This window comes from Streptomyces cinereospinus (genome assembly GCF_042430725.1).
Taxonomy (GTDB): Bacteria; Actinomycetota; Actinomycetes; order Streptomycetales; family Streptomycetaceae; genus Streptomyces; species Streptomyces cinereospinus.
Genome location: NZ_JBHMCY010000031.1, coordinates 1 through 53,459, shown reverse-complemented (window position 1 = coordinate 53,459; position 53,459 = coordinate 1). Strand labels below are relative to the sequence as shown.

General features: G+C 71.8%; 59 protein-coding genes, 1 tRNA gene, 1 rRNA gene, 4 pseudogenes and 1 riboswitch (1 of these 66 running past the window's edge). Of the genes and pseudogenes, 15 read left to right on the top strand and 50 right to left on the bottom strand.

From position 1 onward, the window contains the following. From ACFF45_RS17880 to ACFF45_RS17720, 33 genes are all read right to left on the bottom strand, one after another. Positions 1 to 291, bottom strand: partial view of an HK97-gp10 family putative phage morphogenesis protein gene (locus ACFF45_RS17880; RefSeq protein ID WP_381347096.1) — the 5' portion only. It extends 84 nt beyond the left edge of the window; only the first 291 of its 375 coding nucleotides appear in the window; its start codon is at positions 289 to 291; its stop codon lies off the left edge, out of view. 3 nt (positions 292 to 294) lie between these two features. Continuing rightward, on the bottom strand, positions 295 to 621 hold the full coding sequence (locus ACFF45_RS17875; protein WP_381347095.1) for a hypothetical protein: 327 nt from the start codon (positions 619 to 621) through the stop codon (positions 295 to 297). A gap of 9 nt (positions 622 to 630) precedes the next feature. Next, positions 631 to 969: a phage head completion protein gene (locus tag ACFF45_RS17870; RefSeq protein WP_381347093.1), complete on the bottom strand. Its 339-nt coding sequence runs from the start codon at positions 967 to 969 to the stop codon at positions 631 to 633. A gap of 12 nt (positions 970 to 981) precedes the next feature. Beyond that, positions 982 to 1,524, bottom strand: a complete 543-nt coding sequence (locus tag ACFF45_RS17865) for a head-tail connector protein (RefSeq protein WP_381347092.1) — start codon at positions 1,522 to 1,524, stop codon at positions 982 to 984. Between the two features lie 13 nt (positions 1,525 to 1,537). Continuing rightward, complete coding sequence (locus tag ACFF45_RS17860) at positions 1,538 to 1,867, bottom strand: hypothetical protein (protein ID WP_381347091.1); 330 nt, start codon at positions 1,865 to 1,867, stop codon at positions 1,538 to 1,540. Next, entirely contained in the window at positions 1,867 to 3,075 is a 1,209-nt protein-coding gene (locus tag ACFF45_RS17855; RefSeq protein WP_381347090.1) for a phage major capsid protein, read from the bottom strand. Before ACFF45_RS17855 ends, ACFF45_RS17860 begins: the two co-directional genes overlap by 1 nt. Positions 3,076 to 3,142: 67 nt before the next feature. Beyond that, the gene (locus ACFF45_RS17850) at positions 3,143 to 3,883 is read right to left on the bottom strand and encodes an HK97 family phage prohead protease (protein WP_381347088.1); all 741 of its coding nucleotides are present in this window, start codon (positions 3,881 to 3,883) and stop codon (positions 3,143 to 3,145) included. Between the two features lie 12 nt (positions 3,884 to 3,895). After that, positions 3,896 to 5,797, bottom strand: a complete 1,902-nt coding sequence (locus tag ACFF45_RS17845; protein WP_381347149.1) for a phage portal protein — start codon at positions 5,795 to 5,797, stop codon at positions 3,896 to 3,898. 35 nt (positions 5,798 to 5,832) lie between these two features. Further along, the gene (locus tag ACFF45_RS17840; RefSeq protein ID WP_381347087.1) at positions 5,833 to 6,006 is read right to left on the bottom strand and encodes a hypothetical protein; all 174 of its coding nucleotides are present in this window, start codon (positions 6,004 to 6,006) and stop codon (positions 5,833 to 5,835) included. A gap of 16 nt (positions 6,007 to 6,022) precedes the next feature. Further along, positions 6,023 to 7,816 carry a terminase large subunit gene (locus ACFF45_RS17835; protein WP_381347085.1) on the bottom strand — a complete coding sequence of 598 codons (1,794 nt, stop codon included), beginning with the start codon at positions 7,814 to 7,816 and terminating at the stop codon, positions 6,023 to 6,025. Further along, entirely contained in the window at positions 7,788 to 8,246 is a 459-nt protein-coding gene (locus ACFF45_RS17830) for a phage terminase small subunit P27 family (RefSeq protein ID WP_381347084.1), read from the bottom strand. The genes ACFF45_RS17835 and ACFF45_RS17830 overlap by 29 nt, the downstream gene beginning before the upstream one ends. Positions 8,247 to 8,395: 149 nt before the next feature. Then, positions 8,396 to 9,109: an AAA family ATPase gene (locus ACFF45_RS17825; RefSeq protein WP_381347083.1), complete on the bottom strand. Its 714-nt coding sequence runs from the start codon at positions 9,107 to 9,109 to the stop codon at positions 8,396 to 8,398. A 10-nt stretch (positions 9,110 to 9,119) separates the two neighbouring features. Continuing rightward, positions 9,120 to 9,278: a hypothetical protein gene (locus ACFF45_RS17820; protein WP_381347081.1), complete on the bottom strand. Its 159-nt coding sequence runs from the start codon at positions 9,276 to 9,278 to the stop codon at positions 9,120 to 9,122. 34 nt (positions 9,279 to 9,312) lie between these two features. Continuing rightward, positions 9,313 to 9,543, bottom strand: coding sequence for a hypothetical protein (locus tag ACFF45_RS17815; protein ID WP_381347080.1), 231 nt, complete (start codon positions 9,541 to 9,543; stop codon positions 9,313 to 9,315). A gap of 120 nt (positions 9,544 to 9,663) precedes the next feature. Continuing rightward, entirely contained in the window at positions 9,664 to 9,864 is a 201-nt protein-coding gene (locus ACFF45_RS17810; RefSeq protein ID WP_381347078.1) for a hypothetical protein, read from the bottom strand. Positions 9,865 to 10,067: 203 nt separating this feature from the next. Next, on the bottom strand, positions 10,068 to 10,454 hold the full coding sequence (locus ACFF45_RS17805; protein ID WP_381347077.1) for a hypothetical protein: 387 nt from the start codon (positions 10,452 to 10,454) through the stop codon (positions 10,068 to 10,070). Next, on the bottom strand, positions 10,454 to 10,960 hold the full coding sequence (locus ACFF45_RS17800) for a hypothetical protein (RefSeq protein WP_381347075.1): 507 nt from the start codon (positions 10,958 to 10,960) through the stop codon (positions 10,454 to 10,456). The genes ACFF45_RS17805 and ACFF45_RS17800 overlap by 1 nt, the downstream gene beginning before the upstream one ends. A gap of 8 nt (positions 10,961 to 10,968) precedes the next feature. Beyond that, positions 10,969 to 11,115, bottom strand: a complete 147-nt coding sequence (locus ACFF45_RS17795; RefSeq protein ID WP_381347074.1) for a hypothetical protein — start codon at positions 11,113 to 11,115, stop codon at positions 10,969 to 10,971. Then, entirely contained in the window at positions 11,115 to 12,257 is a 1,143-nt protein-coding gene (locus ACFF45_RS17790) for a hypothetical protein (protein WP_381347072.1), read from the bottom strand. The genes ACFF45_RS17795 and ACFF45_RS17790 overlap by 1 nt, the downstream gene beginning before the upstream one ends. Next, on the bottom strand, positions 12,254 to 12,583 hold the full coding sequence (locus ACFF45_RS17785) for a hypothetical protein (protein WP_381347070.1): 330 nt from the start codon (positions 12,581 to 12,583) through the stop codon (positions 12,254 to 12,256). The genes ACFF45_RS17790 and ACFF45_RS17785 overlap by 4 nt, the downstream gene beginning before the upstream one ends. Beyond that, on the bottom strand, positions 12,580 to 12,765 hold the full coding sequence (locus ACFF45_RS17780; protein WP_381347069.1) for a hypothetical protein: 186 nt from the start codon (positions 12,763 to 12,765) through the stop codon (positions 12,580 to 12,582). Before ACFF45_RS17780 ends, ACFF45_RS17785 begins: the two co-directional genes overlap by 4 nt. A 106-nt stretch (positions 12,766 to 12,871) precedes the next feature. Then, positions 12,872 to 13,039: a hypothetical protein gene (locus ACFF45_RS17775; RefSeq protein WP_381347068.1), complete on the bottom strand. Its 168-nt coding sequence runs from the start codon at positions 13,037 to 13,039 to the stop codon at positions 12,872 to 12,874. Between the two features lie 82 nt (positions 13,040 to 13,121). Continuing rightward, positions 13,122 to 13,751 (bottom strand): hypothetical protein, encoded by a 630-nt coding sequence (locus ACFF45_RS17770; protein WP_381347066.1) that lies wholly within the window; start codon positions 13,749 to 13,751, stop codon positions 13,122 to 13,124. Next, a complete protein-coding gene (locus ACFF45_RS17765; protein ID WP_381347064.1) occupies positions 13,748 to 14,005 on the bottom strand; it encodes a hypothetical protein in 258 nt (85 codons plus the stop codon). The genes ACFF45_RS17770 and ACFF45_RS17765 overlap by 4 nt, the downstream gene beginning before the upstream one ends. Beyond that, positions 14,002 to 14,172 (bottom strand): hypothetical protein, encoded by a 171-nt coding sequence (locus ACFF45_RS17760; protein ID WP_381347062.1) that lies wholly within the window; start codon positions 14,170 to 14,172, stop codon positions 14,002 to 14,004. The genes ACFF45_RS17765 and ACFF45_RS17760 overlap by 4 nt, the downstream gene beginning before the upstream one ends. Positions 14,173 to 14,249: 77 nt before the next feature. Then, the gene (locus ACFF45_RS17755; protein ID WP_381347061.1) at positions 14,250 to 14,789 is read right to left on the bottom strand and encodes an Lsr2 family DNA-binding protein; all 540 of its coding nucleotides are present in this window, start codon (positions 14,787 to 14,789) and stop codon (positions 14,250 to 14,252) included. Continuing rightward, positions 14,786 to 15,184 (bottom strand): hypothetical protein, encoded by a 399-nt coding sequence (locus tag ACFF45_RS17750; protein ID WP_381347059.1) that lies wholly within the window; start codon positions 15,182 to 15,184, stop codon positions 14,786 to 14,788. Before ACFF45_RS17750 ends, ACFF45_RS17755 begins: the two co-directional genes overlap by 4 nt. Before the next feature lie 59 nt (positions 15,185 to 15,243). Further along, on the bottom strand, positions 15,244 to 16,854 hold the full coding sequence (locus ACFF45_RS17745) for a DEAD/DEAH box helicase (RefSeq protein ID WP_381347058.1): 1,611 nt from the start codon (positions 16,852 to 16,854) through the stop codon (positions 15,244 to 15,246). A gap of 358 nt (positions 16,855 to 17,212) precedes the next feature. After that, positions 17,213 to 19,855, bottom strand: coding sequence for a bifunctional DNA primase/polymerase (locus tag ACFF45_RS17740; protein WP_381347056.1), 2,643 nt, complete (start codon positions 19,853 to 19,855; stop codon positions 17,213 to 17,215). Further along, positions 19,852 to 20,106, bottom strand: coding sequence for a hypothetical protein (locus tag ACFF45_RS17735; RefSeq protein WP_381347055.1), 255 nt, complete (start codon positions 20,104 to 20,106; stop codon positions 19,852 to 19,854). Before ACFF45_RS17735 ends, ACFF45_RS17740 begins: the two co-directional genes overlap by 4 nt. Continuing rightward, positions 20,103 to 20,576 (bottom strand): hypothetical protein, encoded by a 474-nt coding sequence (locus tag ACFF45_RS17730; protein WP_381347054.1) that lies wholly within the window; start codon positions 20,574 to 20,576, stop codon positions 20,103 to 20,105. The genes ACFF45_RS17735 and ACFF45_RS17730 overlap by 4 nt, the downstream gene beginning before the upstream one ends. 15 nt (positions 20,577 to 20,591) lie before the next feature. Beyond that, positions 20,592 to 20,900 carry a helix-turn-helix domain-containing protein gene (locus ACFF45_RS17725; RefSeq protein ID WP_381347053.1) on the bottom strand — a complete coding sequence of 103 codons (309 nt, stop codon included), beginning with the start codon at positions 20,898 to 20,900 and terminating at the stop codon, positions 20,592 to 20,594. After that, complete coding sequence (locus tag ACFF45_RS17720) at positions 20,897 to 21,187, bottom strand: helix-turn-helix domain-containing protein (protein ID WP_381347051.1); 291 nt, start codon at positions 21,185 to 21,187, stop codon at positions 20,897 to 20,899. The genes ACFF45_RS17725 and ACFF45_RS17720 overlap by 4 nt, the downstream gene beginning before the upstream one ends. Before the next feature lie 284 nt (positions 21,188 to 21,471). Here ACFF45_RS17720 and ACFF45_RS17715 point away from each other — a divergent pair, with 284 nt between their 5' ends. From ACFF45_RS17715 to ACFF45_RS17705, 3 genes are all read left to right on the top strand, one after another. Beyond that, a complete protein-coding gene (locus tag ACFF45_RS17715) occupies positions 21,472 to 21,906 on the top strand; it encodes a hypothetical protein (protein ID WP_381347050.1) in 435 nt (144 codons plus the stop codon). A 158-nt stretch (positions 21,907 to 22,064) separates the two neighbouring features. Next, positions 22,065 to 22,304 carry a hypothetical protein gene (locus ACFF45_RS17710; RefSeq protein ID WP_381347049.1) on the top strand — a complete coding sequence of 80 codons (240 nt, stop codon included), beginning with the start codon at positions 22,065 to 22,067 and terminating at the stop codon, positions 22,302 to 22,304. A gap of 5 nt (positions 22,305 to 22,309) precedes the next feature. Then, positions 22,310 to 23,998: a site-specific integrase gene (locus tag ACFF45_RS17705; RefSeq protein ID WP_381347048.1), complete on the top strand. Its 1,689-nt coding sequence runs from the start codon at positions 22,310 to 22,312 to the stop codon at positions 23,996 to 23,998. Positions 23,999 to 24,295: 297 nt separating this feature from the next. On the opposite strand, the pseudogene ACFF45_RS17700 reads toward ACFF45_RS17705, so the two are convergent. Next, a pseudogene (locus ACFF45_RS17700) lies at positions 24,296 to 24,961 on the bottom strand (site-specific integrase); the annotation flags it as partial. A 25-nt stretch (positions 24,962 to 24,986) separates the two neighbouring features. On the opposite strand from ACFF45_RS17700, the pseudogene ACFF45_RS17695 reads away from it, so the two are divergent. After that, a pseudogene (locus ACFF45_RS17695) lies at positions 24,987 to 25,157 on the top strand (mobilization protein); the annotation flags it as partial. A 160-nt stretch (positions 25,158 to 25,317) separates the two neighbouring features. On the opposite strand, the gene ACFF45_RS17690 reads toward ACFF45_RS17695, so the two are convergent. From ACFF45_RS17690 to ACFF45_RS17665, 6 genes are all read right to left on the bottom strand, one after another. Next, complete coding sequence (locus ACFF45_RS17690; protein WP_512701192.1) at positions 25,318 to 25,677, bottom strand: DUF8548 family protein; 360 nt, start codon at positions 25,675 to 25,677, stop codon at positions 25,318 to 25,320. Positions 25,678 to 26,571: 894 nt separating this feature from the next. Beyond that, entirely contained in the window at positions 26,572 to 27,159 is a 588-nt protein-coding gene (locus ACFF45_RS17685) for a class IV adenylate cyclase (protein ID WP_381347044.1), read from the bottom strand. Positions 27,160 to 27,170: 11 nt separating this feature from the next. Continuing rightward, the gene (locus ACFF45_RS17680; protein WP_381347043.1) at positions 27,171 to 27,833 is read right to left on the bottom strand and encodes a class I SAM-dependent methyltransferase; all 663 of its coding nucleotides are present in this window, start codon (positions 27,831 to 27,833) and stop codon (positions 27,171 to 27,173) included. Next, positions 27,751 to 28,392, bottom strand: a complete 642-nt coding sequence (locus ACFF45_RS17675; RefSeq protein WP_381347042.1) for a P-loop nucleotide/nucleoside kinase family protein — start codon at positions 28,390 to 28,392, stop codon at positions 27,751 to 27,753. Before ACFF45_RS17675 ends, ACFF45_RS17680 begins: the two co-directional genes overlap by 83 nt. Next, a complete protein-coding gene (locus ACFF45_RS17670; protein ID WP_381347040.1) occupies positions 28,385 to 29,287 on the bottom strand; it encodes a radical SAM protein in 903 nt (300 codons plus the stop codon). Before ACFF45_RS17670 ends, ACFF45_RS17675 begins: the two co-directional genes overlap by 8 nt. A 105-nt stretch (positions 29,288 to 29,392) precedes the next feature. Further along, positions 29,393 to 30,085 carry an HAD family hydrolase gene (locus tag ACFF45_RS17665; RefSeq protein ID WP_381347039.1) on the bottom strand — a complete coding sequence of 231 codons (693 nt, stop codon included), beginning with the start codon at positions 30,083 to 30,085 and terminating at the stop codon, positions 29,393 to 29,395. A gap of 97 nt (positions 30,086 to 30,182) precedes the next feature. Here ACFF45_RS17665 and ACFF45_RS17660 point away from each other — a divergent pair, with 97 nt between their 5' ends. After that, positions 30,183 to 30,956, top strand: a complete 774-nt coding sequence (locus tag ACFF45_RS17660) for a DUF5919 domain-containing protein (protein ID WP_381347037.1) — start codon at positions 30,183 to 30,185, stop codon at positions 30,954 to 30,956. Next, a complete protein-coding gene (locus ACFF45_RS17655; RefSeq protein WP_381347036.1) occupies positions 30,943 to 31,410 on the top strand; it encodes an NUDIX hydrolase in 468 nt (155 codons plus the stop codon). The genes ACFF45_RS17660 and ACFF45_RS17655 overlap by 14 nt, the downstream gene beginning before the upstream one ends. Here the strand turns inward: ACFF45_RS17655 and ACFF45_RS17650 are convergent. Together ACFF45_RS17650 and rrf are read right to left on the bottom strand one after the other, a co-directional pair. Next, the gene (locus ACFF45_RS17650) at positions 31,398 to 31,958 is read right to left on the bottom strand and encodes an HD domain-containing protein (RefSeq protein ID WP_381347034.1); all 561 of its coding nucleotides are present in this window, start codon (positions 31,956 to 31,958) and stop codon (positions 31,398 to 31,400) included. The genes ACFF45_RS17655 and ACFF45_RS17650 overlap by 13 nt on opposite strands. 151 nt (positions 31,959 to 32,109) lie before the next feature. Beyond that, positions 32,110 to 32,233, bottom strand: a 5S ribosomal RNA gene (gene rrf / locus ACFF45_RS17645). Positions 32,234 to 32,274: 41 nt separating this feature from the next. Here rrf and ACFF45_RS17640 point away from each other — a divergent pair. After that, a pseudogene (locus ACFF45_RS17640) lies at positions 32,275 to 32,610 on the top strand (sensor histidine kinase); the annotation flags it as partial. Positions 32,611 to 32,873: 263 nt separating this feature from the next. Here the strand turns inward: ACFF45_RS17640 and ACFF45_RS17635 are convergent. Together ACFF45_RS17635 and ACFF45_RS17630 are read right to left on the bottom strand one after the other, a co-directional pair. Continuing rightward, a complete protein-coding gene (locus tag ACFF45_RS17635) occupies positions 32,874 to 34,004 on the bottom strand; it encodes a dihydrofolate reductase family protein (protein WP_381347032.1) in 1,131 nt (376 codons plus the stop codon). 155 nt (positions 34,005 to 34,159) lie between these two features. Then, positions 34,160 to 34,550: pseudogene (locus ACFF45_RS17630) on the bottom strand (hypothetical protein); the annotation flags it as partial. 68 nt (positions 34,551 to 34,618) lie between these two features. Between ACFF45_RS17630 and ACFF45_RS17625 the strand changes: the two are divergent. The 3 genes from ACFF45_RS17625 (at position 34,619) to ACFF45_RS17615 (ending at position 37,714) form a co-directional block, all read left to right on the top strand. After that, positions 34,619 to 34,692, top strand: a tRNA-Met gene (locus ACFF45_RS17625). A gap of 468 nt (positions 34,693 to 35,160) precedes the next feature. Continuing rightward, complete coding sequence (locus ACFF45_RS17620) at positions 35,161 to 36,282, top strand: PP2C family protein-serine/threonine phosphatase (RefSeq protein WP_381347031.1); 1,122 nt, start codon at positions 35,161 to 35,163, stop codon at positions 36,280 to 36,282. A gap of 191 nt (positions 36,283 to 36,473) precedes the next feature. Next, positions 36,474 to 36,652: riboswitch (cyclic di-AMP (ydaO/yuaA leader) on the top strand. Positions 36,653 to 36,664: 12 nt separating this feature from the next. Next, entirely contained in the window at positions 36,665 to 37,714 is a 1,050-nt protein-coding gene (locus tag ACFF45_RS17615) for a M23 family metallopeptidase (RefSeq protein ID WP_381347030.1), read from the top strand. Between the two features lie 77 nt (positions 37,715 to 37,791). Here ACFF45_RS17615 and ACFF45_RS17610 read toward each other — a convergent pair whose 3' ends face one another. The 4 genes from ACFF45_RS17610 to ACFF45_RS17595 all read right to left on the bottom strand — a co-directional run bounded on the left by ACFF45_RS17610 (position 37,792) and on the right by ACFF45_RS17595 (position 43,023). Further along, positions 37,792 to 39,111, bottom strand: a complete 1,320-nt coding sequence (locus tag ACFF45_RS17610; RefSeq protein WP_381347029.1) for a PrsW family intramembrane metalloprotease — start codon at positions 39,109 to 39,111, stop codon at positions 37,792 to 37,794. A gap of 55 nt (positions 39,112 to 39,166) precedes the next feature. Further along, on the bottom strand, positions 39,167 to 39,967 hold the full coding sequence (gene trmB / locus ACFF45_RS17605; RefSeq protein ID WP_381347028.1) for a tRNA (guanosine(46)-N7)-methyltransferase TrmB: 801 nt from the start codon (positions 39,965 to 39,967) through the stop codon (positions 39,167 to 39,169). 266 nt (positions 39,968 to 40,233) lie between these two features. Then, entirely contained in the window at positions 40,234 to 41,472 is a 1,239-nt protein-coding gene (gene lhgD / locus ACFF45_RS17600; protein ID WP_381347027.1) for an L-2-hydroxyglutarate dehydrogenase, read from the bottom strand. Between the two features lie 126 nt (positions 41,473 to 41,598). Beyond that, on the bottom strand, positions 41,599 to 43,023 hold the full coding sequence (locus ACFF45_RS17595) for an NsdA family TPR-like regulatory protein (protein ID WP_381347025.1): 1,425 nt from the start codon (positions 43,021 to 43,023) through the stop codon (positions 41,599 to 41,601). A gap of 744 nt (positions 43,024 to 43,767) precedes the next feature. On the opposite strand from ACFF45_RS17595, the gene ACFF45_RS17590 reads away from it, so the two are divergent. Both ACFF45_RS17590 and ACFF45_RS17585 read left to right on the top strand, forming a co-directional pair. After that, entirely contained in the window at positions 43,768 to 45,858 is a 2,091-nt protein-coding gene (locus tag ACFF45_RS17590; protein WP_381347023.1) for an asparagine synthase-related protein, read from the top strand. A gap of 200 nt (positions 45,859 to 46,058) precedes the next feature. Then, entirely contained in the window at positions 46,059 to 46,202 is a 144-nt protein-coding gene (locus ACFF45_RS17585) for a hypothetical protein (protein WP_381347022.1), read from the top strand. A 306-nt stretch (positions 46,203 to 46,508) separates the two neighbouring features. On the opposite strand, the gene ACFF45_RS17580 is transcribed toward ACFF45_RS17585, so the two are convergent. Further along, positions 46,509 to 47,258, bottom strand: coding sequence for a TetR/AcrR family transcriptional regulator (locus ACFF45_RS17580; protein WP_381347021.1), 750 nt, complete (start codon positions 47,256 to 47,258; stop codon positions 46,509 to 46,511). 456 nt (positions 47,259 to 47,714) lie between these two features. Between ACFF45_RS17580 and ACFF45_RS17575 the strand changes: the two genes are divergently transcribed. Together ACFF45_RS17575 and ACFF45_RS17570 are read left to right on the top strand one after the other, a co-directional pair. Next, positions 47,715 to 49,076, top strand: coding sequence for an NAD(P)/FAD-dependent oxidoreductase (locus ACFF45_RS17575; protein ID WP_381347147.1), 1,362 nt, complete (start codon positions 47,715 to 47,717; stop codon positions 49,074 to 49,076). A 240-nt stretch (positions 49,077 to 49,316) separates the two neighbouring features. Beyond that, complete coding sequence (locus ACFF45_RS17570) at positions 49,317 to 50,963, top strand: ATP-binding SpoIIE family protein phosphatase (protein WP_381347020.1); 1,647 nt, start codon at positions 49,317 to 49,319, stop codon at positions 50,961 to 50,963. Between the two features lie 25 nt (positions 50,964 to 50,988). Here the strand turns inward: ACFF45_RS17570 and ACFF45_RS17565 are convergent, their stop codons facing one another. Continuing rightward, a complete protein-coding gene (locus ACFF45_RS17565) occupies positions 50,989 to 52,266 on the bottom strand; it encodes an MFS transporter (protein WP_381347146.1) in 1,278 nt (425 codons plus the stop codon). A gap of 139 nt (positions 52,267 to 52,405) precedes the next feature. Here ACFF45_RS17565 and ACFF45_RS17560 point away from each other — a divergent pair, with 139 nt between their 5' ends. Next, on the top strand, positions 52,406 to 52,954 hold the full coding sequence (locus tag ACFF45_RS17560; protein ID WP_381347019.1) for a MarR family winged helix-turn-helix transcriptional regulator: 549 nt from the start codon (positions 52,406 to 52,408) through the stop codon (positions 52,952 to 52,954). Positions 52,955 to 53,459: the final 505 nt, after the last annotated feature.

The window sequence follows — 53,459 nt, the reverse complement described above, 5'->3', positions numbered from 1 at the left end:
GAAAGGCTGGTCGCCCATCTTGGAGGTGCCCTTTTCCACATACATCGCGTACTCCAGCTGGTCGGGGTCCCACACCCCGACCTCGGCCCGGCCGAAGTGGGTGTTGACCCGCTGGTCGAGGGCCTGCCACAGGTCGCCCTTGTCGCGCGGTACGCGGTCCTCGGCGGTGTTCTGCACGGCGTCGGCCCACTCGTTGAGCGTCTCGGTGCGGGCCGCGTCCATGGCCTGCGGGATCCGTTCGATGGCGCGCAGGGCGCCGCGCAGGCCGTCCAGGCGGGAGCGGCGGGCCATCGGTCAGGGAAGCTGCAGGACGGCGACGGTGACCGAGGTGACCGCGCTGTAGCTGATGCTCGCGCGGCCGGTGGCCGGGTCACGGAACACGCTTTTCAGGGGGATGAACGCGCTGCCGGAGGCGGGGATGGTCTGCTGGGCGTCGGCGACGGCGAGGTCGCCGACCGTTCCCGGCGTGGTCAGGGTGACGGTCTTGGAGGTGGCGTCGCCGTTGCGGACGACGAGAACCAGCTTCTCCCCGACGGGCGCCTGGTCGCCGCCGGAGGCGGCGTTGGAGAAGGTGGCTTGCAGGCCGCCGAGCGGCAGCCGCTGCGCGGACAGGATGGCCATGGGATTTCCTCAGCTTCCGGTGGTGGGCTGGCGGACGGTGCAGTCCGCCCGCAGGTAGGTGCCGGGCTCGGACGGCTCGAAGACGGCGAACACCTCGACGACGCGGCCGGGCGGGCGCAGTTCGTCGCCGCGGCGCACATCGACGGACGGGTGGAAGTACCAGCTCTCGTCCAGGCGGGCCTCGGCCTGGTCGGCGGCCTGCCGCTCGCGGGCGGTCGGCTGCGACATACGGGCGCGCGGGGTGCCGACCTGCTGCCAGGTGGTCTCCTGCCCGCCGCCGCCGTCGTCCGCGGTGGTTGCCCGCCAGACGGGCACGGTGGTGTTGAGCAGGTGGGACACGACGCTCACGGCCACCTCCCCCTATCGGCTCTCGGGTCCGCGGGCGTAGGGCTGCAGCAGACCCATCTCGTAGTCGGTCAACGCGTCCCCGGCCCGGGCCTTGTCCCAGGTGCCGGACCAGTCGCCGATCGATTCCGACGCCATTCCCCGCGGGTTGACCCAGGCCCGGCCCGCCACCTGCACACACACCTGCTTCACCGGTGCGGGCACGATGGGATAGCCGTGGTCGTAGACGACGCCGATGTCCGCGTCCAGCGGCCAGCAGCCGTACCGGCGGGTGAGGATGCCGTGCCGGTTCACCCGCCAGGCGTCGGCGTCGAGGAGGGTCCCGTCCACGGTCACCGAGATGACCGCGGTGACGGGCATCTCCGGCAGGTTCATGATGCGCCGGCCGTTGCCGGCCAGGCCGATGCTGTCCGCGGCCACGGCGTCGATGGTCTGCTGCAGAGCCGCGCGCACGATGGTTTCGGCTGCGGCGATCGTCGCGGCGGCCTGCTCGGCGTCGATGGAGTCGAGCCGGAGGTGGAGCCGCAGGTCCTCCGGCAGGGCCCAGGGTGATGCCACGACTCCACCTCTGTCACTGGTCGCCGGACGAACCGGTGCTGCCGTCGTCGTCGTTGCCGCGGACGGCGGCGGCCTCGGCGTCGGTCGCTCCGGCCGCCTTGGCCGAGGTGTCCCGGGGCGCGCGGCGGGTGGCCCGGCGGCGTCCGTCGGCGGCCTGGCGGACCGGCTTGTCCGCGCCCTTGCCGTCGCTGGTGGGCTTGCCGGTGTCGGGCTCGGCGTGTCCGGCGGCGATCCACGCGGCGGCCAGCTCGTCGTCGACCTCGACGGCCTGGCCGTGTCCGTAACGGTTGCCCGCGCCGTCGGAGACGGACGTGGCCGACGTGATCCGGATGCGGCGGGCCATCAGGCGGCCGCCATCGTCAGGATGCGCAGGGCCTGCGGGCGGATGACGTCGCCGCCGACCCGCTTGCGGATCTTCCAGCCGATCATGCCGTCCTCCGCGTAGAGCTCGGTGAGGACCTTCACGGTCATGCCCTGCCGGTCGTAGATCCGGTATCCGGCTTGGAAGTCGCCGAACGCGGCGACCCGGGCGGAGGCGGCGACGGCGGCGATGTCCTCCTGGTTCTCGACCGGGTACCCGAGGAAGGTGTTGGGGCGGCCGGCCTGCAGGCTGGGCTGCCACAGGTATCGGTCGTCGGCGTCCTTCAGCGTGGCGATGGCCAGTTCGGTCCCGGAGGGGATGGTGAAGCGTCCGTTACGCCGGTACTGCTTCGGGGTGGCGTAGATCAGCTTCATCATGTCGTCGGTCGTGATGGCCGTGGCCCCGGCTGCGGCGACGGTGGGCACGCCGCCGCCTGAGGTCATGTAGCCGACCGGCTGGTGGGCGGCGTGCCCGGTGCCGACGGTGAACGCGGTGTCCTCCGCCTCCGCGCACGCGCGGGCGAAGGAGTCGCGGATGAACGCGTCCAGGTTGATGTCGGCGTCGTCGAGCTCGTCCTCGCCGACCTTGGCCAGACCGTAGAGGTCCTCGATGTAGGTGTACTCCTCGTCCGGGGTGGACGGCATCGAGTCGGTCAGGGTCTGCTCGTTCGTCTCCAGCTTGCCCCAGCCCACGGCCACCTCGGCCAGCGACCGCCGGCGGATGCGGTTGGAGTTGGTCGAGCGCTGCGAGGCGATCCCGCGCATGATCGTCAGCTCCGGCAGGGAACGGTTGATCTCCGTCTCCAGGTCCTCGGGCACGAGGATCTCGCCGGCGGTGTTCTCGACCAGGGCGCGCTGCTCGGGCGCCATGCGCGGCAGGCCGCGGCGCAGGGCCTGGAAGAACGCGGCCCGCCGCTCCTGGGCTCGCTGCTCGTCGGTGGTGCGGGTGCTGTCGTCGGGGCGGGCGGCGCCGCGGCGGATCGGTTCGGCCATCTGCGCGGACCGCTCCTCCTCGGCCTCCAGGCGCTCGATGCGCTCGGTCAGCGACCGGAAGTCCTCCTCGTGCCGGTCGTAGGACTGGCGCTCCTCGGCGTTCAGGCCGCGGTTCTCGCCCTCGGCCGTCTCGGTGATGGCCCGCATCGACTGAACGACGCCGGCCCGCTGCTGCCGCAGCTCCACGCTGGTGGGCATGGGTGTGCTCCTCACAGGGGTGAAGGGGTGTGCTGTCCCGGGCCGGACGGCCGGGCAGATCAGGGGGTTACAGCTGGGCGAGCATCTCCAGCTCGTTCAGCCGGTGCCGGGCCCGCTCGACCGGATAGCCGGGCTCGGGCAGGGAGCGGGCGTCGGCGGCCTCCAGCAGCGCGTCCAGCGCGTCGCGGGCGTCCTGCACCAGCTGCCGGTTCGCCGCCGACAGGACCTTGCCCGCGCGCAGTTCCTGCAGCGCCCGGGTCACCTGGGCAGGCTCAGGCACGGGAGGCTCGCCCAGCTGCCGGGCGGCCGCCGACCGCAGCTCCGCCGAGGTCTGGCTGAACGCCGGGTACGTGACCACCGACACGTCGCCGCCGTCGAGGTCGACGCCGAACACCTCGTGCACGTTGCCCGCCCAGCCGTCGGCGGTGATCCAGAAACCGAAACTCATCTGGTTGATGTCGCCTCGCTCCAGGGACACGGCCAGGTCCCGGGCGTAGGAGACGTCCGCCATGCGGGCATCGACGTCCACGCCCTCGTCGGGCACCTCGTTGAGGGTGGCGGTGCCGGACGCGGTGCGGGCCAGCAGCAGGTTGGGGTCGTGGTTGATGAGGAACCGCACGTCCGGGTCGCCGGCCAGCGTGCGGGTGGCGGCGCCGGGCATGATGCGCTCGCGCCAGCCGCCCATGTCCTCCGACAGCGCGTTGTAGACGATGCTGCGGCCGTGGAACTCCAGGCGGCCGGTCTTCTCGTCGGCCCGGGTGATGCGCAGGTCCTGCAGCGGGAAGGCCCGCACCTCGCGTGTGCGCACGACGGCGCCTCCTCACAGGTTGAATTGCAGTCGGCAGGTGCACCCGGCGATCTCGTCCACGCCGAGCAGGTAGTCGTGCGGCCAGCGCCCCTGGTGGGTGCCGATGGTGAACATCTCCCGCATGCCGACGGTCTGCCCGTCGGCCTCGGCGTGGCTCGGGCGCGGGTTCGGGTCCCACACCCTCCACGTCTTCGTGCGGGCGCCGGCCTGCTTCGCTCCCTCGTGCGCGCCGAAGGCGGATAGGTAGTTCACCCGGGCTCGGGCGAGCTGCTGAGCGCGGGACTCGGTCATCCGGCCGAACATGTCCAGCACGTCCCGGGGCGCGTTCGAGACGGTGAACTGGTGGGCCAGCTCCCGCACGGTGGTGGCATTGATGTTCGCCGCCGTCGCCGCGGCCCCGGCTGCCAGCACGGCCAGCGACTGCTCGGCCGCGAACGCTCCGCCCAGCGTGGCCGCCGTCTGCGCGCCGACCTCGCCGACCAGCCCGCGGGCGAGCTGCAGCAGGATTGCGGTCAACTCCTCGTTCTCGGCCGCCTCGTCGATGATCTCCTCGGCGGCCGCGTCCGGCCGCAGGCCCAGCGCGGCCACCACCCGCTCGCCCTGCCCGGCGAAGTACTCGGCGATCTGCTCGTGGTGCCGCTGCACCCAAGCGGGCAGCTCCTCCAGCGACGGCGACTCGGCGGTGTCCGCGCGCACGTGCGGGCGGCGGGGAAGGGCACGCTGCTCGGCCGGGGCCGCACTGCCGGCGGGCACCATGTTGAGCGGCTGCAGGTAGTCGTCGCCGCCCTCGATCGGCGGCTGGTCTTCCTTGGCCCGGATCTCGTTGACGGACATCCATCCCCACTGGCGGGCCTGCGCGTAGCCAGCGAACCGCTGGGCGGTGTCACCGCGCAGCAGCGCGTCCGGGTTGAACCTCATGTACAACGCGGGGTCGCCGCCGAACAGCTGCCGCGCGGTCCGCTCCACCCGGGTCAGCCAGGACATCAACGAGTAGATGACGTAGCCGAGGGACTGCTGCTCGATGCCCGACCCCCAGGACGTGCTCTTGTCCACGTCGCCGACCATGTGGGGAGGGACGCCGTAGATACCCGCGATCTCCGTCCTGGTCAGCTTGTAGACCTCCAGGAACTGGGCGTCCGCCGGGGACAGCGTCGTCTTCTGCCAGCTCGCGCCGCCCTCCAGGACGCCGAGGCGGTGGGAGTTGTCGAACCCCTCGTGCAGGTCCAGCCACTGGCGATTCAGCCGCTCCCACTGGGCATCGGTCAGCTTGCCCGGCACCGACACCATGCCACCCGGCGAGGCATCCCGGGCGAAGAAACCGCCGATGTAGGCGGTCGCCGCGTACCCGGTGCCGACCGCCTGGCGGGCCATGCCGATCGGTGACAGACCCTCGACGCCGCCGATGCCGAAGCTGCGGAAGTGCAGCAGATTCTCGGCGCGCACCAGGCCGTCGGCCTCACGGATCGGCGCCCACTCGTCATCTTCCAGCGTGATCTTGTAGACCAGCTCCCCGGTCTCCTTCACGCGCCGCGGCTCGACGCTGGTCCACGCAATCGGCCACAGCCCCACCGGCTGGCCACCGTTAGAACGCTCGATGTAGACGGCGGCGTTGCCGCGCAGCAGCATCCACCCCAGGACCTGCGCCCACAACTCGCCCGACGGCAGACCGGGGTTGGCCTGATACGTGAGCAGTGGTGAGGCCGGGTGTTCGTCGAACGGGACGCGCGAGGCCCCCTCGCGGCGGTAGACGCCGGTCGGCAGCATACTGCCCGTCTCGGCGAGCAGCCGCACGCACGAGTAGACGACGGCCAGCTGCAGCGCACGTTCAGGGGTGACCGTGACGTCGGCCGCGGTCCGGGTGCCGGTCAGCGGAGGCAGACTCTTGCGGCGGCTACGCTCCTGCTGGCGCAGCATCGTGCGCACGAGGGGAAGATGGCGCGCGAGCGGCATCAGCGTTCACCCCCCGTCGTCATGTTGCCCATCACCAGCAGGACGCCAGCGACCGGAAGCAGCGCCAGCCCTGCGCCCAGGACGCCGCCCAGGGCGGCCCCGACCAGCACCAGCCCAGCCGCTCCAGCGGCCAGGCCGCACAGTTCGTACACCCACGGCATCCACTCGCCCATCCGGCTCCTCCTTCGCTCAGGCGCCGATGACGCGGATGCTCGGCTCCGGTTCTTCCTCCGGCTCGACCCTCGCCAGGTGCATCGCCAGCGCGTTCAGGCCGGAGGCCACGCCGTCGATGCGCTTGGCGCTGGTCTGCCGGTCGGGCTTGACCGGCTTCACGTAGCCGTCCGTGTTGGTCTTCAGCCCGACACAGTCGATGTGCCAGCGCAGGATCGGGTGCCCGCCGTGCGCGATCCGCTGGGACAGCACCAGCCGCTCCAGCTGCTGGCACGGCTGGTTCAGACCGGCGTAACCCTGCGACACCTGCTCCATCGCCAGGCCCGCGTCGTCCAATTCCTTCACGGTCTCGGTGGCGTTCCACCGGTCGTAGCCGACGGCGAGGATCTCGAACCGCTCCGCGAGATCCTCAGTGATCAGCTCCCGCACAGCGCGGTAGTCGACGACGTTCCCCTCCGTCAGCCGTAGCGCGGGCCCGGCGTGCGCGGCAGTCTCCGCCCACCGGGACAGGGGCACCTTCGTGCGGCGCTCCAGCTCCTTCACGCGGTCCTCCGGCAACCAGAAGAACGGCACCCAGATGTGCGGCTCGTCCGGGTCGTCCGGGTCCTCAGGCGGGAACCAGAGGGAAAACGCCGTCATGTCCGTGGTGGATGACAGGTCGAGGCCGCCGTAGCACTGCCGTCCCTCCAGGTCCGCCAGCTCCACCGAGACGGGCACGCCGCTGCTGCTCCGGGCGCACGCGTCCCAGTCGTCCATGCGCAGCCAGCGCGTGGTCTGCTTCGTCCGCACGTTCAGGTGCAGCCGCAGGTAGCGGTTGAGCTGCTGCGGCGAGCGCTGGGCCTGCGCGGCCTTCCCCGCCAGGTAGTCGGCGAGCACAGTGATCCCGTAGCCCGGGTTCGCGGTGCGCAGCGTCTCCTCGTCGAACGGGTCGAAGTCCTCGGCCGACTCGTCCGCGCCGAACACGACGCCCCACACGGTCGGGTCCTCGGCGTGCTCGCCGGCGAGGGCCTCGATCTCCTCACGCTTCGTCGCGTAGATGCTGCCGGTCTCGGCGCCGTCGTCCGCCGTTGTGATGAACACGATCAGCGGCTGGTCGCGCGAGCCGGTGCCGGTCTCCAGGGCGTCCACCACGTCCGGGTTCTTGTGGACGTGGACCTCGTCGATGATGCCGCCGTGCACGTTCAGGCCGTGCGCGCGCAGCCCCTCCGAGGACAGAGCCCGGAAAATGCTGTGCGTGACTGGGTGCTCCAGCAGCTTGCGCTGGATGCCCCGGCGCCCGAGCTTCTTCTTCAGCGGTGGTGATCCGGAGGCCATGTTGGCGGCCGCGCGGAAGACGATGTTGGCCTGCTCGCGGTCGCCGGCTGCGGCGTACACCTCGGCGCCTGGCTCGCGGTCCGCGGCGAACAGGTACAGGCCGAGGCCGCTGCAGATCGTGCTCTTGCCGTTCTTGCGGGGGATCTCGAACCAGACGGTTCGGATGACCCGGTAGCCGTCGGCGCGCTTCAGCCCGAAGACGGGCGCGATCAGGTAGCGCACCTGCCAGTCCAGCAGGATGAACTCTCGGCCCGCGTGCCTGCCGATCAGCTGCTTCAGCAGCTTGAAGAACTTCAGCACCCGGACCACGGCGTCCGGGTCGAACCACGTGCCGGGCTGTGCGGGCAACGGCGTGACGAGCAGCGGCCGGCGGCCCTCGGCGAGCCACTCGGTCCCCTGCACCAGTCCCTCGTCGACCCAGCCCGCAATGGCCTGGTCGATCTCGGCGGTGAGCCTGGCGCGCAGGCCCTTAGTCGAGGATGCCGTCCCCCTCGTCATGGTCGTCACCCTCCGGCTTCACCGAGCGCAGGCGGGAGTTCGGCGTGATGAACAGCTCCTTCGCCAGGGCCGCCACCGTCGTCGCCGCCTCCCGCCAGATTTGCCAGCCCGGGTTCTTCGCGGGGCCGTTGCCCGCGCGCCGCTCGGCCACCAGATCGTCGTCCTGCAGCAGCCGCTCAGCCGCCACGAACTTGCTCCACGCCGCGCAGTACGTCGACAGGGCCGCCCGGTCCACCTTCGCCAGCACCCCCAGCCGGTCCAGGTCGGGCACGATCCGGTCCCACTCGGCGCGCGCTTCGTCGTCCAGCCAGTCCGGGACATCCGGCACGCCGGGCGCGGCGGTCACGCGGGCCGGTGCGGGCCGGCCGCCGGGGTTGCCGCGCAGGGCGCGGACATTGTCGGGCTGGCCGACCGGGCCACGGTTACCCATGATCACCCCCAGGGCATGTCACGGAATGTGAGCGGCGGTTACAGGATCCTCAAAAATGCGGCCGAAACTCGCGGTCACGCGCGCGCCGCCCCCGCCTGCGTTCTGGACCCTCCCCGGCGGGAAGATTCGACACCCCCCTCGGGGTGCGATCACGTCGCCGGAGAGGTCTGGTCGGCTCGGTAGACACGCCACCAGCTCTCGATGGCCTCGATCGTATCGCCGGGTCGGCCGTCGCGGCGAGCCCTGCGCACGCACTCGTCCTCGCCGACGGCCAGCACGACGACATCGGCGCCGGGCGCCAGCCGCTCGCGGTCCGCCTGGCGGGGCGCGGTCGCGATGATCCACGCGGCACGCAGGTTGTGCGCGCGCTCCAGGCGGGCGGTCACGGCGTCGCGGGCCTCGGCGATGAAGGGGCGCAGGGCGGCCGGGTGGTCGTGGCCGTGGGGGGAGCCGAGGGCGACGGCCAGGGCGTCCCAGTCCACGACGAGGTCGCCGGGCTCAGCGTGCTCGCGCACCCACGTGGTCTTCCCCGAGCAGGGCGGCCCGCAGACCAGGGTGACCTTGGCGGTGCGTTGGAGGCGCCGGCCGCCGTCGAGGAACCCTGTCTCCCTGGCCGTCTTGGCATCGTGGCAGGGCTTGCACATCGCCTGCAGGTTGGCCCGGTCGAACGCGAGCTGCTCGTTGCCGCGGTGCGGGCGGATGTGGTCGACGACCGTGGGCGGGCGGCTGCAGCCTGCCCTGCAGAACGCTTCCTCGGAGAGGACCTGGTCGCGCAGGAGCGGCCAGCGCGGGTCGTTGTAGACCCAACGCCACTCGGCCGCCGTCTGGCGGCCTTTGCAACGATGCGCTGGTGTTGACCGCATGCGCGTCCTCCTACGGCTCCGAGGGTGTCGGCAGGACGGGCAGCAGGTTGCATGTCCCCTTCAGGCAGGCGCCCTGCCCGTCGCTGACCATGTGGACGTGCTGGCCCTGCTTGGCGAGCAGGTGGGCGGCCTCGGTGGCGCTCCGGGGCGCCTCGGTACGGTCGGGCATGGGCGTCTCCAGGAGTCGGACAGGCCTGAAGGGACTACGAGCCGTCGCGGTGGCGGGCTCGCGTCTGCGCCCACTTGAGGCAGTAGGCGTACTTGCCCACGACTACGGCCAGTCCGATCGTGGCGCGGCTGGCGCTGTTGGCGTACCGGTTCCACATGGCGCGGGCGCCGCCCGGGGCAGCGCGGTACCGGTAGACCTTCGGCCAGTGGTACTCGGGGTAAAAGACGTCCTCGGGCTCGGTGGTGATGACGGCGAAACTGGGCATCCTGTGTGGCCCTCCGGGTACGACGAAGGCCCCGCTGGTGGGCGGGGCCTGGTGTGTCTGTGGTGCCCGTCTCGGGGCAGAGTTGTACACGGAGATCGTTGCACTCGGCCTGACCTGCGGTCAAGCGGCATCCCGTGCGGCGCGCTTGGCGGCGAGGGCGGCGACGTCTGCGGCGGCGTACCAGGGCTGTCGCTCGGTGCCGCCGGAGCGGGTGAGCTGGCCGCGGTGGACGATGCTGCGCAGCCCGGTCAGTCCCACGCCGAGCAGGCGGGCGGTCTGGTGGGCGGTGAGGTGGCCGGGCCGGATGTGCTGCTGCTCCATACGGTCCATGATGCAGCGGGCCCCGCCGCGACGGGTGCGCGGCGGGGCCCGGTCCACGCGTGCAGCCAGCAGACGCGGATAGTGGTGTCTGCGACTGTACGGCGGGGGTCTGACAGTGGCGGGTCAGTTCTGGTGGGGGCAGTTCTGCACCCACCAGCCGCACTCGGCGCAGTACTCGTGGATGCGGGTGATCAGACGGCGGATCATCGGTCGGTCACCTCCCCTGCGGAGAGGTGGATGTGGGTGTGGTTGGGGCGGTCGGGGGGTGTCGTCTTGTAGATCAACATCCCCTTCTGGGATGTGAGAGGGGCTACGCCGATGAAGTCGTGACCTGCGCATTCGCTGCACGAGGGGCGCCCCTCTCCCGGTGGGGGAGTGGCGGACGAATCGGACACCGGGCGGCGCGCGGAGCGCCACAGGGCGACCGCGCCCGAGACGACCACGGTGAGGACTCCCGCCGCGTGGTCGACGGCGAACGCGGCAGCGACCGCGACGCCGACGAGCATGACCAGGACGCACCCGCCGGCCGCCGCGCTGCGCTCCTCCGGCTCCGGCTGGGGCTCGGCCGTGCGTTGCTTCCGGGCGGCCATCACAGGACCCCGTAGACCGAGTTGCCGAGCCAGTTCACGGCGACGGCGAGCGGCGCCGCGGCGAACCCGGCGATCCCGGCCGAGGTGCCGAGGCAGATACCGCACCACGCCCCGCGCTTGATGTCCGACCCGTAGCGGGACTTCTTCACCAGGGCGACCATGACCGCAGTCAGGATCAGCACGACCGCGCCACCGGCCTGCGTGAGGGGCAGGTAGGTGGCGGCGCTGGCGCGCTGCCCGGTCTGCCCGCCGACGCCCCAGACGAGGGCGACGTCCCCGAGCCAGTTGGAGATCCACAGGGCGGTGCGGGCGGTCCAGCCGATCAGGCCGCCGATGCCGAGGATGGTGAGGACGCCGTACGACCAGGCGAGCAGGAACGGGAGCAGGGCGCCGGCGTGGTGGGCGGGGCTGGCCTGGAGGGCTTTCAGGCCGGGCCACCAGACGGTGAGGTGGTGGGCGAGGATGATGAGTCCGACGGTCACGCCGCCGTAGGTCACGTACGTCATGGGGTCCTTCAGCGGAGCACGGCCACGCTGAACGCGGCCAGGGTGAGGATGAAGGCGACGGTCCCGGTGATGCGGGGGACGTCGTGGAGCGCGACGGCGCACAGCCCGAACAGGGCGAACAGAGCCGATCCGGCGAAGAACGCGGCGAGGGCCATCAGTTGTAGCCGTCGCGCATCTGGTCGGTGCCAGGTGATGCAGCCGGGGGCGGGCCGGTCCTCTTCGCGGCTCTGGAGAGGGCGGTGCGCACGTAGGGCTCGGTGACGACCAGGCGCCGATGCCGGGCCACGTGCTCGACGATCTGCTTGGCCTTGGCGTCGGGGCCCAGGGTGGATGCGGCCTCGACGACGGCGGCCTCCATCGTGACCGGCTCCAGGACGGTGACGGGGTCGCTGACCTGCTGATGCGCGGGCGCATCCACCCGATGCACCTCGTACTCGGAGGGCCGCTGGCCGAGGACCAGAGCGACCGCGACGGGGTCGACGGCCAGGCCGTAGGTGCTGAGCAGGGTGGCCAGTTCGGCCGGGGGCGCATCAGGTCGCGCATCAGCGGCGAGGCGGATCGCATCCGCCGGGTCCATCCCGGCGAAGTGCTCGCGCAGTGCCTCGGTCGCGGTGGCCGCCCGGGGCCGCGCCGGCGGCTGCACGGCCGGCGCCGGGACGGGGGCGCCGTACATGTCGGCGAGTGCCGCGTCAGCGCCGTCGCGGACGCGGTGGCGCTGGACGTCGACCAGGCCGGCGCCGAGCTCGGTGTCGCCGACACCGACGTGTTTCGCCAGGGCCCAGTAGCGGCGCACGGCCAGTCGGCGCTGCAGTTTGCCGGGGTGCCCGTGGGCGACGGCGCGGTGGAAGGCGAGCCGGCGGGCGGCGTCCGCGTTGCGGCGCATCACCTCGGCGTCGGTGCCGGTGCGGTACACGACGATGCTGCGGGCGATGAACCCGAGGCCCTCGGCGGCGCCGGACATGGCCAGCGGGGTGACCGCGTACACCGCGGCCTCGCGGGCGTTGCCGGCGATGGTGACGCCGATGCAGCTAGCGGACACCGGCGACAGCCACATCCCGGCCCGGACGACGCCCGGGGAGGACATGCCGAGCATGGTGCGGCCGAGCATCACCATGGCGAGGATGAGGGTCAGGCCCTCGCCCGCCGCGACGACGCCGGCCGCGGTCGCCTGCCGGTGGAACTCGGCGACGGCGTTGGTGTAGGTGCCCCAGGCGCCGAAGCCGCCGACGGCGACCATGGCGGCCGCGGCCGCGCCGAGGACGACGGCCTGCCCGCGGGTGAGCTCGCGCGTGGTCACTGGTCGTCACCCCCGGGGAGGGTGACGGCCTCGGACCAGGTCTTGCCCGCGTCGAGGGCGGCCTGGGCCTGCGCGCTGGTGACGTAGCCGACGGGCGGGGTGTCGGCGAGGCGCTCGCGGAGGTAGTTCGTGGTCCACTCGATGCCGAGCGGGGCGTGCTCTTCGAGGATGTCGCGGAGCGCGATCTTCGCGTGGGTGACGCGGGTGTTGAGGATGCGGCCGTGTGCCGCGCTGCCGCCGGTGGTGGCGGGGTTCGGGATGTCGAGGGCGTCGAGGACGGCGGCGAGCAGGCCACGCACCGGCTCGGGCAGGTCGTGGGTGCTCATCGGCGGCCACCGCCTTCGGCGGCGTGCGCGCGGGCGAGGGCGAGCTGGTCACGGGCGGCGCCGGCGGCGGCCGCGCGGTTGGCGGCGGCCTGCTCGTAGTCGGCGCGGCACTGGGCGTGCAGCTCGGCGAGGCGGTCGGCCTGCGCGCCGTCGGGCGCGCGGGTGGGCATAGACTCCGGCATGGCCGGTCCTCCTGGGAGAGTGAGGTAGGAACTGGTCAGAGGGTCGGGCGGTGCGCGCGCCTCCTCGGTGTTCCAGCACCGTGGAGAGCTGCTGTCCGGCCCTCGCTTATTCGGTTGTGTACTTCTTGATTGCGTGGGCGACGGCGGTCCAGCTGAGGTGCAGCTGTTTCGCCAGCGCGTACACGCTGCCGAGCTCTTCCGCCCCTTCCTTCAGGGCTTCGGCTCGTCGTCTGCGGGCCTGCTCCAGCTGAGATTCGAGCTGTTCCAGCAGCACGTCCTCAGCGTGGAGGCGGTCCCGCCAGGGAGGCGTTTCCACCTCTCCGAGAGTATCACTAACCCCCCTATGCGAAAGAGGGTTAGTGATACGCGGTCTTCTTGGGTTGGAAGTTCGCCAGCGTCAGGTACAGCTGGGGCCCGTACTCCGTCCCGCACCACCGGCACACCAGCCGCGTCTGGCCCGGAAGGCGAGAGATGACCGCCCCGCACACGGTGCCCTCGTCGTCCGTCACGGCGACGCACGTGCCGAGGCGCTGAGGGCGGGGCGCTGGGTCGCCGACGATCGTCCGGGCCTGGCCCTCCAGCTCGCGCACCTCGCGCGCCAGATCCCCGGTGCCGGGGTAGTGGTCGACGATCCAGTCCAGCTCCATCGCCAGCCAGCGGCAGTCCGCGGTGAGGTCGGCCGGCGGCGGGGGCGGCGAGTGCTGAGGCCACCGCACGCGCTGCACGTCCACCCGCCACAGCCGCATCACCTCGGCGGCCCGGGTGGTGTTCACCGTGTCGAGGACGTCCTCGTCGATCGGGGAGCACGGCCCGGCTCCGCCTCGGGTGGCGACGATCTCGCCCCAGCTGGAGCGGCGGGGCACCAGGCACTCGCCGACCTCGACGTACAGGGCGGGCAGGTCGGCCAGGCGCGCGGCGAGCTGCTCCCGGTGCCGGTGGCACAGGTAGCCGTTCGCCGACTCGCCGCAGACCTCGCAGACGCTCATCCCTCGTCCTCCGGGAGCTGGTGGCCGGCGCGCTCCAGGTCGCCTACGAGGTCGCTCGCGTCGCGGCCGAGGCCGTCGTTCACGTCCACGTACCAGGCCGCGACGATGCGCAGCACCTCGTCCCGGGCCGCCGCGGCGGCGGTGGCCTGCTCCTTCCAGCGGTCGCCGCGGCGCCAGCCCTTGTTCGCGTTGTCGTACAGCTGGGCCAGGGCGTCGTCGGTGATGGTGCTGGCGGTGTGGGGGTGGCGGGTCACAGGTACTCCCCGCCGAGCTGGACGGTCTCCAGGTCGCGGTAGCGGATGCGGCGGCCCTGCCCCTGAAGGTCGGTGTGGGTGGTGGTGTGGGGGTCGGTGCGGAGGCAGCGGCAGGTGCCGGTGCGGGCGAGGAAGTGGCCTCGGGGGCAGCGGGGTCGGACGGGCATGAGGGTCTGGCCCTTCGTGTGTGGTGGGATGGGGGCCAGGCCGCCCCTGCTACCTCCAGGGGCGGCCGTTGTGCTGCTCACGCGGCGTTGCTGGTGGCCTTCCGCCAGGCCTCCACGACGGCCTTCGGAACCCGGCCGACGGACGGGCAGTCGTGGCCGTTCTCGGCCGCCCAGGCGCGGACCTCCGCGGCCGGGTAGTCGACCGGCTTCCGCTTGCTCTTCGCCTTCGGCGGCGCCAGCTCGGCCTCACGGGCCTGGATCTCGGCGAGCCGCTGCTGCAGCTGCTCGCGCTCCTCGGCGATGGCAACCAGTTCCTGGTCGGCGGCGTGCCGGCGGCGCAGGCCGGTGAGAGCGGCGCGGGCGCGGGCCGCTTGGTCGCGGACGTCCGGGTCGGCGTGCGCGTCTCCCCACTTCAGGAGCTGGCCGACGGGGATGGCCGGCGGTTCGGTGGTCCTCGTCTGCGCGTGGGCGGGGATGGACGACAGCTGGGGTACGGGCTGGGCCATGGGGTCGGTTCCTTCCGGGTGGTCGAGGTTCAGGCGGTTGTGGCGGGCGGCGTCGGGGCCGCCCTGGTGGTCGATCTCGTCGAGCAGGCGGCGCAGGGCGGAGACGGTCATCGACTCGCGGGGCAGCAGCCGACGTGCACGGTCGTGCCGGTCAGGCCGTGCCCGTACTCGCCCACACCGGGGCAGGCGTCGTTCTCGGCCTTGTGGCGCGGGCAGTAGTCGCCGGACCGGTCGCATTGCCAGCCCTCGGTCCGCAGGTGGGCGCGGGCGACCTCCAGCCGCTCGGCGCGGGTCTGCTCGGCGGACACCATGTAGTCGCGGGCGACCTCGGTGCCGCAGTCGTCGCAGAAGACTCCGATCTTCGAGGGGTAGAGGGGGCTGTCCGGGTCGCGCAGGATCGCGGAGACGATCTCCGGGGTGAGCGTCGAGGGCGTGTAGGCCTCCGCCGTCTGATCGACGGTGGCGTGTCCCAGCTGCTCGGCGAGGTGCTTGCGGTCGTTCTCCATGGGTTCCTCCGTGATGTGATGGGTGGAGGTCCGGGCCTGATAGCGACAGGCCCGGACCGCTACGCGGCGGGAAGGATCAGTTGGCCGAGGACGCGCCCGACGCGGTCCTGGTCGATCAGGTCGGCGACATCGCCGGCGGACGCACCGCGAGGCACGGCGATGCCCAGGCGGCGGCAGAGGCCCACTTGCTTCGGGCTCGGCTGGCCGGACCGCCACCGGGCCTGGCGGGACACGAACGCGCCGGGCGCCAGCACCTTCGCCTGCTGCTCCAGCCACGCCAGGGCCTCCGGCAGCGGCCGCGCCACGTCGTCCCTCGGCGGGTGCACGCCGTGCGCCTCCGTCCAGCGGCGCATCCGGTACAGCCGGGTTCCGTGGTCGCGGACGAGGAAGAGGAACATGGCGCCGGTCAGGCGGATGAACCAGGTGCCGTCCTGGGTGCGCAGCCAGCGGATCGTGGACTGGCCAAACAGGTTGATCTCCTCGGCCTCGACCCGCGCGGCGAGTACACGGCGCTTCTCAGCGGCCGCGGCCTCCTCAGCGACCTCACGGAGGCTCTTGCCCTCTTCGGCCTGGCCAACCTCACGGGCGGTCAGGTCGACCATGGACGCGAGCTTGTGCCGGGTTGAAGCACCCATGACGTCGAGCAGCAGCGCGTCGGTCTTCCCAGGCGCCGGGCGGAGCGCGCGGCCGGCCATCTGCACGTACAGGCCGGCGCTCTTCGTCGGTCGGGCGATGACGGCGCAGCTGGTGTGCGGCGCGTCGAATCCTTCGGTCAAGACCATGCAGTTGGTGAGCACCTGCACCTCGCCAGCGCTGTACCGGGCGAGCGTCGCGCGCCGCTCGTCGCGGCCCATGTCGCCCCACACCGGGGCCGCCGTGATGCCGACCGCACGCAGCGACTCGGCGGCGGCCTGGGCGGTTGCGACGGTCGGGGTGAAGACGACGCCTGGCCGGTCGACGGCGTGGTCGCGGTAGGCCTTCGCGATGGCGTCCAGGGCGCCGGAGTCCTCCAGGGCCTTGCCGAGCTGTCCTTCGACCAGGTCGCCGCCCCGGGTGCGCACCTTGTTGAGGTCGAGGGTGTCGACGGTGATGCGCTTGCCGCGGACGTCGCACAGGTAGCCGTCGCTGATCATGTCGAGGATGTCGAGGCGGAACACGACGTCCTCCCAGACCTCGGCCAGGCCGCCGTCCTCGCGCGTCATGGTCGCGGTGAAGCCGGCGACCGGCACCCCGCGCCAGGCGCCGAAGTGGGCGAGGACCTCCATGTAGGTGCGGGCCGCGGCGTGGTGGCACTCGTCCACGATGACCAGTCCGATGTCGCGGATGGCCTCCCGGCGGCGCGGCACGGCGAGGGTCTGGACGCTGGCCACGATCACGTCGGCGTCGTGGTGGTCGTCGCGCTGGGCCTTGACGATGCCGACCCGCAGCATCGGGTCGACGGCGAGCAGCTTGGAAGCGGCCTGCTCGATCAGCTCCTCGCGGTGGGCGATCACCAGGGCGCGGCGGCCGCCGAGGCTGTCGAGCATCTGGTGCGCCAAGTGCGAGAAAACAACGGTCTTCCCGGCGCCGGTGGGCAGTACGACGGCCAGGCGGTTCTGGCCGGTGGCCCATCCGTTGCGCAATGCGTCGATGGCGTCGCGCTGGTATGGCCTGGGCGTGAAGGCGTTCATGGTCACCTCGTTTCGGTTGCTGGGCTGTTGCGGGGAGTGCGGGGAGTTGGCGGGACTCCTGCGGGGACTTCTAGCGGGTCCGGGTGCGGCGCTGATCAGCGGTTTTGCGGGGAGGCGGGGAGTTGCGGGGAGTTGGGAAAACCCTTGATGCCGGAGGCCTTCAGAACTGCTGCGTGATGACGTGCGGCATGCGTGACACGCGATGCATGTGGGACGCGCGCGCTATACAGGGGAGCGGGCGAAGTCCCCGCAAGTCCCCGCGTCCCCGCATCAGTGCAGGTCGGCGTCGGTATGGGGACCGTGTGAAGTCCCCGCAGCACTCCCCGCCGAGTCCCCGCACTCCCCGCAGAACGGCCGGTCATGATTCGTGCCTGCCGGTGCCGCGGTGGGCGTGGACCTCGACGCGCCACAGCTTCTGCTTCCTGTGGCTGTCGACGACCATCACGACCTTGTGCGTGCCGAAGTAGCGTCCCTGCCTGGCCTTCAGCCAGATGCCCAGCTGGTTCGTGCTCGGCGGCTCGTCGCCCTTGCGGGGCACGTGGTTGGGCAGTCCCTTGATGACGGCCCCTGTGGTCAGCGGCTCGGCACCGTACGTCTCCCGCCACATCTCCAGGAAGAGAGCCCACTCCTGCAGCTCGTCGTCCTGGTCGCGGGCCTCATTGCGGTCAGCCATCCAGCCTTCGACGCCGAGGAAATCCAGCAGGCCAGCCATCATGGAGGCCCATTCGCTGTAATCGCCCTTACGGACGCGAATGGTGGGGGCTCCAGCAGCGAGCCAGGCACGCACAAGAGTGACGAGCGCGGCGACCAGCGTGGACGCGTTGACGCGCAGCCACGGGCGGAGGTCGCCGATGCGGAACCCGTCGCGCTGGTCGGGGTCCGGGCAGTCAGGGTCGAGCTTCACCCAGAGGACGCGGCGGCCGTTGTCGCCACTGGTCCGCAGGGCGTTGCCGGTGACGAGCCAAAGCCGGTCGTTGCGCATGGTGACCTTGCCGGTGGACCCCAAGATGCGGTCCCCCCAGTGCTCGCCGGTGAGCAAGGCGGACAAGATCGGCGTCTTCAGCACGAAGCCGTTCGGCAAGTTGTCGAACACGACGACCGGGCTGCCGGTGCCGTACAGCTGCGTCGTGATTGACTTCCTGAGCTCGGTGTCGTTCTCGGGCCAAGCCGTGTCCGCCGTGCCGTAGCAGTACTTGAAAATGTCCTTAAGCAGGGTCTTGCCGCTGCCCGCAGACGTCGCGGTGATGGCCACCATCTGGGTCGGCCCGTGGAAGTACGCGCGCAGGATCGGGGTGAGCAACGCACCCAGGTAGTTGGCCCGGTCGCTGGCGGCCACCCACGGGAAGTCGGTCAGCACCTGGTCCAGGACGATGTCCTTCGCCCGGGCGAGGCTCTCCCGGGTGACCTGCGGCTGGAGACGGCGGAGCGGCACCCGCGGCTCCAGGTAGAGACCGGTTGCCCGGTCATATCCCGGGGCCTCCAGCAGGCTGCCGTCGGGCCTGATCACGGGCGACGTGACGACTCCGCGCAGGGGCGGCAGGGGCCAGTCCTTCCGGCCGAGGATCGTCGAGCAGCTCTTGGGCATGAGCAGCTCGCGTTCTTCTTCCAGCTGCTCGGTGGCCGGGTTGCGCTTCAGGATGTAGCTGCTGACGTGGTCGGCGAGGTAGGCGCGCAGGTTGTCGGTTCCGAGTTGCTGCACCACGGGGTCGTCGTTCTCGTCCCGGTAGACCCAGCACGGGCCACCTGAGCGCTTGTAGAGGTCGGGCAGGCAGCCGCCGGCCATGAGCTGCAGGACGCCGTCGATGGCGTCGGCCTCGTTGGTGATGTCCAACTCCGGCCGGGACGAGACGGCGCGCAACTGGGGGCCGCCCTCGAACCCGTCCTGCGGGTCCGGGGCATGGTCGGGGTCCAGCGCGGACGAGCCGTCAGCGAAGTGCTGCGCGGGCACGGAGGACAGGCGCCGGCGGGGCGGCTCGGTGCCGTAGCCCTGGCGACGGAGCTCGGCGGCCGCGGCCTTGAAGTTGCCGCTGTGTTCCAGCAGCGTGTAGGCGCCGAACTTGGAGTAGGGCACGTCGGCCTGAAACTCCGAGCCGGTGGCGAACACCCACAGCCGGTCCTTCTCCGGGTCGCGGCCAGTGGTGGCCTTGACCCCGCCGACGCCGTCGGCCCAGCCCCAGTAGGTGGTGTGGCCGCGGGTGATGAGGGGCCGGAAGACACCGCGCAGGATGTCGGTCCAGTTGGCGCGTGCCTCGAAGTCCTCCCCGGGCCGCACACCGCCGCCCGGTAGCGGTGGCTGCGGCTTGGGCGCGGTCTTCGGCGCCTCCGGCACGGGCAGGGCATCGAACATCCGGCAAACGGTGCGGATGGCGTCCATGACGTCGGCGGGCAGGGTGGGGATGGTGGTGGGCCCGCCAGCCTTCCGCAGGTAGGGCTTGCCCGAGGCGTGGACCGAACCACCGGACGGTTCGACCAGGCCGTATCCGCCTTCGCCGCGTGTCTCGACCAGGACCCGAATGATGCGGCTGTTCGGCTTCTCGCGGAGCCGTTGCCGCTCTTCGTCGGTGTACTCGTGCTCTTCGGCGAGCCGGGAAGCCAACTTGGTGCTGCCTGGCACGTCACCGCCCTCGATACGGACGCGGCAGTGGAGGCCCACGCTCGGGGACTCGGTGACCCAGCCGTTCATGAGCGCGGACCACGCGTCGCCGAGCCCCGATGCCTCCATGACCTCGGTGACCTCGCCGAGCAGTTCGAGGGCGCGGCCCTCGAACTCCAGCATCTCGACGTTGCCGGACACGGCGCCGTAGACGACAGCCAGTCCGCGCGGCTTGCCGCTGCCGAACCAGCTGCCGTGCTCTTCGGGCGTGCTGCGGTTCACCTTGTACTGCAGCCAGGAGACGACGGGCTTCTTGCTGCCGTCGGCCTTGATGGGCAGGACGCACAGGCCAGCGTCGTGCAACTCGCGGGCGGCCGCCCGGAGGTCGGCGGGCTGTGAGTCGGTCAACGGGTGCTCCCGTGGTGCTTTGAGAGGTGGTAGGCCTTGATGCCGTCGACGAACGCGGCGACTCCGCCCGGCCCGCGCGGGACGGATGTGCCGTCCTCGCCCAGCACGCGGTCGCTCGCGCAGACCGGTCCTTCCAGGCGGCGCGGGCAGCCGAGGCGCAAGCACTCGTAGCGGGCACGTTGCCCGTCGAGGTCGACGAACAAGGCGCCGTCGAAGGGGCCCGGGGCGTCCCGGGCGTGGTCGGCGCTCATCGCGCGCCCCGCATCCATGCGAACCACTCGCGGACGTCGCCGCCGCGGCCGCTGGCGACCCGGGCCTGGAAGGCGACAGCCAGCCGCTGCTCCTCCTGGCGGTCGGCGAGGGCGGCGCGCAGCTGGGCCAAGCTGTCCTCGGGACGCTGGCCGTGCGGCAGGATCGCGAAGCCAGGGAACAGGACGAGCTCGGTCACGTGCCCGTCATCGACGGAGGCCTCGGTGGACCAGTAGAGACGCAGGCCGTGCGCTGCGGCCAAGACGCGCAGCTGCTCGCGTGCGAGCTGGGCGAGGACCGAGTCGAACACGGCGACCGGGTCTCGGTGCGTACGGACCAGGGCGGCGACGGCGTCGAGGCACTCGACGACAGCGGGGTCGGCCCCTTCCTTGGCGGCCTCGATGCTGGCGAGGGCCTGGCATACGGCCGGATTGGCGGGCGCGTCGGCGGGCGCCGTGGGAGGCTGCTCCACGAGCTGCTCCGTTCTCTACTTGCTGGTGGGTGCGGGCTGCTCGATAGGCGCCCCCGGCTGGACCCCGGGGGCGTCGCTTGTGGTGGCCGCCGGCTGGGCCCCGGGGGCCGGGGACTCGGAGAGGCCGAGGAAGGCCATGACGTCCGCCTTGCGGAAGCGGTAGGTGCGGCCGAACTTGATGACCTCGACGGGGAACTCGCCCGCCTTGATCAGGCCGTATGCGCACGTCTCGCCGATGGCGAGGGCGGCGAACGCCTGGGCGGCGGTGAGCATCGCGGGGAGCGCGCGGACCTCGTCCGGGGTGAGGGCGGTGGCGGTGCTCACGCCGTGGCCTGCTTCGGGATGAAGGCGTTCCCCTGGCGCTCGACTTCGACCCAGAGGACGCGCAGCTGCACGCCGAGGGCGTCGGCGATGGCCTGGGCCTTGCCTTCCGGGACGACGCGCTGCGCTCCGGACATCAGGCCGCCGATGGTGCCGTGGGCGACGCCGGCCTTGGCGGCCAGCTCGCGGCTGGTGATGGAATCACCGGTGCCGGTGCGCTCCATGAGCATCTTGAGGCGGTCGCTGCTGTGGACCTCGTACATGGCGGGTGGTGCGGTCTCGTTGCTCATACACACGGTCTCTTTCGTGGTCGTCTTATCCATCTAGATGGATGAGCAGGCCAGGAGCATGTCACGGCCCCGAACGCTTTGTCCAGCAAGATGGATAAGGGGGCGCGCGGCTGTAACCGGCCAATGACTCTGTGCTGCCTAGCGGGGGTGGCTCTCGTGCTGAACAATCTGTCCAGTGGGATGGATGAGCAAGGTCTGTGACCTGCTCGTATCACTCATCGATTCGCATGGACCCTGAACGCGACCGCAGTTACCTGGCCTGAAGGAATGGCAGGATGAGCCCCATGGCGCCCAATGACAAGTCGTCGACTACCCCTGAACAGAGCGGCACGGGAACTCAGTTCACAGACCTGCTCAAGAGTCGTCGTGCGGAGTTGGGGGAAGGTCTGGCCAGAATCGCATCCCGCTCGGTTGACCCCGGCTCCGGCAGGGAGATGAAACGAGGCAGGCTCTACCGACTGGAAGGCAACGAGGAAGGTGGCATCACGCCGCCGGACTTTTGGGAGCTCCGCGCCCTCGCCGCTGGCTACCGGCTGCCGCTGGAGCGGTTGCAAGATGCGGCTGGCCAGCAGTTCCATGGCGTGGACCCGCTTCGGTCCGGAACGGGGGAAGCGGTCGCTTATGTGCGGAAGCTCGACTCTCTACCCGCTGACCAGCGTGAACGTTTGCTTAGCCTGATCGATTCGCTGGTTCCGCCATCCTTGGGTGGCGACAGCTGAAACCCTAGCCTTCCCCTGTGAATCACTTAGAGTGATGAAAATGGGTGAGGCGTAGATATCTGGTGCGCGTGGTGCGATCATGTGCGCACACCAAGTGCCTGAAAGGGTACTGGTATAGGCCTGGATTCGAACGCGTGAGCGGGAGATAGGGGGGCTACATGGAGTCACCAACGCCGCTGACTACCTGGTTCTTCTTCGACAGCCGAGTACCGGAGAGGGAGGTGATGGTACCGATCAGAAACCGCCACGGCCTGGCGTTCGCAGTCCGTCCCGGGGCGACGCCCGAGGAGATCATTGATGCGCTGAACACGACCAGCGAGTTTGTTCTCCGCATCGGCCTGGTCAGCCTGGGCCAGACTGAACAGCAGAAGCCGCCCGACGTGGCTGGGAAGGGGTAACACCGATGCCGTCAGCACGCCGCGCGGGGAGCATCTACCGACGCTGCGAGTGCCGCGATGCGGACGGCAAGCTGCTGGGGCAGACGTGCCCTAAGTTGAAGCGCAAGAACCACGGCGCCCCGGGGATCCGCCAGGAACTCCCGCCGGACGCTGAGGGGAAGCGCCGAACGTTCCGGCGCACCGGGTACGGCAGCGTCGCGGAGGCCCAGGGCGACCTCTCCCGCCTTCAGGCCATCCTCGACCTCCCCGGTGACGACCCAGACGAGCAGCGACGCGTGGGCGATCTCCTCGCCGACGTCGCCCGCCGTCGGGCAGACATCCCCGACACTGCCGAGGTGCAGCGCCGACTCGGGGTCGGCGTGCCCCTCGACGGCAGGATGACCGTGGCCGAGTGGCTCGACACGTGGATGGCCGGCAAGAAGACCAGGGCCACGACGACCAACGGTTACGCCTCGCACATCCGCGTCCACCTCAAGCCGCGCATCGGGCACCTCCGCCTCGACCGGCTGTCCGTCGGCCACGTACAGGACATGTTCGACGCGATCGCCGACGACTCCGACACCGTCCGCGCGGAGAACGAGGCCCGCCGCGAGCAGCTGGCGCGCACGAAGTGGACGAAGCCCGGGCGGCCGCCGGCCAAGGAGCGCGGGCGCCTGGCCGCCGAGCGGGCCCGGCTCGGCGAGATGAAGCCGTTCCGGAAGACGAACGGTCCAGCGACCCGGCACGCGATCCGGCGCACTCTCCGGGCGGCCTTGAACGCGGCGATCGCCCGGCAGCTCATCACCTTCAACGCGGCCGCGCACGTCGAGCTCGGCTCCGGAGCCCGCCCCAAGGGACTGCTGTGGACGCCGGAGCGCGTGGCACGCTGGCGAGAGACCGGGGAGAAGCCGGGGCCGGTCATGGTGTGGACGCCCGAGCAACTCGGCGAGTTCCTCGACGAGGCCGAGAAGTACCGGCTGTACTCGATCTACCACGTCATCGCTCACCACGGCCTGCGCCGCGGCGAGGCCGTGGGTGCCGAGTGGGACAACACGCGCTTGGACGCGCGGCCGCCCCGCATCGACGTCCTCACCGAGATCGTGGTCGACGGCTGGACGCCGGTGCAGACGGCGCCGAAGACGGACAGCTCGATGGCGTCCGTGATGATCGACCGGGAGACCGTGGCCGTGCTCCGGGAGCGCCGGGCCCAGCAGCTCGCCGAGCGCGACGCCTGGAACGCGCAGGCGGCCGAGCGCCGGGCCCGGGGAGAAGAGGCGCACGACTGGAGCGACACCGGCAAGATCTGGACGGCAGAGGATGGAGCGTGGCTGCACCCGGACGAGGTCAGCAAGGAGTTCAACCGGATCCGTGAGCGGGCCGACCTGCCGCCCATCAACCTCAGGGACCTTCGGCACGGGGCGGCCGCGCTCGTGAAGGCCGGCGGGGGCGACCTGCACGACGCGAAGAAGAAGCTCAGACACTCGACGATCGTTCTCACGTCGGACACCTACATGGAGCTGTTCGAGGAGTACGAGGAGGAGCTGGCGGAGCGGGCCGCGGCCGCCGTGCCGCGCGCCCGACGGGGGCAGCAGCAGGCCCCCGCCGCGGGCGCTGTTCCGCAGCAGGGGCCGGGTGCGTCGCAGCCAGTCGCAGACGCGGATGGTGAGCTCTCTACGGTACGGGCCAGCACTGACAAAGGGCAGGCCGCGACGTAGAATTGACGGACAGGCAAAGGGCCTCTGACCTGCGGGTCAGAGGCCCTTCTTGCTGGCCCCGTGCTGGCCCGAGAGCCGCATTGCGGCGCGGTACGAGACGGCACGAGACGCGGTGAGCGGTACCCACCGCTCGCCCGCTACGTGCCGCCGACCAGGCCGGACGGTGTTGCGCGACGGAGTGCGATACAGGGCGACACGAGACGCGTTGGCGACTCATCAGACTTTTAATCCATTGGTTGTGGGTTCGAGTCCCACAGGGCCTACGGGTGCAGGCGCGGGCTTACCCCCTCTGACCTGCTACGCAGCGTCCGGGTCGGCTTCGGCCGGCTCGGGCGCTGCTTCGTTTTCCGGCTCTTGTGTGAGCGATGCGTGAGCGGATGCGCCTGTGTCCTGCGAATCGGCCGGGACTGAGGCGGACGGTTCGGCAGCTGCCGGACGAGACCGGGGGATCAGCTTCGCCGCCTTCTCGGCGATCTCACGGTCCAGCTCGGGGAGCAGGCTCGTGTAGGTGTCCGAGGTCAGCGTGATGGTGGAGTGCCGGAGCGTCTCCTTCACTGTGTGGATGTCGCCGCCGCCTCCGTGCGTGAGCGTCGCGGCCACGTGACGCAGGTCGCGCAGGGTGATGGGCGGCAGGTCGGTCGTGGCGAGGATGCGGCGGAAGGTCTCCGAGACCGTCTCCGGGTGGAGCCAGGAGCCGTCCTCCTTCGTGAAGACCTTGCCCGTGTCCTGCCAAGCGGTGCCCCAGGCCGCGCGTTCTTTGTCCTGACGGGCCTTGTGTTCGCGCAGCACGGCGATGTTCATGCTGTCGAGCGCGATGGTGTTGGCGCTGCCGTCCGTTTTCGGCTCGGACTCGTAGGGGTCCCAGCCGTCGACCACGATTTCCTTGGCGGGGGTGATGAGACCGGCGTCGAGATTGACCTCGTGCCAGTCCTGGCCGACCGCCTCGCCGCGACGGAGGCCGCGGCCCGGTCGGCGCTTCGCGCCGCTCCAAGCCCGTGGCCACCGGCCCGAGCAGCTCCTAAAGGAGGCCGCCGGCCAGCGTGAGCTGACCACCGCTCGCCAGCCGGCTCGCGTGTTGATCACCCGCATCCAGCACACCGGACGAAACCCGGCACCCAACCGCCGCGCCGAGGCAGCCCGCCGCCGCACCACCATCGCCGACGCCTCGGTGGTCGGCCAGCAGATCGGACATCTGCCCGCAGGCACAGGGCCCAGCCAGTCCATGGGTGGCCAACAGGTGGTGCGATCGCGCCGCTGGCGAGGCCGAGGCGTCGAGCTTGCCAGGCAGCCCGAGGAACGGGCCTGCCTGGCAACGCGAGTCACGCGCCCTGAGACTTGCATCGCCATACCGCGTGCTCCAGTCCCCCTGGTTCGTGCCCGAGAACGGCTGCTGCTTCCTCGTATGCGGCTCGGAGCTCGTTGTAACGAAGTTCCAGGACACCGGAGTCCGCAGCGAAAGCCCGCAGATGTACGTCTACGGCGACCTGCGATCGGCCGACAAGGTTGCCGATGTAGTCGACGCTCTTCGGCCCCACTCCCTTCACCTTGCGCAGAGCGGCCCGATTGTCCTGGTGGCCAAGCCATGCACAAAGGTCGGCAGGAGTATCGACACCACTGGAAGCCAGCAGGTCAGTGAGGTCGTGGGCCGTCGCGACCTTTCTGGGACTCTTGAAGTTCATCGCCACGGCAAGATCCTCCGTCGCGAGTCGTCTCGGAAGCCGCGGACCGTGGAAGCGTCAGGCCACGCCGATGGGAGACGAAGAAGCCTCGGCCGAAGTGTCAGTTCATATGTACAGCGCGCGTGGAAGCTGGCGTCGCAGATGACAGCGCCCATGTGGGTCCACCCACCTGGCGGGTGGAACGGGCCGTCGCCGAGGACAGACCGAACGTGTGCAGCGAGCCGCTGAGCGGGGCTGAGCAGGGCCATGGGCCTGTGTTGGCTCGTCGGTCCGAGAATCGGGGCGGGAACAAACACGAATGTTCCGGGGTAGGGCGGCGGTGCTGGTGGCGAGCGTCGCCTCCTTGGCACCATGCGTCGCGGCTTGTAAGTCCGAGTCGGCTCCCAGGGGCCTCCCCAGTGGAGCTGGCCGCCGCTTACACGCTGGGGTACCCCTGGAAACCCGCCCTGGCCACGGGACTCGTGCCGCGAGGGAACGGCAGGCTCTTCCGAGACCAGGGCGGGGGCTCAACTGCGTCGCAGGAACCTGCTCTGGCCGCGGTGCCTGCCGGTGCGTCGGGCCGAGGGCGGTCCCGCTGTGGCTGCGGGAGAGGGATCAGAGGAAGCCGGTTCGTCCCTGCTGAGCAGCGACTCCCAGACGCGCGCTTGAAGTTCGCGGATGCAGGGCCCGCACGCGTACATGGGAGCCTGAGCGCCGGCGACGCTCGCGGGGCCGATCCACAGCACGCGTGTCCAGCGTCGGCCGCAGTAGAGCCAGCAGAACCCGTCGACCCACTCGTTGTCGTCGTCCGTGGCTGCTGGGGCAGGCAGCCCGCCCCGGGCGAATTCCGCGATCCCGGGGATCACCCTGTGCTGTAAGGCGATTTCCGTCAGCATGGTTCGTCGGCTTCCTCGATCAGGAGCCCTGGGCCATCGCGGAAGCGCTCTCCTGCTTCTCGCTGTTGGAGAACAGCAGGGTGGGCTCGGCGAGGATATCGCGGTCGGCCTCGCTTTTGTAGATCTCGTCGACGCTGCCGAACCGGGCCTGGGAGTAGTCGAGCCCCAGAAGATCGGCGGCCTGGCGAACGGACGCCTCGTCGGGCCCCTCGATCTCCAGGAACGTGGGGAGGTCGGGCCAGGTGTCGAAGTCGAAGGCGACCTCTCCCAGGCGCCACTCCTCGCGGTAGTTCTCCTGGTAGCGGACCTCGGTGAGGCCGACCCGGCGGAGGATGTCGGCCATGGCGTGCAGGTCGGCGACCTCGGTCTCGATCTCCTTGGTGCCGTCGATCGTCGTGGCGTCGGTGACCTGCTTGAGCGTGAGCGTCGAGCGGGTGCCCTCGTCCCGCAGGCGGAGCCACGCCCCGCCGTCGAGGGAGTCGTTCTCGAAGATCTTGCGGGTGAGGAGGGTGCGGGGGAGCGCCTGGACGGCGCCGAGGGCAGCCAGCTTGGCCTGCAGGCCGGCGACGTCGACGGCCAGGAACTTCGCCTCGTACTCGTGCTTCATGGCTCCTTCTCTCAGAGACGGTCGGTAAGGGTGGACGAACGGGCCGCCAGGAGCAGGCCCATGCGATGGATGTGGTCGTGTGGCTGGCCGATGTGAGGCCGCTCGGTGAACTCGTTCGTGCGCAGGGTGAGCAGCACGTCCCAGTCCCCGAGGAAGTGACGGTGCAGGCGCTCCGGAGAGGTGTAGTGCTCCACCAAGTGATGGCGCTTTTCCACGGGCATCATGAACTCCGCACCGAACACACCGCCCGGGCGGACCAGGCGCTGCATGCGGTCGACGAACTCGGGGAGAGGGCGGTGGTGGTTGGCACTGTAGTGCCACGAGCAGCTTGTCCAGACCGCCTCGCACAGCACGTCCAGAGGTTCCCCCGCGAGGAAGTCCTCCTCGATCACCTGCACACGGTCGTGGAGTTCCTCCAGCTTGAGCCGGTCGATCAACCCCATGGCGCGCACCTGGCTGTCACCCGGGAGGCCTACCTCGTCTCCGTGCACGGCGAGCGCGTCGCGTTCGATGGCCACTACGCGGTATCCGGCGGCAGCCAGGGGCAGGACGAACTTGCCGTCGCTCGCACCGACGACCGCGACAGTGGAGTCAGGAGCAACACGTCCCCGCAGGGTCGCGAGGAACTGAGGGAAGAAGGTGAGGGTGTGCTCCCACAAGCTCTCTGTCTGCATGGGAGGGCGCTCCTTGCGTATCGGTGGCGGTGATCACGCGGAGGACTTCTTCGGGGATGAGCCCCGTGGTGTCGATGCGTCGCATCGGGAACGAGGCATAGGCATCCGCCACTTGGTCCGTGACGGCCTCCGTCAGCGCGTCCCATCGCGATGTCGGCTTGTCCCGGGCTGCGAGGCGGCGCCGGCGTTCGTCGTCAGCGCAGACGAGGTAGTACGTGACGGGAGTCGGCAGCCAGGCCGGTAGAGTGACGCCGAGCCGGGCGCCCAAGGCGCGGTGGCTGGTGAGGCACCGGGCGAAATAGCTCTCCACGACAACCGGAACGCCGCTTCTGAGGTGCCGCTGGATCTCTTCGGCTGCTGTGAACAGTGCGGAGAGGTAGAGGCACATCCGAGCCTCGACGTTCGTCCGCCTGTCCACCTCGCGCCTGAGGGGCTGGTAGAAGGCTGGCACGGTGGGCACAAGGACGGCTTGACGGGCAACGGCGAGCATCGGAGCGATCGTCGACTTCCCAGTGCCCCGTAAGCCTTCCAGGTTCTCGAATCTCGGCTGGTCAGGCACGGGCGTACACCACGTCCGGTACGGAGAGCGTGAGCTCATCGGTGGCGGAGGGCCTGTGGACGATGCGGTTCGCGGCCTTCTCGTACCAGAACGCGTGGGAGTCCTTGCCCACCGCCTTGCACGACATGGTGAGCGCACCGCGCGGGTCGGCCTCGATCCGGTCGATCTCGCGGGGCCCGCCGGACGGAGCGCAGATCTCTGGCGCGCCGGACTCGGAGAGGTCCGCGTCGACGATCACTTCAAGCGGCAGCCTGGTCCGCGCGAGCTCTTCGCGGAGCCGGCCGTAGGCGGTCGTGTCCGTGACCAGCAGCTCGGGGTGGTCAGCGGCATTGCCTACCGGCCGCAGGTGGTGGAGCTTCAGCTGCCGGACGCCGAGTTGCCCGAGGACGCTGGCGAGAGGAAGTACCTCGCCGATGTTCTGAGAGGTCACGGTCATGGTCGTGCCCGTCGGGACGCCGAGGTCCCTTGCCAGGCCGAGTGAGCTGAAGGCGCTCTGGTAGCTGCCGCGCTTGCGGATGCCGTCGTTGGTCGAGCCGACACCTTCCAGAGAGACACGGAGCAGGTCCAGGTGCGGAGCGATCTCGGTCAGGCGGCGCTCGATCCGGTATCCGTTGGTGCAGATCTCGACGCGCTGGCCCAGTTCCTGCTTGGCGTGGCGGACGACCTGCGGGAGCTCCCGGTAGACGAACGGTTCCCCGCCGAGGAGGGTGACGGCCTCCGTGCCGTACTCGTCTCGCATGAGGGTGAGCAGCGTGACGGCTTCCTCGGCGGTGAAGGCGTCGGCGTACTGAAGCCGCTTGCCGTGGAAGCAGTGCAGGCACGTGAAGTTGCAGCGGTACAGCAGCTGCAGGTACAGCATCCGGATCTTCCTGATCCCGGTGACTTCCCCGATCACATGGGCTCCTTCGGCTGACTGCCTGGTGGGAACCCCGATGGTGGCGGTCTGCCAGGGGACCTCGTCACCGCGTTCGGGGACGGTCCAAGGACGTCCTGGGACGTTTTACGTGCCCGAGAAGGACTCCAGGATGCCGAGAACCCGCCTGGTGTCCGACAGGTCGGGCAGGATCTCGTGGGCGCCAGCAGCGGCCAGCTCCTCGGCACTGTGGACACCAGAGGCGACCGCAAGGATCGCGGAACCACTGGCCAAGGCGGCTTCCACGTCGCGGGGGGTGTCTCCCACCAGGACGACGGGCACATCGGCCGGAACGCCACGGAGCTGCTGTATGCGTTCACGCGCGACCGCGACAAGTTCGGGACGGAGCTCGGCATCCGCTCCGTAGGCGCCAGCAGGCAAATCCAACAGCGAGTCGAGGCCGAAAGCGGAAAGCTTCACGTGAGCGTTGGCGGCGATGTTGCCGGTCAGCACAGAGGAGACCCAACCACTTCGCGCGGCAGCGGCCTTCAGCACCTCGTGAACCCCTGGCAAAGCCGTCCCACGCAGGCGCAGAGCATCAAGGCGGTCATGCCCTGATCGCGCAAGCGCGGCCTCGATGACGGACCACTCGGGTACAGGTAGCCCGTCGCGAAGGAACATGTCGCGCATGATGAGTCGATCCGTGCGCCCCTCGGTACGCGCCGGCGCCGACGGTTCGCGTCCCGCGAGTGACGAGAAGGCGGCAGCGTAGATCTCCTTGCTGACCCCCGCGTTCTCGATGAGGGTGTGGTCGATGTCCCACAGGACGATGAGCTCCATGGCGCCAGGGTAGGCAGTCGGTTCGGTGCTCTGCTTCCGTGACGGCGTCCCCAAACGTCCTTGCGCGATCATGCACCGGGCCGCTTCCATGGCTCCTGTGAACGACCGACTGCACTCTGTGCTCGCGCAGCGCGGCGTCTCGCCCGAATCGCTCGCGGAAGTCTGCGAGGTGGACCCCAAGACGGTGAGCCGGTGGCTGGGAGGGCGCGTTCCACACGCACGGCATCGCTTCCGCGTCGCCCGCCACCTGCGCGTGGGAGAGACCTTCCTTTGGCCGGCGCCGCCTCGACGGTCCGGCCGACCACGTGACGGGTTAGGCACCGAACTGGTCGGCACCTACCAGAACCGTGCCAGCGTGCCGCGGGACGTCTGGCTTTCGCTGCTGCTAGAGGCCCAGCACGAGATCAGCGTCCTCGTCTTCTCCGGGACGTTCTTCGCGCAGTCCAATCCGCACGTAGCGAAGATGCTCTCCGAGCGCGCGGCGGAGGGGGTCCGGGTGCGCCTGTGCTTCGGCGACCCGGACGGTCAGGCAGTCGCAATCCGAGGCCGCGAAGAGGGAATCGGCGACACCCTTGCCGCCAAGATCCGAGCATCATTGACGTACTACCGGCCCCTGCTGGGCGAAGCTGGGTGCGCCGTACGCCTCCACCACACCACCCTCTACACGTCCATGTTCCGCTACGACGACAACCTTCTGGTCAACCCCCACATCTGGGGACAGCCGGCCAGCGCCAACCCCCTGCTTCACCTCAAGAGCACCGAGGGAACTGGGTGGTTCGACAGCTACGCTCAGAGCTTCGATGCCGTCTGGGCCGCGGCGCGACCGTGGACACCCGACCACGAGAGGACCACCGCCCATGGGCAGGACTGAGTACTACAACGACCCGGCCGCCCCGAAGGCAAACACCCTCATCCCGGCCAGCAACCTGCTCGTCGTCGACGACACCGGAGCCATCCTCCTCCAGCGCCGCCGCGACACCGGCCAGTGGGCACTACCTGGAGGCGCACAGGACATCGGCGAGACCGCGGCAGAGTGCGCGGTACGCGAGTGCCTGGAAGAGACCGGCATCGTCGCTGAGATCACCGGCTTCCTCGGCGTCTACACCAACCCCAACCACATCGTCGCCTACAGCGACGGAGAGATCCGCCAGCAGTACGAGAACACGTACATCGGCCGCCCCATCGGCGGAACTCCCACGATCAACGAGGAAGCCGACGGGGTGCGCTTCGTCCAGCCAGCCGACCTCGACCAGTACGACATCCACCCGAGCATGCGCCAGCAGATCGGGGACTATCTGGCCGGCACCTATCCCTACCTCGGCTGAGCCGCCAGCGCCGTCTCAACCCTTTGCACAGACGAGAGGATCTCGGGGGCCGCACGGCGGATGAACCGGCCGACCACACTGTCCACGCCGTACCGACTGATGATCTCCGCGATCCGCTCCGGCGCACTGGTCCAGGTGCCGTCGGGCGTCGTCGTCATGTCGCAGTACACGAGAGCGTCCACCAGCAACGGCTCCTCCAGCAATGGAAACTCCGACGCCAACTCGTCCCGCAGCCCGCGCTCCTCAGCCTCCAGCAGGGCAAAAGAGTGGTTCGCGACCAGCCGCACCAGCCGCTCATCAGCCCCGTGCTCGTCACGGAGGAACCTTCCCCCGTCCAGCGGGTGGAACCCGGTCACGGCCAGCCGAGGTGCGTACCCGACGTCGTGGAGCGTGGCGGCGGCGACGAGAAGGGCGCTGTTCTTCCCGACGAGCCGCCGGACTGCGATGGCACGCTCGGCCACTCCTTGTGTATGCGCCCACCTACGCGGAAGCTCAGCGGCAAGTTCGGATTCCGCTACCTGCGTCGCCCACGTCGTGATCAGAGCCATGTTTGGCTTCATGCCCCCAAGGTCTCGCCAACACACCACGACGGGCTGCCTGAGGCTTCCTTGCCAGTTGAGAAAGGCGATCCGCGGACTGAGGATACAAATTGACGAGAAAGGGGTGCTGCCTCGTTGAGGCAGCACCCCTTCCAAAACTTCCCGGCAGCGACCTACTCTCCCACGAGGTCCCCCTCGCAGTACCATCGGCGCAATCAGGCTTAGCTTCCGGGTTCGGAATGTAACCGGGCATCATGGGGTCTCTCTCACGTTAGAGCTCTGGGAGGAGCCGGTTCGGGTCGCCGCAGCCGCTTCGGATCTTGAAGCGATCGTTTTTCATTTCGCTCTGAACGCCGTCAAGTCGTTCGAACGTGCCGGTGAGATGTTGGGTGGGCGCGCAGTGTCGGTGCGCACCCACGTCGATGGCGAGCAGGCAGTCGTTGACTTCTCGGACTCGGGCCCGGGTGTCGACGACGTTGATCTCGTTGAGATGTGGCGCCCGGGCGTAGCAGGCCAGGCGTCAGACAGCACTGGGCTTGGGCTGACGATCGTTCGGGACGCCGTCGCTGACATGCGTGGTACACGATCCGTGGATGCCCACGGAGAGCTGGGGGGCGCGACCTTTCACATTCGCCTGCCCTTGTGGCCCGACCAGGACTGATGCAGGGGCACGCAGGCGAGGTCTCCCCGGGCAGCTTGCGTGAGCGACGCGTGAGCGGATGGTGTGGCACGAGCCGTCACGAGCCGTACCGCACCTCACGGAGCACACACTTTGACCAGGTGGTTCCGGACGCCGAGGCAGCGTCCGGAACCACCCGGCATGCCTTGGCCAGGACCTTTAATCCATTGGTTGTGGGTTCGAGTCCCACAGGGCCTGCGTCAGAGCCCCGGTCCGGACACCTCCGGACCGGGGCTCGTGCCGTCTCACCCCACCAGATGACGATTGGGCGCCCTGGCCGCCTCCTCGTACTCCGGTACGACCAGCACCTCCAGGCCCGCCCCGGTCAGCACGCCGGTCCCGTCGGCCGCCGTCACGAAGGTGTCCGGCTCGCGCCAGGCCGTCACGACCCGGCCCACCCCGGCGTCGAGGACCAGCCGCGCGCACGGCCGGGGCCGGGAGGCTCGGCGGGTGCACGGTTCCAGGCTGGTGTACACCGTGGCGCCGGGCAGCCGGGGGTCCGCGGGGCCAATCTTCGCGAGCGCCGCCTCCTCGGCGTGCACGACCGGGTCGCCGCCCTCCCGGGAATGGCCCCGGGCGAGTTCGGTGCCGTCCGCCGCCACCACCACCGCGCCGACGCTGAACGCCGTACGCGACGGCGGGCACCGCGCCGCCAGTTCGCACGCCAGGGCCAGCCAGTGGCGGTCGGCGGCCGAGGCGAGGGGGCCGGTGCCGGGGGCGGTGGGCTCGTAGCGCATGAGGACGACGTCCCCGACGGGCCGGGTCTCGACCAGGCGCAGGCGTCCGGACGGATAGCGGCCGGGGCCGAAGAGACGGGGGGCGGACGGGTCGCCCACGAGGAGCGGGGCCAGGACGAGCTGGAGTTCGTCGGCCAGGCCGTCCAGCAGGAGTTGGGTGTGGACCGTGCCGCCGCCCTCGACCATCAGGCGGCGCACCCCGCGCTGGTCGTGCAGATGGCGCAGCAGCGCCGGCCAGTCGAGCGTGTCGCCGAGCGCGACCACGTCGGCGGCGACGGGCCTGCCGGCGAGGCGCCGGGCGCCCTCGGCCGTCGTGAAGACGACCTTCTCGCCGCCCGTGTGCCAGAAGTTGGCGTCCGGGTCCAGGTCGCCCGAGCCGCTCACCGCGACCTTCAGGGGGTACTCCGGCTTCCCGGCCGCCCGCCGGGCCGCCCGCCGCTCGGGGGAGTTGACCAGCAGCCGCGGGTTGTCGGCGCGGATCGTGCCGGCGCCGACGAGGATCGCGTCGGCGGACGCGCGCACCTCGTCGACCCGGTCGAAGTCGGCCGGGCCGGACAGCAGGAGGCGCTCGGGACCGGTGTCGTCCAGGTAGCCGTCGAGGGAGACGGCGGCGGACAGCAGGACGTACGGGTAGGGCATGGGCGCACTCCACCTCGGGCGGGCTTTAGGCGAAGCTACACCGGCGGCCGCCCGTCCCCCGCGTCCGGTGCGGTCCGGGACGCCGCCCCGCCCCTCCCCGCGGCGGGACCGCCGCCCCGCCCCTCCCCGCGGCGGCGAGAGCGTCGCGGGGAGGGGCGTGAGCGGTAGCAGGAGCCGTTGTCGGTGAGCACCCGCTCGACGGTGATCCCGGCCTGGGTGAAGAAGACGCGACGGTGATCCCGGCCAGGGTGAAGAAGACGTGGCTCCGCTGCCAGAGGCCGGTGGCGGTCTCCTTCTCCTCGTCGGTGAGGATGTCGCCGTAGGCGGGGCGGAAGTGGTCGTCGACGGCGGTGTGCGGGTAGCTGTGGCCCAGGTCGGGGCGGCCGTGGCGGGCGCGGGGGCGGGCGGGGTCGCGGTGTGCGGAGCTGCTGCGGCCGCCCCGGGCCCTGCCGTGGGCCTTGGGCCGCCGCCGTCGGGGATGTTGCCCGGCTTCTCGATGTCGACGTGGGTTCGCCGGTCCGGTCGGTGGGACGGCACGAACCGCCGGTCACCGGCGCGGGCGGGGACGGTGGCGCATCCGGTCCCGCGGATGGCGTACACTGGTGTCATACCGACGCGGGGTGGAGCAGCTCGGTAGCTCGCTGGGCTCATAACCCAGAGGTCGCAGGTTCAAATCCTGTCCCCGCTACTGAAGGCCCGGGGCCGGAATCCAGATCATGGATTCCGGCCCCGAGTCGTTTCCGCCGGCTTCTTCGCTCTCACCCGGTCGGCGCGCCCGGCTGGTCCCGTGCCCCGGTCCCGGGAACTCTGGACAGGTGCGGTGACCTGCGTGGTGGGAGAGGACAGTGCGGCCTGCGGAGGCAGAAGGAGAGCGGCCGTACGCCAGAGCCGGCGGCCAGGGCCCCGACGACCCCGTCCCTGACGACGACGCGCCCGGCGCGGGCCGGTCCGGCGACGCGCCCGGCAGGGACCGGTCCGGCGACGCGCCCGGCAGGGACCGGTCCGGCGACGCGCCCGACGCAGGCCGGTCCGGCGACGCGCCCGGCGCGGGCCGTCCCGGCGGGTCCTCCGGCGCGGGCCGTCCCGGCCGCGCCCCCCCCCCCCCCCCCCCCCCCCCCCCCCCCCCCCCCCCCCCCCCGTGCCCCCGGTACCCCCCGTGCCCCCCGCCGAGGAACGACCCGTCTCCCACGCCCCTACCATCGCCCGCGCCCTCCCCGCCCTGCTCCTCGTGATCGGCGCCTGCTACGACTACCTCACCCCCCGCGGCTTCACCGCCGCCCCCCTGTTCACCGCCGCCCCCCTGATCGCCGCCCCGCTGCTGTCCCGCCGCGCGACGATCCTCACCGGCGTCGCCGCCGTCATCCTGGGCGTCGCGCTGGACCTCGCGGCCGGCACCCTGCTGCACGTCGAGTCGCTCACCGAGCTGGTCACCGTGGCGACGGTGGCCGTCCTCGCCGTGCTCATCAACGCGCTCGTGCGGCGCAGCAACGCCCTCCTCGACTCGGCCCGGGAGATCGCCGAGGCCGCCCAGCTCGCGGTGCTGCCGGAACCGACGGAACGGATCGGCGGATTCGAGATCGCCGCGCGGTACGAGGCCGCGCAGGCGGACGCCTTCATCGGCGGTGATCTGTACGCGGTCCAGGACAGCCCGTACGGCATCCGGCTGGTGGTCGGGGACGTGCGCGGCAAGGGCATGGGGGCGGTGGCGGCGGTCGCGGTGGTCATCGGGGCGTTCCGGGAGGCCGCCGAGCACGAGGCGACGCTGGAGACGGTGGCGCAGCGGCTGGAGCGGGCGCTGGCGCGCGAGGGCACGCGGCGGGACGGGATCGACGCCGTCGAGGGCTTCACCACCGCCGTACTCGCCGAGATCCCGCACGGCGACGGGGTGGTGCGGATCCTCAACCGGGGCCATCCGCCGCCCCTGATGCTGTACGCCGACGGCACCGTGAGCCCGCTGTCCGCGCGCGACCCGGCGCTGCCGCTCGGCATGGGCGAGCTGGGCGTCTGGCCGGACCGCGCGGAGGAGTCCCGCTTCCCGGGCGGGGCGACGCTGCTGCTCTACACCGACGGCCTGTCCGAGGCCCGCAACGCGCAGGGCGTCTTCTACGACCCGGCGGCCCGGCTGGCCGGCCGCACCTTCGGCGGGCCGGGCGAACTGCTGTGCGTGGTGGCCGACGACGTGCGCCGGCACAGCGGGGGCGGGGCCACCGACGACATGGCCCTGCTCGCCGTCCGGCGCCCGTCACCGGGTGTGAGCGAACAAACGCCCTCCGCATAACAACTGACACACAGTCAGATACGGGAACGGTACTGAATGCCGGTCAACTCGCCCGGTTTTCGCCGTGCATGGCCTGTACGTCCGGGCGGGATTCGTTAATGATCAAGTGGAACGGCTTGGAAATCAGGCCCCGGTTCTATTAACGTCCGATAACGCAGCGCGGTCGTCCCAGCCGTCACCAGAGGCGGCTCCGTGCGCACGCGCCGAATCCCGCGCGGGGCCCTCACCGGCCGCACAAGGGAACCGGGGAACCACCACCTTGGGGTGAATCGGGCGTATGCCGCCGTACCAGTACGGCTTGATTACGCGCGTAGGAGACCTTCCTGCTCCGAACCCGTCAGCTAACCCGGTAGGCGAGAAGGAAGGAAAGGAGTACGCCCACGTGGCGTCCAACCGGCCTGTCCCCCCTGCCCCGTTCGTGCCGGGCCAGCGCACCGACGACAGCACCGACACGTTCGTCTACGGCGCACCGCGCGCCGACGAGGGCCCGTGGGAGGAGTGGAACCCCACCGCGGAGACCGTCCGTCCCGTACGCGGCCGGCACCGCGTCAGCAAGCAGCGCGGCGGCGGGCTCGCCCGCAGTTCCACCGTCCTCGGCGTCGGCGTCATCGCCGCGGTCGGCGCGGGCGGCATGGCCAGCGCGAACAGCGGCAAGCCGCCGGTTTCGATCTCCATGCCGGACCTGCCCTCCGTCGGCGCGCTGATAACCGACGACGACACCGGCTCCGAGACCACCGAGGCCGCCGGCACCCCGCTCAGCAGCCTCGGCACCACCGACGCGGACACCGCGGAAGGCACCACCGACGCCGGTGAGGCCCTGCGCGCCCGCATCATGGCGCAGGCCGAGCAGCAGCAGGAGCAGGTCGAGAGCAAGGCCGCCGCGGACGCCCTGGCCGCCGCCGAGAAGGCCGCCGCCGATGCCGCGGCCAAGGCGGAGAAGGAGGCCGAGGAGAAGGCCGCCGCCGCCAAGGCGAAGGCCGAGGAGGAGGCCCGCCAGAAGGCCGAGGCCGAGCGCCTCGCCGCGCTGGCCAGGCTGTACGCGCTGCCGACCTCCTCGTACACCCTCACCTCCACCTTCGGCCAGGCCGGTGCGCTGTGGTCGTCCGGCTACCACACGGGCCTCGACTTCGCCGCGCCGGCCGGCACACCCATCAAGGCCGTGCACAGCGGCACCATCACCGAGGCCGGCTGGAACGGCTCGTACGGCTACAAGACCGTGCTCACCCTCGACGACGGCACCGAGATCTGGTACGCGCACCAGTCGTCGATCGGCGTCAGCGTCGGTCAGCAGGTGACCACCGGTGAGGTGATCGGCCGCGTCGGCTCGACGGGCAACGTGACCGGGGCGCACCTGCACCTGGAGGTGCACACCGGCGGAGGCGGCGGCATCGACCCGCTGGCCTGGCTGCAGAGCAAGGGCCTCACCGTCTGACACGCCTCTCCCGGACCCGGTGGTCCTGACGCCCCCCGACGTCAGCGCCGCCGTTTCCGGCTGTCCGCCCCCGGGCGCTACGACCGGTAGGGGTTGTACGCGGGGTGGGCGGGGTGGGGCGCCGACGGCCCGTGCGCCGGTGCCCAGCCGTACACCGGCGGCATCGTCACCGGCACCGGCGGGGCGGTCACCCGGGCCGCGTACTCCAGCGCCGGGCGGGCGGTCTCCCGGCGGTGCCACAGCTCCCGCAGCAGCTCGCCCTCGCGCAGGGCGAAGTCCGCGCGGGCGCGGCCCCGGCGGGCCCGGTGCCGCAGGAAGGCCAGTGACGTGGCGTACGCCTCGTACTGCGCGACCGTCCGGGCGGCCGGTCTGCCCAGGTGGTGCCCGGCGTACTCGCGGGCCAGCCGGCGGGCCCGCATCGAGCCGAGGGCGAACGGCTCGGCGGGCGCGAGCCAGCCCGCGACGACATAGGCCGGGAGCTCCTCGCGGACGGTCCGCAGCTCCCGCTGCCGCGTCCAGATCACCAGCCAGGTCAGCAGCCCGAACGCGGGCACCATGAAGCCGCCGTACACCGCGAAGAAGCCGTAGTCGCCGAAGGTGGCCGAGCCGTTCCAGAAGGCGTGCATGCCCATCGCCAGCAGCAGTCCGGCCGGTGGCAGCAGGGCCCGGCGCAGCCGCTGGCGCTCCCCGGCGAGCGCGGCCACGCCGAAGCCGATGCCGGTGAGCACGGTGAACAGGGGGTGCGCGAAGGGCGACATCACGACCCGCACGAAGAAGGTCGCGGCCGTCACGGAGGCGATGCCGCTGTGGCCGGCGAGCTGGTCGGTGCCGAAGGCGGTGCCGAGATAGAGGATGTTCTCGGTGAAGGCGAAGCCGGTGGCGGTGACGCCGGCGATGACGACGCCGTCGAGGATGCCGGTGAACTCGCGGCGCCGGAAGAGGAAGAGCAGCAGGATCGCGGCGGCCTTCGCGGACTCCTCGACGACCGGGGCTATGACGGTGGCGCCCCAGGTGTCCGCACCGGCCGGGTCGGCGGTCGCGGTCGCTATCCAGCGGGTCGCGAAGCTGTTCGCGACGATCGCTATCAGCGCGGCCGCGCAGGCACCCCAGGAGAAGGCGAAGAGCAGGTTCCGCCAGGGGCCGGGCTCGACCCGGTCCAGCCAGCGGAAGGCGGCTACGAGCAGCGGTACGGGCAGCACCGCGAGGCCGAGGCCGACCAGGAAGCCCTCGGTGCCGGTCTGCTCGCGGACCAGGGCGAGGATCACCAGTCCGGACAGGGCCAGCAACGTGATCAGCGCGCCGTACCGCACCCACCGCCGCTGCCACCAGTGGGCGTGCCGCAGGGGGCCGCCGGGGGGAACGCCGGGATGCGTCGGGTACGGGGTACTGGTCACCACGGCATTGACCCTAACGAGGGAAGGTTCGAACAAGGGCAGGTTTTCCGGCTGACCGTCACACGCGGCGGAAGAGCAGGTCGTTCACCGCGTGCCCCTTGTCCAGCCCCTGGCCCTCGAAACGGGTGCGCGGGCGGAAGGCGGGGCGGGGGGCGAAGCCCCCGTCGGGCCGGGTGTTGTCGAAGGCGGGGTGCGCGGTGAGCACCTCCAGCATCTGCTCGGCGTACGGCTCCCAGTCGGTCGCGCAGTGCAGGAGGGCGCCGGACCTGAGGCGGCCGGCGGCGAGGGTGAGGAACTCCGGCTGGATCAGGCGGCGCTTGTGGTGCCGCTTCTTCGGCCAGGGGTCGGGGAAGAAGACGCGCAGCCCGTCGAGCGAGACGGGGGCGAGCATCTCGCGCAGCAGGATGATCGCGTCGCCGTTGGCCACCCGGACGTTGCGGAGGCCCGCCTGGTCGGCGAGGTTGAGCAGGTTGCCCTGGCCGGGGGTGTGGACGTCCACGGCGAGGATGTTGGTGTCCGGGTCGGCGGCGGCCATCTGCGCGGTGGCCTCGCCCATGCCGAAGCCGATCTCCAGCACGACGGGGTTGCCGTTGCCGAACAGCTCGGTGAGGTCCAGCACCCGCCGGCCGTCGATGTCCAGCCCCCACAGCGGCCACAGCCGCTGCAACGCGTCCGCCTGCCCCGCGGTCACCCGGCTCCGCCGGGGCTGGAAGCTCCGGATCCGCCGCTCGAAGTGCGAACCGGCGGGGTCCGCCCGGGGACCGTCCGGGAAGCGCGGCTCGCCCTTGGCCCGGGCAGGGCGGAAAGCGCCCTCAGGGGTGTGGTGGGGGGCTGCGGGGGTGTTCAGGGAGTCAGACACAGTGGGTTCGATTTTACGGGGTGCGGTCGCGGACGCGGCCGGGCCCGCACCCCGGGACGGCGGCCCCGGCCGCTCGGGCGGCCGTGCGGGGCGTGTGCCTCGACCGGCGGCGCGTACGGGGTTCGGGTCCGGGGTTCGGGTGCTGGGGCGGGTGACGGGGTTCGGGTCCGGGATTCGGGTGCTGGGGCGGGTGACGGGGTTCGGGCCGGTGATCCGGGTGTTCGGTCGGGTGACGGGGATCCGGGCGTGCGGGCGAGTGACGGGGCTCATGTGCGGCCCAGTGCGGTCAGTGCCCGGCGGGCCACCTCCCGGCCGATCGGCAGGGAGGCCGTCGCCGCGGGTGACGGGGCGTTCAGCACGTGCACGGCCCGCGCTCCCTCGCGGATCAGGAAGTCGTCCACCAGCGTGCCGTCCCGGAGCACGGCCTGGGCGCGTACCCCGGCCGCCGCCGGGACCAGGTCCTGCCCGGTCACCGCGGGCAGCAGCCGCCGCACCGCCTCGGTGAACGCGGGCTTCGACACCGAACGCCACAGCTCACCGCCCCCGTACCGCCAGTGCCGGCCCGCCATCCGCCAGGCGCCGGGCCAGGCCAGCGTCCGGGCCAGCTCGCGGGGCCGGACCACGCCCCAGCCGTAGCCCTCGCGGGCGAGCGCGGGCACGGCGTTCGGGCCGACGTGGACCCCGCCGTCGATGCCGCGCGTGAGGTGCACGCCGAGGAACGGGAACGCCGGGTCGGGGACCGGATAGACCAGGCCGCGCACCAGTCCGGGCCGCGCCAGCTCGTAGTACTCCCCACGGAAGGGGACGATCCGCATGCCGGGGTCGTCCCCGGTCATCCGGGCCACCTCGTCGCAGTGCAGTCCGGCGCAGTTCACCAGCACCCGCCCGCGCACCACGGCGCCGTCCGCGGTCCGCACGGCGACCCCCCGCTCCGGGCGCCGGTCGATGCGCAGCGCCCGCGCGCCGTAGCGGATCTCCGCACCCGACGCCTCGGCCAGCCGGTGCGCGACCGCGCCGAAGTCGCACACCCCGGTCGTCCCGACGTGTATCGCCGCGAGGCCGCGCACCTCCGGCTCGTACTCCGCGATCTGGGCCGCGACCAGTTCGCGCACCGGAATGCCGTTCTCCCGGCCGCGCTGCACGAGCGCGTGCAGCCGGGGCAGCTCCGCGCGCTCGGTGGCGACGATCAGCTTGCCGGTGACGGTGTGCGCGATGTCGTACTCGGCGCAGAACTTCACCATCTCCGCGGCGCCCCGCACCGCGTAGCGCGCCTTGAGGGAGCCGGGTCGGTAGTAGATCCCGCTGTGGATGACGCCGCTGTTGCGCCCCGTCTGGTGCCGGGCCGGGCCCGTCTCCTTCTCCAGCACGGTCACCCGCGTCCCCGGCGCGGCGCGTGTGATCGCGTACGCCGCCGACAGGCCGACGATCCCGCCGCCGATCACCAGCACGTCGCAGTCGTAGCCGCTCGCCCGCACCCGCACCACCTCCCGCTTCCGATAGTGCACTGCGCCACTGACAACGCCGCGAAACCCGCCGGCCTCCACCAGGGCGCGGCGAACCGCGTGAGCAGCCGCACACGGGCCCCCGCCCCAGGACGGCGCCGGCCGGGCGGACCCGGCCGGACCCCGCCCCTACGCCGGGGCCATCAGCAGGGGCCGGGCCCGCTCCCGCAGCTCCACCACCCGCGGCTCGTCCCCGTACGGTTCCAGCCGGTGCAGCAGGTCCCGCACGTACTCCGTGGTCCGGGCGGACGATATGCGCCCGGCGACCTCCACGGCCCGCACCCCCTGCGCGCACGCCGCGTCGAGGTTCCCGGACTCCAGTTCGGCGACCGCGGACACGACGAGGCGCAGCCCGTGCGAGCGGACGAACTCCTCCGTCGGCCTGGACAGCGCCTGCTCGGTGAACCGCCGCACCTGCCGCGGCGCCTTCAGGTCCCGGTAGCACTCCGCCGCGTCGGCGGCGAACCGGTCGTAGGAGTAGAAGCCGAGCCAGGACGGGTCGTGGTCGCCGTCGCGGGACCGCTCCAGCCAGCTCTCGGCCGCCTTCAGGGCCGCGCCGGCGGCCTGGGCGTCTCCCGCGCGCGCGTGTGCGCGGGCCTCGACGAGACGGAAGAAGCTCATGGTGCGGGCGGTGGCCAGCCCCCGGTTGCGCTCCAGCGCGGCCTGGGCGAGGTCGACGCCCTCGTCGCCGAAGCCGCGGTAGGTCGCCTGGAGGGACATCGATGCCAGGACGTAGCCCCCCAGGGGGACGTCCGCCGCCGCGCGGGCCAGGCGCAGCGCCTGGATGTAGTACCGCTGGGCGGCCTCCTGCTGGCCGGTGTCGAACGCCATCCACCCGGCGAGGCGGGTGAGTTCGGCGGAGGCGCCGAACAGGGCGCGGCCGACCTCGTCGGAGTACGAGCCGAGCAGCAGCGGTGCCGCCTCCACCCGCAGGCACTCCGGCACCATCGACGAACGCCAGTCGCCGCCACCGTACTTGGAGTCCCAGCGCCTGGCGTCCTCGGCGGCCTCGCGCAGCTTCTGCACGTCGCTGTGGCCGACTTTGTTCGGTGCGCCGGAACCTTCCGCCGGGTTCGCCTCGCGCGCGACCGAACCGTCGGCCGGGGTTATCAGCCATCGTGAGGCGGGCGTTGCGTATGCGCTCACTGCGAACGACCCGGCGAGCGACTGCCAGATGCCGCCGGAGCCGGCCCGGCGGCCGGCCAGGTCGAGGCGGTACAGCTCCGTCGCCGTCCGCACCGCCTGTCCGACGTCCCGGGGGAAGGCGAGACCGACCTCCGGCGCGGGGTCCGCGTCCGCCAGGCCGATCTCGTGCAGCGGCACCGGCCGGCCCAGCTTCTGGGCGATCGCGGCCGCGATGAGGTGCGGCGCGGCGCCCTGCGGCACCATGCCCTTCGACACCCAGCGCGCCACCGACGTCTTGTCGTAGCGAAGCGTCAGCCCGCGTTGGGCGCCTAGGTCGTTGACCCGCCGTGCGAGACCCGCGTTGCTGATTCCCGCGAGGGCGAGAACGGTGCCGAGCTTTTCGTTCGGCCCGCGTTGCTCCCTGGACATGCGCCACCCCTCGACACAGACGGCTGCCGCGATGGCATAACCACTCGGCATTCGTAAACACAGCGTAGTTCGCCGCATGCCAAGCGTTAAGGGGCATTGTTCCGGATGGCGGGATTGTGGTCCGTACGGAACTGCGCGCCCGGTACGCACAGTTGTGGTGTGCTCCCGCTGTGTGGCCGTGCGCCCGCCCGTGCGCTCTTCTCCGGCCACCGCGGGAGCGGTTCCATGGCTTCGCGTGGGTCGGCCCGCTGTACTGGACCAGTGGGCTGGGGGACACCGCCGCCTCCATCCCCGCGGGCGGCGGACCGGTCCGGGAGGCGAACCCCGCCTCCCGGACCGTGCGTGCGTGTGGCGGTGCGCAGAGCCTGTACGGAGCGTGCACGAAACGCATGCACGCGCATTTGCTCGACGTCGATTTGGCCGAAAAGCAACCCTGTCGGCTGTGGGTGAATCCCCGCCTCCACCATGGAGTTCGGGGCGCGTTGAGGGCCTTCGGGGGGCGTGTCGGGGGCGCATTCGCGTCGAAGTCCCCGGGGGCCCACCGCCGTTGGCATGCTTCGCAGCGCGTCGCCGGACGGCTTCCCGGGTATCCCCTGGGCATCCCGGGGTCGCGCGAGGCGGCGCGCGGGGCGCATTCGGGGGATCACAAGCGGCGCCGCCGCCGCTCCGCGGCGCGTTCTTCGTGGCAGCATGGTGAGCCGGTTCGTGCGGTGCACTGGTTGTCCACAGTCTGTGGAGGCGTCGATGCGGTGGTTGGTGGGGTGGAGCAGCACCGCCGCGGGAGCCGCCGAGATCGGTTCCGCGGGGGCGACCGGCCACGACGGCGAGACGCTGCACCCGGTCGGCTCCCAACTCCTGTGGGGCGACCCGGATCCGCTGTGGGCGGTCGGCGACTGGCGCCCCGACGAGGTGCGGCTGGTCACGGCCGACGCGCAGACCCGGATCGCCGTCCTCGGAATCTGCGGCGCGACCGACGAGGAACTGCGCCTGGGGCTGCTGACCGCGCGCGGAGGGGCACTTCGCCATCTGACGGCCTGGCCGGGCAGCTACACGGCGGTCGTCCAGGCCGGCCGGCGCATCACCGTCTGCGGCGATCTGGCGGGCGCCCGGCCGGTGTTCCACACTCCCTGGGCGGGCGGCACCGCCTACGCGACCGCCGCGCTGCCGCTGGCCGACCTCGTCGAGGCCAACCTCGACTTCGGGCACCTCGCCGCGGTGCTGGCCGCCCCCGACGTGCCGGCCGCGCTGCACGACTCCACCCCCTACGACGGCGTACGGCGCATTCCGCCGGGGCATGCGCTCATCCTGCGCGCCGGGGCGCGCGAGGTCGCCGGGTACGAGCCGGTCGCCTCCCTCGCCGTCGCCGCCCCGCCCGCCGACCCCGACCACGCGGTCGACGCCGTCCGGGACGCCCTCGTCGAGGCCGTCCGCGCCCGCCTCGCCGCCCCCCGGCACGTCCCCGGCGCCGACATCGACCCCGGGCCGGTCCCCGGCATGGGCCCCGCCGAACGGCGTGCCGCGCGCGGGATGCCGGTGCCCGGCATCGGAGCGGACCTGTCCGGCGGGCCCGCCTCGGGAACGCTGGCGCTGCTGGCGGCCGGGCTGCCGGGCACGCCGGGCACCGTCCTGGGACACGGCACGGGCGCGGGCGAGCGGCTGCTGGCGGTCACCTTCAACGACCTGGCGGTGGGCGGCCGGGAGGCCGAGCTCCAGCGGGCGGGCGCGCTGGCCGCCGACCCCCGCTTCCACCACGTGGTGGTGACGGGCGGCGAGGAGACCCTGCCGTACGCCACCCTCGACGGCGCCCTCACCGACGAACCCGGCCCCAGCCTGGTCAGCGCCGTCCGGCACCGCGCCCGGCTCGCCTCCGGCAGCGCGGACCACCTCACCGGCTACGGCGCCCGCCAGGTGCTGGACGCCCACCCCGCCCGCCTCGCCGACCTGCTGATGGACCGGCAGCGGCGGCACCTGGTCCGTCCGGTCGCCGCCCTGGCCAAGGCCGACGGCTCGGTACTGGTCCCCGCGCGCGTGTACGCGGCGGCACGGCGGCTGGCCCGCACCCCGTACGGCTCCGGACTGGAGGGCCTCGCCGAGCGGCTGCTGCACAAGCGCTTCGAGGAGCCGGGTGGCGCGGTCGGTGCCTCGCTCGCCGCGCTGACCTGGGCCAGACCGGGACCGGCGGCGCGCTGGCTGACGGGGGAGGCACTGGCTGAAGTATCGATTCGCTTGCAGGGGTCGGCCCATCGCTCCGGCGCCGGGCTGGGACCCGGCCAGCGGCCGGGCGACTTCCGCGCGCGGGCGGCGCTCGCGCGCACGGCGGCGGACCTGCGGGTACTCGAACAGGCCGCCGAGATCCGCTTCCAGCGGCTGCACGCGCCGTTCCTCGACAACCAGGTCGTCCGCGCCTGCCGCGCCCTGCCCGAGGCCCTGCGGGTCCAGCCCGGCGCCCGCGCGGCGATCCTGCGCACGGTCCTGCGAGGGGCCGGCATCACCGACCTCCCACCCGGCTGGGGCGCCCCCTCGCAGGCGCCGGCGGCGGCCGCCGCGCGGGCCGGGCTGAGGGTGGCGGTCGACTCCCTGATGGCGCTGTTCGACACGCCCCTGCTGGCGGAGGCGGGCCTGGTCGAGGCCCGGGTCGTCCGCAAGGCACTGCGCGCGGCCACCCAGGGCGAGCCGCTGCCCCTGGACGGCCTGGCGGACCTGGTCTCCCTGGAGCTGTGGCTGCGGCGGCTGCTGGCCCGGCGGGGCACCTGCTGGACCGGGACACCCGCCCGCGCGCGTGCGGTGCCCGCGGGGATCGCTCCGCGTCGGGGGGCCCTGGCGTCCGGCGCGTGACGGACACGCGCAGGTGAACGCGGACTCCGCCGGCGTCGAGCCCGAAGAGCTGGGCGGCCTCGCTCGGCGACTCGTCCTCGACCCCGGTGTGCCACGGCACGGCCTGCCGGCGCACCGGCAGCGAACGGAACGCCCGCGTGGCCGGGGACTGCCCGGCCGCGTGCACGGCGCGCACGTCCGCCCCCAGGCCCAGGGTGTCGGTGCCGGACACCGCGCGGGTCTTCGCCCGTGTGCTGCGGGCGGTACGCGGCGCCCGCGGCCCCGAGTACGCCGTACGGGCCTGTCCGGTCCTCGGAGGCCCGGCCGGCCTGCGCGGCGAACACCGCGAAGCCGTCCCGCGATGAGCGTTGACGGGCGGGACGGGTCTCACCACCGTCCGGAGCGTGGCCGCTTACGGGGCGCACTCCGCCCGGCGCGAGCACCTGGCCGGTCAGCCCCCGCCGCCTGCCCAGTCCGTGCCGAACAGGGGTCGGGCTGCCGCAGCGGCCGGTGCCCGGAGGCGGTCGCGCGGACCGTCCGCCCGTCCGTGGCGTGCTCTCGCGAGCCGGTGCCGGTGCTCAGCCGTCCGCGACCGGACACGGGTGAGGACGGGCCGGTGCGGGCACGGACGCCGGGACGGCGGCCGCGCCCACGCCGGCCCGCACCCACCGTCACACCGGCCGCGACCGCAGACCCTCCAGGAGGATGTCCAGCAGCCGCGCCGAGGCCGCCGCCTGCTGCGCCGCGTCCGGCAGCGGGGGCGCCGCCGTCGCGATCACCAGCAGGACGTCCGAGACCGACACGTCCGGCCGCAGCTCACCCGCCGCGCGCGCCCGCTCCACGAGCCGGCCCACCACGTCGAGCAGGGCCGCCGCCCCGGCGTCGCCCTCGGCTGCCGCCGACGCCTCCGGCACCAGCCGCAGCTCACCGGCGCCCGGCTGCGTCCGCTGCTGCGGCACGCGCGCCGCGTCGCCCTCGTCCTCCTCGGCGACACCGACGCGCAGCACCTGCGGCGGCAGCAGGCGCCCGGCGCCGGACGCCACCGACGTGCGCAGGAAGCGCGACAGGGCCGACCAGGGCTCGTCCTCCTGGCCGAGCGCCGCCCGGGCCTGGTCGGTCAGCCGGGAGGTCTCCTCCTCGGCGATCCGCCGCACCAGGACGTCCTTGCTCGGGAAGCGTCGGTAGACCGTGCCGACGCCGACCCGCGCGCGGCGTGCCACGTCCTCCATCGGCGCGCCGTACCCCAGCTCGCCGAAGACCTCGCGCGCGGCCCGCAGTACATGTTCGAGGTTGCGCTGTGCGTCCACCCGCAGCGGCGCGGTCCGCGGGCCGTCCCCGCGTCCGTTGCCCGCCGCCGCGGCGACCGCGCCACCAGGGGCGACGGCCGTCACGGTTGACCAACGAGAGTCCTGAATATGCATACGAATTCCCCCGGTAATGACGTCTCCCCCCGGAGACACTCCCCGCACAGGTGGTCGGAGGGCGCGGGGAACAGGCCCCTACCGTGACCCGGCCCGCCGGCCGCCGGGCCCGCCCGTCGCGAACCCCGAAAGCCGACGAGCGCATCCCCCTACACCCCGTCGACACACGAACATAGTTGAGAGACAGTCAATTCAGAAGGGGCACGTTCCGCACGGAGCGCCCCCCGATCGGCGTACGGGTCGTATACATCCCCATCACACCCCCTCGCCCCACCCGGCTCACACCCGCTGACCTGCGCGGCTCCCGCACACCGGGCCGTTTCGGCCAACCATGGGCGCGCTCCCAGCCCGGTCACACACATCGCCGGGGCTGTGGACAAACGGAAGCGCCGGGTGCGTCATGGGACGGTGAAGGAACGTGCGCGCATTCTCGTTGTCGGTGGCGGCTACGTCGGGATGTACACGGCCCTGCGCCTGCAGCGCGGACTGCGGCGGGAACTGCGCCGGGGCGAGGCCGAGATCACGGTCGTCACGCCCGACCCCTACATGACCTACCAGCCGTTCCTCCCCGAGGCGGCCGCCGGTTCCATCTCCCCGCGCCACGTCGTCGTGCCGCTGCGCCGGGTCCTGCCCGACTGCCGGGTGATCGTGGGCGAGGTCCGCTCCGTCCGGCACGCCGAACGCCTGGCCACCGTCACCACCCTCGCCGCCGAGGACGGCGCCCCCACGGAGCGGCTGCCGTACGACGAACTGGTGCTCGCCCCCGGCTCGGTCGCGCGCACCCTGCCCGTCCCCGGCCTCGCCGACCACGGCATCGGCTTCAAGACCGTCGAGGAGGCCATCGGCCTGCGCAACCACGTCCTGGAGCAGCTGGACATCGCCTCCTCCACCCGCGACCCCGCCCTGCGCGACGCGGCCCTCACCTTCGTCTTCGTCGGCGGCGGCTACGCCGGCGTCGAGGCGCTCGGCGAGCTGGAGGACATGGCCCGCCACGCCACCCGCTACTACCACAACGTCGGTCCCGAGGACCTGAAGTGGATCCTCGTCGAGGCCTCCGGCCGCATCCTCCCCGAGGTCGGCGAGGACCTCGGCCGCTACACGGTCACCGAGCTGCGCCGCCGCAACGTCCAGGTGCTGCTGGAGACCCGCCTGGAGTCCTGCGCCGACCGGGTGGCGGTGCTCAGCGACGGACAGCGGTTCCCCACCCGTACGGTCGTCTGGACGGCCGGCGTCAAACCCCATCCGCTGCTCGCCGCCACCGACCTGCCGCGCACCGGCCGGGGCCGCCTGAAGTGCACCCCGGAGCTGGCGATCGAGGGGCACGCGCACGCGTGGGCCGCCGGTGACGCCGCCGCCGTCCCCGACGTCACGGCCGCCCCCGAGACCACCGCCGTCACCGCCACCGCCGCACCCGGCTCGCCCGGCGCATCGCGCCCGGAGTGCGCCCCCAACGCCCAGCACGCGCTCCGCCAGGCGAAGGTGCTCGGCGACAACATCGTCCACTCCCTGCGCGGCGAGCCCCTGGAGACGTACGCCCACAAGTACGTCGGCTCGGTCGCCTCCCTCGGGCTGCACAAGGGCGTCGCCCACGTCTACGGGCACAAGGTGAAGGGCTACCCCGCGTGGGTCATGCACCGGGCCTACCACCTGAGCAGGGTGCCGACCGTCAACCGCAAGGCGCGCGTACTCGCCGAATGGATCCTCGCGGGCCTCTTCAAGCGGGAGGTCGTCTCCCTCGGTTCACTCGAACACCCCCGAGCGGAGTTCGAACTCGCGGCCGGGGGAAAGCCTCCTTACGACCCGAAGGGGTCGACCTGACCCTCCCGAGGAACTCTCGCGGCCACCCCGGCGTCTGACGGATGTCGACCCGGTCGGCCACCCTGTCAGACTGGTCCGCGCGTCAGGGCGGACCGCCGCCCACCCTGCCCACCGAACCCACGAGGCTTTTCCCCAGTGCTGCACTTCCCAGGGGTCGTGACGAGCCACCGCCGCGCCACCCCCCGGGGGACCGGGCCTGGTCCGGAGCCGGTCGACGACGACTACACGAGGCAAGGATTCGTGAACTTCACGCGCTGGAGCGCCCGGCTCCCCGGAACGCAGCGTCGCGCAGCAGCGCGGACCGACCCGGCGGTCACCCATGACCGCCGGGGGGACGGCTCCGTCCCCGCGGCCCGCGCCGAACACCTGACCGACGACGCCCCGCCGGCCCCCGCCGTCGACGAACTGCCGGTCCGCGCGGTCCTCGAACGCGTCCCCGCCCTGGTCGCCCTCGTCCACGGCCCCGACCACCGCCTCGCCTACGTCAACGACGCCTACGCCACCGCCTTCGGCGGCCGCCCGGCGGGCGAACCGGCCGGCGAGGCCCTCCCCGAGCTCCGCGACCTGGGCCTGCTGCCCCTGCTCGACCAGGTCCTGCGCAGCGGCAAGCCCCGCACGGTCAAGTCCCGCAAGGCCCCCGACGGCCGCTGCTACACCTTCACCTGCACCCCTGTGGCCGACGGCGACGGAGCGGGCGTCCTTATCTTCGCCACCGACGTCACCGACCACGCCGAGGCCGCCGAACGGCTCAGAGCCAGCGAACGCCGCCAGCGCGAGACGGCCGTCACCCTCCAGCGCTCCCTCCTCCCCCAGGAGCTCGAACAACCGGACGACCTGCGCATCGCCGTCGCCTACCAGCCGGGCGGCACGGAGACCGCCGTCGGCGGCGACTGGTACGACGTGATCACCCTCGGCGGCGGCCGCACCGCCCTGGTCATCGGCGACGTCATGGGCCGCGGCGTCCGCGCCGCGGCGGTCATGGGCCAGCTCCGCACGGCCGTCCGCGCGTACGCCCGCCTCGACCTCCCCCCGCACGAGATCCTCCAGCTCCTCGACGGCCTCGCCACCGAGATCGACGCCAACCAGATCGCCACCTGCGTGTACGCCATCCACGACCCGAACGAGGGCCGGCTGGTGTACGCCTCCGCCGGCCACCTCCCCATCCTCGTCCGCGACGAGCACGGCACCGTCCTGCGCGCCGACGAACCCACCGGCCCGCCCCTGGGCACCGGCGGCTGGATGCACGCCTCGGGCTCCGTCCCCCTCGCCCCCGGCTCCACGGCCGTCCTCTACACGGACGGACTGGTCGAACGCCGGGACGCGGACCTCGACGAGGGCATCGAGGCCCTGCAGCACGCCCTGGCCGGCGCCACGGGCACACCCCAGGTGATCTGCGACCGCCTGCTCCGCTCGGCGGGCGTCACCGCCGGCCACGACGACGACGTGGCCGTCCTGGTCCTCCAGCACCCGGCCCGCACCGGCATCGACGGCGACCTCTTCCGCAACGCCGCCCTGGAACTGCTCGGCGGCGTCGAGGCGGCTCCCCGCGCGCGTGCCTTCGCCTCCGGTGTCCTCACCAGCTGGCGCTTCCCGGCCGACCTGCACGACCTGGGCGTGCTGGCCGCCAGCGAACTCGTCGCCAACTCCCTCCAGCACGGCACCCCGCCCATGCGCCTGCGTCTGCGCCGCACCGACCGCCGCCTGATCATCGAGGTCACCGACGGCGACGACCACCTCCCACGCCGCCGCCGCGCGGAACCGGGCGACGAGTCGGGCCGGGGCATCGCGATCGTGGCGACGATCGCCTCGGCCTGGGGCTGCCGGAGAACCCCCGGCGGTGGGAAGGCGGTGTGGTGCGAGTTCGCACTGCCGAACAAACCGTCGTGAGGACACCGCCGAGGGCCGGCTCCTACTAGGCCTCCGCCGGCACCGGCTCCGCGGCCCCGCCCCGCGTCACCACCCGGCTGCGCGCCGCCCACGGCTGGTCCTGCGCCTCGGTCAGCCGCCGCCCCAGCCGCACGGCGAGGACGGTGATCCCCAGCGAGAACAGCAGGAACGTCACGATGTACGGCGCGTGCAGCGAGGCCCCCATGGGCCCGCCCACGGCCGGCCCCACGGCCAGTGCCAGCTGCTTCACCAGCGCGAAGGCGGAGTTGTACTGCCCCGCCATGCCCTTCGGAGCGAGATCGGCGACCAGCGGGGCCACCGTCGGCGACAGCATCGCCTCACCCAGCCCGAACAGCGCGTAGGTCGAGACGAAGGCGGCCGTCGCCATCTCCCGGCTGCCGTGCCCGAGTCCGGCGTATCCCGCGGCGACCCACGCCACGGCCCAGATCAGCCCCACCGCGGCGATCACCCGCGACCGCCGCCGCCGCTCCACGAACCTCAGCACCAGGAACTGCGCCACGACGATCACCGCGGTGTTCGCGGCCAGCGCCGTCCCGAGCGCGGACGTGGAGACCCCGGCCGCCTCGACGCCGTACGCGCTGAGCCCCGACTCGAACTGCCCGTAGCAGGCGAAGAACAGCACGAACCCGAGCACGCACAGCTGCACCATCGCCCGATTCCGCAGCAGCTGCTTCCAGCTGCCCCCGGCGGCCCCGGCCGCCGCCGGCGTCTCCTCGATCCGCGGCGCCCGCGGCATCCGCACGCTCGCCAGCACCGCGACCAGCAGCAGGAACATCGCCGCCTCGATCGCGAACAACAGCGTGAACGACGACACCCGCGTCGCGTCGACCAGGTGCCCTCCGATGAGCCCGCCGACCCCCAGCCCCAGGTTCTGCAGGAAGAACTGCGTGGCGAACGCCCGCGACCGCGTCTCCGCCGACGAGCAGTCAACGATCATCGTCGCCAGCGCGGGCTGCAACACGGCCTGCCCGGCACCCAGCGCGGCCGCCGACGCCAGCACGGCGGTCGCGTTGCCCGTGAGCCCCAGGCTCAGCGCCCCGGCGGCAGCGGTGACCAGGGCGGCGAGCAGCACCGGCAGCGAACCCCGCCGGACGAGGGCCCGCCCGGCGAACGGCAGCACGATCAGCGCGGCAACGGCGAAGACGGCGAGGACGAGCCCCGCCGTCACGGCCCCCAGCCCCCGCACCTGCGCCACATAGACGTACAGGTAGGGGACGGTGAAGCCGAGCCCGAAGGCGCTGAGTGCGTTACCCACGTGGACCCGGTGCATCGCTGCGCCCATCGCCCTGGTCACGTTCACCTCTTCCAAGATCGTGCAGCTCCAGTGGTTAGACGTGAAGACTTCGAAGCTAAATTTCAATACTAAAGAGTACACATAGAAGGACTTCAACGCCAACGACCCTCGTGCCATACTTCGACCCATGGGCGACACCCCCGGCGTCACCGAGCCGACCCTCGAAGAGCAGATCGCCGCCTACCAGCGCGAGTTCCAGGACCTCGACCCCCAGGTCGAGAAGATCGTCTCGGCGCTGTCCCGGCTGAACCGCCGCATGAACGTCGCCTACGGCCGCCAGACCGCCGACCTCGGCATCAGCAACGCCGACTGGGAGGTCCTCAAGGCCCTCGTCCTGTCCGGCGCCCCCTACCGGATGGGCCCCGGCGACCTCGCCAAGCGCCTCGGACTGACGCCGGCCGCGATGACCCACCGGATCGACCGCATGGTCGGCGAGGGACTGGTGACCCGGGAGCGGGACGAGAACAACCGCGTCCGGGTGATCGTGGAGCTGACGTCGGAGGGCCGTGAGAAGTGGCTCGCGGCGATGCGGCTCGCGTCCGTCTTCGAGGAGGACCTCCTCCAAGACCTCTCCCCGGACGAGCGCACGACCCTCGGCGAGGTCCTGACCAGGCTCCTGCGCCGGGTCGAGCACGCCCAGCCGGACGCCGGCGGCCGCCTCAGCGACCTCGACTGACCGGGGCCGACGGCTCCTCACAGGGGAGTGGACGGGGCACGGACAGAAGATGGACGAGGGATGCTTGACAGCGCCCCCGCCCGATCCGTAGAGTTCTTCGGGTTGCCGCGGAGCCGTAACGGTTCTCCGGCCGCACCTCCCGCCGCGAGAGCGGCACACCACACCACAGCGCGATCTCCTGACGGGGTCAGTTCCGGCGCGCCCGGAATTGAATTCCGCCGGGAATCGGCGACCCGGTCGACTCGATTGGGAATCGCCGAGCGGATCCGCTAGGGTTTCGGACGTCGGAACGGCTTAACGGCCGGGAAGACGCACCCCGCTGACTGGGAATCAGGCCGAAAAGGTTCTGATAGAGTCGGAAGCGCCGGAAAGGGAAACGCGAGAGCGGGATCCTGGAAAGCACCGAGGAAATCGGGTCGAGTGAAGATCTGATAGAGTCGGAAACGCAGGACCGAAGGGAAGCCCGGAGGAAAGCCCGAGAGGGTGAGTACAAAGGAAGCGACCG

Excerpts from the sequence above, each read along its gene's own strand:
- ACFF45_RS17825 (WP_381347083.1), bottom strand. The coding sequence starts at position 9,109 with ATGCGGTCAACACCAGCGCATCGTTGCAAAGGCCGCCAGACGGCGGCC.
- ACFF45_RS17760 (WP_381347062.1), bottom strand. The coding sequence starts at position 14,172 with ATGCCCGTCCGACCCCGCTGCCCCCGAGGCCACTTCCTCGCCCGCACC.
- ACFF45_RS17755 (WP_381347061.1), bottom strand. The coding sequence starts at position 14,789 with ATGACCGTCTCCGCCCTGCGCCGCCTGCTCGACGAGATCGACCACCAG.
- ACFF45_RS17780 (WP_381347069.1), bottom strand. The coding sequence starts at position 12,765 with ATGCCGGAGTCTATGCCCACCCGCGCGCCCGACGGCGCGCAGGCCGAC.
- ACFF45_RS17595 (WP_381347025.1), bottom strand. The coding sequence starts at position 43,023 with ATGTCCAGGGAGCAACGCGGGCCGAACGAAAAGCTCGGCACCGTTCTC.
- ACFF45_RS17745 (WP_381347058.1), bottom strand. The coding sequence starts at position 16,854 with ATGAACGCCTTCACGCCCAGGCCATACCAGCGCGACGCCATCGACGCA.
- ACFF45_RS17560 (WP_381347019.1), top strand. The coding sequence starts at position 52,406 with ATGGGCGACACCCCCGGCGTCACCGAGCCGACCCTCGAAGAGCAGATC.
- ACFF45_RS17800 (WP_381347075.1), bottom strand. The coding sequence starts at position 10,960 with ATGACGTACGTGACCTACGGCGGCGTGACCGTCGGACTCATCATCCTC.
- ACFF45_RS17835 (WP_381347085.1), bottom strand. The coding sequence starts at position 7,816 with ATGACGAGGGGGACGGCATCCTCGACTAAGGGCCTGCGCGCCAGGCTC.
- ACFF45_RS17680 (WP_381347043.1), bottom strand. The coding sequence starts at position 27,833 with ATGCAGACAGAGAGCTTGTGGGAGCACACCCTCACCTTCTTCCCTCAG.
- ACFF45_RS17565 (WP_381347146.1), bottom strand. The coding sequence starts at position 52,266 with ATGGGCGCAGCGATGCACCGGGTCCACGTGGGTAACGCACTCAGCGCC.
- ACFF45_RS17795 (WP_381347074.1), bottom strand. The coding sequence starts at position 11,115 with ATGGCCCTCGCCGCGTTCTTCGCCGGATCGGCTCTGTTCGCCCTGTTC.
- ACFF45_RS17690 (WP_512701192.1), bottom strand. The coding sequence starts at position 25,677 with ATGAACTTCAAGAGTCCCAGAAAGGTCGCGACGGCCCACGACCTCACT.
- ACFF45_RS17830 (WP_381347084.1), bottom strand. The coding sequence starts at position 8,246 with ATGGGTAACCGTGGCCCGGTCGGCCAGCCCGACAATGTCCGCGCCCTG.
- ACFF45_RS17770 (WP_381347066.1), bottom strand. The coding sequence starts at position 13,751 with ATGAGCGTCTGCGAGGTCTGCGGCGAGTCGGCGAACGGCTACCTGTGC.
- ACFF45_RS17860 (WP_381347091.1), bottom strand. The coding sequence starts at position 1,867 with ATGGCCCGCCGCATCCGGATCACGTCGGCCACGTCCGTCTCCGACGGC.
- ACFF45_RS17820 (WP_381347081.1), bottom strand. The coding sequence starts at position 9,278 with ATGCCCGACCGTACCGAGGCGCCCCGGAGCGCCACCGAGGCCGCCCAC.
- ACFF45_RS17720 (WP_381347051.1), bottom strand. The coding sequence starts at position 21,187 with ATGAGCAACGAGACCGCACCACCCGCCATGTACGAGGTCCACAGCAGC.
- ACFF45_RS17840 (WP_381347087.1), bottom strand. The coding sequence starts at position 6,006 with ATGGGCGAGTGGATGCCGTGGGTGTACGAACTGTGCGGCCTGGCCGCT.
- ACFF45_RS17650 (WP_381347034.1), bottom strand. The coding sequence starts at position 31,958 with ATGGCTCTGATCACGACGTGGGCGACGCAGGTAGCGGAATCCGAACTT.
- ACFF45_RS17655 (WP_381347036.1), top strand. The coding sequence starts at position 30,943 with ATGGGCAGGACTGAGTACTACAACGACCCGGCCGCCCCGAAGGCAAAC.
- ACFF45_RS17810 (WP_381347078.1), bottom strand. The coding sequence starts at position 9,864 with ATGGAGCAGCAGCACATCCGGCCCGGCCACCTCACCGCCCACCAGACC.
- ACFF45_RS17750 (WP_381347059.1), bottom strand. The coding sequence starts at position 15,184 with ATGGAGAACGACCGCAAGCACCTCGCCGAGCAGCTGGGACACGCCACC.
- ACFF45_RS17705 (WP_381347048.1), top strand. The coding sequence starts at position 22,310 with ATGCCGTCAGCACGCCGCGCGGGGAGCATCTACCGACGCTGCGAGTGC.
- ACFF45_RS17875 (WP_381347095.1), bottom strand. The coding sequence starts at position 621 with ATGGCCATCCTGTCCGCGCAGCGGCTGCCGCTCGGCGGCCTGCAAGCC.
- ACFF45_RS17575 (WP_381347147.1), top strand. The coding sequence starts at position 47,715 with ATGTACACGGCCCTGCGCCTGCAGCGCGGACTGCGGCGGGAACTGCGC.
- ACFF45_RS17580 (WP_381347021.1), bottom strand. The coding sequence starts at position 47,258 with ATGCATATTCAGGACTCTCGTTGGTCAACCGTGACGGCCGTCGCCCCT.
- ACFF45_RS17855 (WP_381347090.1), bottom strand. The coding sequence starts at position 3,075 with ATGCCCACCAGCGTGGAGCTGCGGCAGCAGCGGGCCGGCGTCGTTCAG.
- ACFF45_RS17845 (WP_381347149.1), bottom strand. The coding sequence starts at position 5,797 with ATGCTGCGCCAGCAGGAGCGTAGCCGCCGCAAGAGTCTGCCTCCGCTG.
- ACFF45_RS17665 (WP_381347039.1), bottom strand. The coding sequence starts at position 30,085 with ATGGAGCTCATCGTCCTGTGGGACATCGACCACACCCTCATCGAGAAC.
- ACFF45_RS17590 (WP_381347023.1), top strand. The coding sequence starts at position 43,768 with ATGCGGTGGTTGGTGGGGTGGAGCAGCACCGCCGCGGGAGCCGCCGAG.
- ACFF45_RS17715 (WP_381347050.1), top strand. The coding sequence starts at position 21,472 with ATGGCGCCCAATGACAAGTCGTCGACTACCCCTGAACAGAGCGGCACG.
- ACFF45_RS17635 (WP_381347032.1), bottom strand. The coding sequence starts at position 34,004 with ATGCCCTACCCGTACGTCCTGCTGTCCGCCGCCGTCTCCCTCGACGGC.
- ACFF45_RS17735 (WP_381347055.1), bottom strand. The coding sequence starts at position 20,106 with ATGAGCGCCGACCACGCCCGGGACGCCCCGGGCCCCTTCGACGGCGCC.
- ACFF45_RS17805 (WP_381347077.1), bottom strand. The coding sequence starts at position 10,454 with ATGGCCGCCCGGAAGCAACGCACGGCCGAGCCCCAGCCGGAGCCGGAG.
- ACFF45_RS17685 (WP_381347044.1), bottom strand. The coding sequence starts at position 27,159 with ATGAAGCACGAGTACGAGGCGAAGTTCCTGGCCGTCGACGTCGCCGGC.
- ACFF45_RS17785 (WP_381347070.1), bottom strand. The coding sequence starts at position 12,583 with ATGAGCACCCACGACCTGCCCGAGCCGGTGCGTGGCCTGCTCGCCGCC.
- ACFF45_RS17815 (WP_381347080.1), bottom strand. The coding sequence starts at position 9,543 with ATGCCCAGTTTCGCCGTCATCACCACCGAGCCCGAGGACGTCTTTTAC.
- ACFF45_RS17710 (WP_381347049.1), top strand. The coding sequence starts at position 22,065 with ATGGAGTCACCAACGCCGCTGACTACCTGGTTCTTCTTCGACAGCCGA.